The sequence below is a fragment of the Rhodococcus sp. 1R11 genome, from assembly GCF_004563845.1.
GTDB lineage: Bacteria > Actinomycetota > Actinomycetes > Mycobacteriales > Mycobacteriaceae > Rhodococcoides.
Map to the genome: position 1 here is coordinate 459265 of NZ_SPNG01000002.1, position 55886 is coordinate 515150.

Below are 55886 nucleotides of genomic sequence, written 5' to 3' on the forward strand. Positions count from 1 at the left end.
AGGGTGGTGACGGGAAGATCCTCGGGAGCGGAGTACAGGGGAGGCGTCATCTCGGCCGGCTCGACGCGAATGCCGTCGGTCAGTTCCAGCGCCCCCGGGTGCGTGGCTTCGTCGACCGATTCGTCGGCCTGCACGGCCGAGATCGATCGTTCGATGTAGGCGTTCCAGCCGACGGAACCGGCTGTCACCGCCACGGCAGCAACGAGGGCGACGGCCGTGACCGCGATGCGGCCTGGAGTGAATGTGGTGGTCTGCGTAGGACGCTCCACGAAGCGGACGGTGAGCCACGCGAGTGCGACGGATGCACCGACGATGACGAGTCCGCCGGGTATGTCCGCGTGGGACCTGCCGGTGGCCGACAGGTAGAAGATCAACAGCGGCCAGTGCCACAGGTACAACGGAAACGCGATCGAGCCGACCCAGGCGAAGAACCGGTTGGACAACGTCGCGCCGACCACGGTGTTCGAGCCTGCGACGATCAGCGCCACAGTGGCCAGTACCGGAAGCAGCGCCAGGGGACCGGGGAACGCGGTGACGCCGTCCACCACGAATCCACAGACGACGACGACGAATATCGCACCGGCGGCGAGCGCGCCCCGTGCGGTCGATCCCACCCGACTCACGCGGGCATCGGCCCCGGTGCTTCTGCCGGCGAATGCCGCGAACGTGGCCGCGACCGCCGCTCCGAGCATGATCTCCCAGAGTCGAGCGCCCGTGTCGTAATAGTTCCACGCCTGATGGCGTCGAGCACCGTCCGCTGCATACACGAACGACAACACCGCGATGACGGCAAAGATCACGGCGAAGGTCTGTGGTCGCAGACTTCGCGGTCCCTCCGGTCGCATCGAGCGCCGAATCCACGCGAGACCGAACACGACGGCAATCGCGAGCAGATAGAACTGGAATTGCACCGCGACGGACCACAGGTGCTGGACCGGGCTCACCGAGGGGTCGGCCGCCAGGTAGTCGTTGGCCGTCGTCGCCAACTGCCAGTTCACGAAGAAGAAGACGCCGGAGACGAGTTGGTCGCCCACGTCGGCCCAGCGGGTCCTCGGTAGCAGGAACACCGACGCGGCCGCTACCGCCAACAGGGTGAGCGCCAGAGGCGGTCCGAGTCTGCGGAGCACGCGAACGATGCGGGTGATCGGGTTCAGGCTCGCACCGGCCTCGGCCGATCGAAGCAACGACGCAGTGAAGAAGAAGCCGGACAGCGTGAGGAAGACATCGACTCCGCCCGACACCCGGCCCATCCAGATGTGGAACACGACCACCAGAGCGATGGCGACACCACGCAGGCCGTTCAGATCCTGGCGCTGTGGCGGTCGCGGCACGACGGGAGCCGACACCGAACTCGGGGCCGCGGAATCGGTTGCCGATTCGTGATCGGTGCCGCTCGGGTGTACCTGCATGAAAGGGGAATGGCTCCGGCTGTCGATCGACCACTGGTCGGGCGGTCACGGTCGGTGGTGTTCGTCTCGGAAGCTGCTCGGCAGACGACGAGGTTCGTCGCAAACAAGAAGACGTTCTGAGCAAACAATACGTGTACGCGCGGTGACGCACTCCTCGGAGTCCGTACTGCGGTGCCGGTCCTAGCTCGTCGCCGGTTTCTCACAGCGTGGTCTCACCGGTCTCGCCGCAGGTCGGTCCGGCGCATCCCACGGTCGGCCGGCACCGAGGACAGCGCGGCGACAAGTGCTGCGGGATCGTCCACGTACAAGCCGATGGACGTCGCGGTGCCGTCGACCCGCCACCGACGCAGGGGTGCTGGTACGACGAATGTGGTGCGTGTCGACAACGTGATGTCGACATTCGTGCCGTCCTGATTCGGTAACGCGGCTCGGTCGTCGCGGACAGTGGGAGCCACCACGCCGAACCGGCGATGGAGTCGGGCCGAGACGATCGCCGATCTCTCCACCGTGGCGACGACCTCGCCGGAGCTGCGCAGGACGAGTGCTTCGGGCGTCAGGACATGGGGGTGCACCCGGCCGACGGCTGCGGCCGAGGTCAGCAGAACGATCGATACGACCGAGAGCGCACCGAGCACGATATCGAGCCACAGCCACGGCACCAGGAGATGCACGACGACGATCTCGACGACCGAGGCCACACCGAACATCAACGGCATGGCACCCGTTCCGCGCACTGCGGTGAACACGACCGAGTCGGCCACGATCGGAGCATGGCGGCCGCGTCCCCACAACAGCAGTGCCTGCCATCTGCCGACGTGGACACCCCGATCCGGGGTCACTGTGATGTTCCTGCCGGATGCGCACCGTCGAGCAGACGAGCTGTGGTGCGGAGGACAACGGCGCGTTGGGCCGCGTCGGGAACGATGTCCTCGATGTTCAACAGCCCGGTCGAGTCGGTACCGAGCGCAGCCGACTCGGGCACCGGAGCCAAAGACTCGACATCGAGTATGGACACCAATTCGTCGGCCAGCGCGTCGATGTCGTCCTCGGATTCGGCGACGCTCTTACCCTCGAGAGCGCCGAAGCGCCTCAGCAGCACCAGGTATCTGCGACGTAGGTAGTGATCGCCGAGTGCGGCGGACATCGTCTCGAAGAATGCCGCCGGGACGCGGCCCGAAATTGCCATCACTTCGAGTAGATCGCGTTCGCGGATCAGCGCGGGCCGGTCCCGTTCGTCCGCTGCATCGAGCAAGGACCCGAACGTCGCGGCCACATCTCGTGGGAGCGCGGTCAGAGGACGCCGTTCGACAGCGTCGTCGAGCAACCCCGACAAACGACTGTGCTTGTGTGCCAATGCCGTCTGCTCGGTCTCGATGCCGGCCAGCAGGGCTCGTAGGTCCGCGACCGCGTCGGGCTCGTCCGTCGCGATTCCGTCGAGCACTGCCGCTATCGCGCCCAGCGGCATTCCGCACTCGGCCAACCATCGGATTCGCATGAGCCGAACGACGTCGTCGATCGTGTACTCGCGGTAGCCGTTGGACAGCCGCCGAGGCTCGGCGAGCAAGCCGAGTCGGTGGTAGTGGCGCACGGTCCGCGGGGTCGTTCCGGCGGCATCGGCGAGGGATCCGATTCTCATGCGTCCAGTGTGAACGTTGACGTAGCGTCAAGGTCAAGATCGATCGCCGGATACCGTTCGGGCCCCCACGGCGGCGTATCGTCGGTGTGTCGTGTGAATCGATGTGGCTCGCACCGTTCGAGGAAGTGAACCGGACAATCATGGTCGACGCCGATCGCTGGTATCGGGAGATGTTCGAGGCCAGCACGGTCGGAATGGCACTCGCCGACGAACAGGGACTGCTGCTGCTCGCGAACGAGGCCTATGCGGCAATCGTGGGGTGCCCCAGGGACCTACTGTGGGGCCGATCCTCCCGTGAATTCACCCACCCCGACGACCTGGACCAGCACGCGGCGATGGAACAGATGATGGACGACGCCGAGGCTCGTGGTGAATCGGTGCACGTCGAGAAGCGATACCTGCACCCCGACGGCACGGTGCGGTGGGGTTGGGTGTCGGCCAGTGAGGTCCCCGGCCCGGACGGCCGACGATGGACCATGGCGGTGGTGCACGACGTCACCGACCGGCGGCGGTTGGAGGACGACCTACGGGAGGCTGCGCTGACCGATCCCCTGACCGGGCTGCTCAATCGGCGTGGATGGCGAGATCGGTTGTCTCAGTTGACGACCCCGCGCGGAGTCGACGTGTCGCTGGCCATGGCGATGATCGATTTCGATCGCTTCAAGTCGTTCAACGACAAGTACGGACACGGCCGCGGCGATCGCCTGTTGGTCCAGTTCTCGACTGCCGCAATGCAATTGCTTGCAGGACGAGCGTATGTCGCCAGGTGGGGCGGGGAGGAATTCGCCATCGCGATGCCCGATACCGGGTCGACGACGATGGCAACCGTGCTGACCGAACTCGCAGCCGTCGTTCCGGACGAGCAGACATTCTCTGCCGGTTACACGACATTGCGTCCGGGGGAATCGCTCTACGACTGTTTCGACCGAGCCGACCTGTTGCTGTACAGAGCGAAGAGAGACGGAGGGGCGCGATCACTCGGCGACCGTTCCAGCACCCCGTTGCAATGACGGCCCTCAGGATGCCAATCGGCCGAATCCGACTACACCCGAGTCGGATTCGTAATTCAGAGTGTGAATCCTGATCTTGCCGGCTTCGTTCCCGCCCACGGTGACGGCCTCGCTGCCGTCGACAGCCACGATGACGTTGGTGTGCTGACCGACCCAACTGGAGTTGTCGTACAACACCACATCACCCACCGACGGCGTGTAGTTGCCGACGGTCTCGAACCGTCCCTGTTGCTGGTAGTACTCCTGCAGCGTGTAGACGCCGGGAATGCGCCACGAACCCGAATTGGGATTCGACAACGGCATGCCCGCTTCCTTCATGATCCAGCTGACGAAGTCGGCGCACCAGGCCTCGTCCACGCCCTCTGCATAGAAGGTTCCCGGACGCTGCTTCTCGTGCTCGACTCGCAGCAGGTCCACCACACGGGCCTGGTCGACGGTCAACTCGGCGCTGTTCACCTCGGGGAACGATTCGGTGTCCCACGGTAGATAGCGACTCGGGGCGAGCCACAGAACACCGACGGCCACCACCACGACCACAGCGGTGAACGCTGCGGTCCACAGGGGCCAGCGTCGCCGCGTGCGGGTATCGGTGTCGATGCTCATGCCCACACGGTAGCGCGTGAGCGAACACCGGTTGGCACAATAGCTGTGTGACCCATTCGCACGAGCAGACGGTCGACACCGTTCCGCAGCCCATCGTGGACGCAGCGCGAGCGGCATCGCGCATCGTCGTTCTGACCGGGGCCGGCATGTCGGCCGAAACGGATATTCGATAAGGGGTGTTCGTGGCACACTCCCGGTATGAGCACACCCCGGATGGTCACGTACGCCCGCGTGAGTTTCGACCGCAGCGGAGTCGGTAAGTCGGTCGAGCAGCAGGTGGATGCGCTGCAGGCCGAAGCGGTGGCGCGCGGGTGGATCATCGGCCCGGTGGTGACCGACGTTGGCATCGGTGCCAGCAGGTTCTCGACCAAAGAGCGCCCGGGCTATGCCCAGCTCACGACGGTGCTGGAAACCGGCGACATTCTGGCGGTGTGGGAGATCTCGCGAGCTACCCGCCGGACCGACGAGTGGGCCGCGCTGGTCGAGCTGTGCCGCAGCAGGGGAGTGCGCCTGTTCACCGGTACCCGGCTGCTCGATCTTGACGACCCCGACGATGAGCAGCAGGCTAACCAGAGCCACGTGTCGGCCGTCTACGAGACTGCGAAGACTCGAAAGCGGGTCAAGCGCGATGTCGACGCCCGGGCCGCTCAGGGCAAGGTGCACGGGCAGCTGGGGTTCGGCTACCGGCGCGTGTTCGACCCCGAAACCGGTGCCAGGACGTGGGAACTCGATCCCGTCGCCGCTCAGGCCATCCGCGAGGCTGTCGACGGTCTACTGGGTGGCACGACGAGCATGAACCGAATTATCAAGCGCTGGAACGCCGCTGGGCTGACCACGAGCACGGGCAAACCGTGGCGGCAGGTCACCCTGCGGCAGATGCTGCTGCGCGAGTCGCTGGCCGGTATTCGCGTGCTGCGCGGTGAGAGGATGGAAGCTCCGGCGGTGTGGCCCGCGATCATCTCCGAGGCCGAGCACCTGCAGATCGTCGCCCGGTACCGCGACGCATCGGACCCCAATCCCCGGCGCGGTGCGGAGGTCAAGCACCTGCTGACGGGCATTGCGACCTGCTACCGGTGCCACCAGACCATCAACTGGCAGCACCGGCACGAGGCAGGGAAGGTTCCCCAGTATCGTTGTCCCACAGGGCATGTGACGCGCCAGGCTCAGCCCGTGGACGATCTGACCGAGCTGCACGTGCGCTACATCATCGAGCAGTGGCGCATCGAGGGTTTCCTGGCCGAGCCGGAGCAGCCCGACGCCGCGCACCAGCACCTGGAGGAGGCCGCGCGGCTGGAGAAGCTGCTGGCCGATGCCGACGCCGCGTACACCGCAGGGGACCTGTCTATTGCGCGCCTGACTGCGATCGAGAAGGATCTGGCTCCGAAGATCGAGGCCGCACGGGAGCGGGCCGCATCGGTGGCTACGAACCCGATCCTGCATGCCCTGGTATGGGACTCGAAGGTGACGTGGGACGGTGCCGACGTGCAGCAGCGCCGTGAGTTCGTCCGCGCGTGCCTGAAGATCGAGATACAGCCGACCCGCCGGGGCCTGCGCGAGTTCGACCGCGAGTCGGTGAAGTTCTGGGACATCAGCAGGGGACCGGCGTCGATCATGCTGCTGCGCAACGACGAGTGACTGACAATCTGAGTCGAAGGACTCACGAGGGCCGCAACCGAACCGGCCCCGTCGCCAGGAATAGTGAGGACCGGCCTGGGAGATTCGACGGGTCCGGTTCGGTGTTGTGGAGGAACCACCCTCCGGCGCGGCCCAAGGCAATGGGAACACCGCGCACCCTCACTGTAGCCGCTGAGCTGGTGGTATGCACTCGGACAGGTTGTCCAGACGCACGATCGAGATTCATACATTAATGTTGTTTACAGCTGAAGTGGCGGTGACCGACCCGTCCAAGGTGAAGTACGCCCAGGACCTGTGAAGGCAAACCAAGCGGAAGATGTGAGCACGCGGAGTCGGCGCAACTCTCACACTGCCCCGCAAGGAACTCGAAATCCCTTGTGAGGCACAACTATGTCCGTTTCCAGGCAGACCCAATCTCTCGGCGGCAAGCTCGGTGTCAGTCGGCGCTGCTATCCCGATCGTGATCACACCGAACTCGAAACCGAACTCGCCACGTCCAAGATATCCGACCGTGTTCGCGAGATCGTCGCCAGCGCACCACCTCTCAGCGCAGAGCAGCGAGCGCGCATCTCAGCCCTGCTCGTTCGGCCGTGAAAACCTACGGCCAAGTGCTCGGTGTGCGCTTCCCGCACGAGAACCAATCGACCGACGCCGAGTCGGCAGTCCGCACGAGCAACCGGCGTCTCGGGATCGACGTGTGCTCCGAATTGGGTTGCGAGAAGCCGAAAAGAAGTCGCGGAAAATGCCAGACGCACTATGTCGCGGAATTGCGAGCCGAGCGGAAACTACAGCAGGAGAATGCACAATGAGTTACGGACCCATTATCCCGCCGCATTTCTTCAGCCGCGAGCCTGCCGATGAATTCGTGTACGACCACGGTATGCGGTCGGCATTGCTGGCGCTTGTCGAATTGCTGGTCTACTGCATGAATTCCCGGACAAACGGATTCGTGAAAGAGAAGAAGCTGCGCAGCGCGACTCTGCACCCCGAACCGCTCGACGCCGTCGGCCTCCTGGTCGAGCACGGACTCCTCAAGGTCGTTCCCGGCGGGTGGCAGGTCGACTGGTCGGAGCAACTCACGGCCGACGAGATCGCCAAGAACGAACGCAGGGGCGCTGACTGGGCACGCCACCGACGCGGCAACCATCGTGAGTGCGCTCACTACCCCGGTTGGTCCTGTCACAAGGACGGTGAGCTGGCGAAATGGCAGAAAGAGCAGACCGTACACGTGTACGCACCCGTAGACGTACACGCAGACGGCCACGTGCTAACAGAATCGAATGGAACGGAACAGAACGAAGAGAGTTCCGAATCCAAAGAAGATTCTCGATCGAGCCTGCCCTCGCTCCCGGCTGGCGGGTCGCTGCTTCGCGCTCCCGCGCCGGGCTCGGGCTCCGATGACGAGCAAGTCAGGCGAGCCGCAGCGATGGAACGGGCAGCAGCAGCGCCACCCGGGACCGTGCCGACACGCGAGGTCGATCTCGATCCGATGATGTTCCACATCGACGTGAAAGAAGATGCATTTGTCATAAAGCCCGAATGGATGGGAGAAACAGCGCTGCAATTGTCGGGCGAAATGAAGTGGGGCGGTCGGTACCTGACCGATACCGGTGGTTTGAAATTCACCGAGGATGAAGTTCCGGTGGTTACGCCATCGCAGCGCAATCCGTTTCACGCTCAGGTGTTGCAACAAATCGCAATTACCTCACTCGGTGAACAATTCGGGATTCCGACCTACTGGCATTCGGAAAGTGTCCGGATTCCAGCGATCGGACGGCAAGAGACCGACGCAGCGCTGCAGCAAGCGCTCTCACAGGTCGAAGCCTGGCTCGAACATGCCGATTCCGACCCGCTGGAAGCCGCAAAGAGAGCCGGAACCCACCAATCGGTCATTGATCTACCAATGGACACGAAAAAACCCTGAGCGTTGCACTCAGGGCTGGTTCGGGACGGGTCGGTCAGACGGTCGGATACGGAGTCTTGCGATTCCACCGGCTGCCCGGCCGACCGACGGACACGATGCCGACGTGGTACCGATCGGGAAGATTCCGGCTCGGGTCGGCGGGTGCGAACTCTTCGCCGATCTCGGGAATCCAGATCCACTTCGTGCGGAATGCCTCAGCGGGTGCAGTCATCGAAAACCTCCAACGGTCGAACGGTGTGCGGTAGCTCGATACTACCGGCCAGCCACGATCACATTCAAACCGATAATCATTTTCAACAGATTGGAAAAGCATGAGCCACAACAGCTTTGACAGAGTCGAGCGTCTTACCGATGCCGAGTCGGAGGCCTATATTGCGAGCGCCCCCGGGAGCCAACGAGCGCGCCTGCGAGAGGTGCACGGGCGTAGCGGTCTGCTGCGGGTCACGACGTACACCAAAGCTCGCGAGGAGATCCACCCCTCGATCGGAGCGCGTCAGTGACCAGGACCGAAAGTTTGCTGGCCAGGGTGCGAGCGCACGTGACAGGCGAGACCATGGAGTCTCTGTGCCGAGCTGGCTACTACGAGTGGGAAGTGCTGCGGCAGCTCAAGTTCGGGCACCTACGCCGCTGTGGAGATCGAATTCGCTACGTCCACCGAGATCCGAGCGACGAAGGGAGCGAATGACTGTGCCGTTCCCTGCGAAGTACAAGTCGACGTGCAAAGCCTGCATGCGTCCTATCGGCGAGGGTGAGCTGATCGAGTTCCGGCAGATCAACGGCAAACGGTCCGCGTGCTGCGGTTCCGGAATCTGCGCCAAGGAAGCGGCACCCGAATCCCGCGTGAAGCGAAGCCCGAAAACAACGACACGAGTCAAATTCTGCCCGAACTGTGGCCACGATCTGCAAGGAGCAACAGCATGACCACCACCGAGGACACCGTAAAGCGGAACACTGCAGCACTGCTGCGCGAAGCGTTCGCCCGGCTCGATCCGGCGACTCAGCGGGTGATGCTCGACAACCCCGGTACGACGGCCGAGACTGTGGGCGAGTCGATCGAGTTCTCCGCAGCGGGCATCGTCTACGCCGTGGTCGACCGGGAAGCGCTCACCGACCCCGAGTTCGACGCCAAGGCCGGAGAGTGGATCTCGACACCGGACGATCTCTCGAAACTCGACTGCTGAAATCTGGCGTGTAACAACGGCACCGGGTAGAGTGCGAGCTGCACAGAGATTCACCGAGCACGTCTGGACTGCGAGCCCCGAGGGCCGGTCTGCAGAGAAGCTGGTGAACAGGCTCATGCTCTGCCCGGTGTCACCGGTGTGCAGAAAATCACTCCAAATGAATGAGAACCGTTATGTCTCAGAGACATTCACGGGTCGTTCGCGATACCCCTTTCGAGCTTACTCGCTCCGGCGACAGCGCTGACGGTACGGGCCGCACCCTGTCCGGCTACGCGGCTGTGTTCGGTGCCGATACCGAGATCCGCTCGTGGGAGGGCAACTTCATCGAACGGCTCGCCAAGGGCTCGTTTCGGAACTCGATCCGCGACAACCCGAACCCGCTGATGCAGTGGGACCACGGGCGCGACTCCCGCGTCGGAACCACCCCGATCGGCAAGTACACAACCCTCCGCGAAGATGCTCAGGGCCTCTACGTCGAAGGGGAGCTGTTCGACAATCCCGTAGTCGAGCCTGTTCGCCAGGCGATCGAAGCGGGCGCTGTGACCGGTATGTCGTTCGCGTTCGTCGTGATCCGCGACGAGTGGCGCGACAACAAGGGCAACCTGATCCGGCCAGCCGAACTGCGCGAACTGCTGTACGACGCGGGCGACCGAGGCCCGATCCGGCGAACAATCAAGGAAGTACGCATGAGCGAAGCCGGTCCAGTCGGCCGACCCGCGTACAAGCAAACGAGCGTTGGAGTACGCAGCGCCGCAACACTTTCACAAGCTACCGCAGACCGGATAATTCGGCTGCTCACACTCAAAGGAACACGATAATGGCACGACGCCGTAAGAACGCAGCAGACACCGCTGCGGACCGCCGGGAGAGCCGGGACGACCTGATTGCCGAACTCGAAGAGCTGCGCGACACCGGGGATCTCAGCGACCCCGAGACCGCCGAGCGCTTCGACGAGATCACCGAGCAGGTCGAGGATATCGACGCACGCGCTGCAGCCGTCAAAGCCCAACTGGCCTCCGGTGAGCGCAGCTCGGAGCACGGCAGCAACGTCGGCGCGACCCAGGACCGCCGCACCGTCAACGCCAGCCCGACCCGCGACCAGATCATGCGCACGCTCGAATCCGACGTGAAGGCAAAGCTGTTCACTGCCGACGCGGCTGACACGGTCGAGAAGCTGATCGGCGCGGAAGGATCGAAGGAGACTCGGTACCTGCAGGCAGTCGGAAACCCCGAGTACCGAACGGCTTTCGAGAAGCTGCTCGGCGACCCCGAGAATGGGCACCGTCTGTTCACCGGATCGGAGCTGAGCGCATTCCAGACCGCTCAGGCAACCTCGCGAGCGCTGAACGAGGGCACCCCGGCATCCGGCGGCTACGCCGTTCCGCTCGTGCTCGATCCGCAGATCGTTCTCACTTCCGGCGGTTCGGTCAACCCGATTCGCGAGATCGCGAAGAACGTCACGATCACCGGGCAGGCTTACCGGGGTCTGTCGAGCGCTGGCGCTACCGCCGAGTGGACTCCCGAAGCCACCGAAATGGCCGACGCGTCTCCCACGATCGCCAACCCGGTCATTCCGGTTCACAAGGCCGACGCGTTCGTGCCCTGGTCGTTCGAGGTCGAGGGGGACGCTCCACAGCTTCTCTCCGAGGTCCGAACCCTGCTGGTCGATTCGCTCGAACAGCTCACCGCTCAGGCATTCACCCACGGCTCCGGCGTCGGCCAGCCGAAGGGCATCGTGACCGCTCTCGCGGCCGCTGGCGCTCCGTACGTGCTCAACCCGGGCGCTGCTGAAACGCTGACCGCTGCAGACGTGTACAACCTGCAGGGCTCTCTGCCTCCGAGGTTTCAGCCGAATGCTCGGTGGGTGGCGAACCTCTCGATCATCAACCTGCTGCGCCAGCACGAGAGCGGCAACGGATCGCCGAAGTTCCCGGAGATCAACACCGGGCAGCTGCTCTCGCGTCCGCTGCAAGAGCTGAGCAACCTGGACTCGTTCAACCCGGCGGTGACGGATGCAGCGAACCTGATCCTGATCTACGGATCGTGGGACAACTACGTGGTGGTCAACCGGCTCGGTACGACGCTCGAACTGGTGCCCCAGCTTTTCGGAGCGAACCGCCGACCCACCGGCCAGCGCGGAATGATCCTCTGGGCACGCTACGGCGGAGATCTGGTCAACCCGAACGGATTCCGCGCCCTGAACGTCGCGACTGCGGCCTAACAAGTCTTCCCGAGACTGGCGGCTGTTGTAGTAGGCAGCGCGGCATCACGTTTCGGGTTACCCTCTCGGAGTTGTCCGCTGGGCACGGGCTCTCAGGCTCCGAGAGGGCTTAGCGCACAACCGAGTTTCTTCATGGGCCAACGCCATAGCCTCGCTGGATAACTCGGTTGTGCACACCGCAGGACGGGTGTTCTGGCCACCCCGACTGCACTGCTCGGCTCCGGTGGTCCGCCTCGATACCGCCGGGGTCGAGCTTTAGCTGAGCGCTCAGGTCCTCCGTTGCTCACCCGAGCCGCTCGCCCCTCTTCCGGCCGACAGATTTTGCGGATCCTCCGGCCGGGCAGAGGGCTTAGAAACCAGCCCCAGATCAACGCAGGAGCGCCGACTATGACCGTGTGGGTAGTGAGTGGCCCACCCTGCAGCGGAAAAAGCACGTGGGTCGCTGAACAGGCCATACCGAACCGGGATCTCATCATCGACTACGACGCGCTCGGAGCTGCCGTGGGTTTCAACGAACGGACCTACCCGCCCGATGTGAGGATGGCACTCGCTGCAGCTCGGACGGCGCTGATAACCAGCCTGCTCAGGTCCAACGCTTCGACCGAGTCTCGTGATATCTACATCGTTTCGACATTCGTATCGGCCGAGCTGCACGCTGAGTACTCAAGTGCTGGTGCAGTTTTCAAGGTGTGCAATCCCGGTATCGACGTGTGTCTGGAACGGGCAGCACACGAGCGCCCTGCTCAGGTGGCGGCAGTGATTCACGACTGGTACCGGCCGAGCGGTTCTCGCCGAGCAGGGTCCAGACCGCGCGGCTCCCGGCTCGATTGACCGGCGCTCTCACACTGCCCGCAGGGCGCTCCACTCCCACACACGCTGTGCCGCTTGCACGTTGAACCATGATGATGTGCTGAAGTCCACGTGCCACACGTGTGGTCGACGCCTGCAGCGCCAGGAAGCAGTGCAGAGCACGGACACCAATAACATACTGAAGTCTGCCATCCACCAAGCCAACAGAGCTGCATTGGCAGTGAGCTGCACCCCTCGCACCAGCACGTGTGCTGCCACTGCCATCGACAGTGCTACTCCCACAACCAATGCTGTGAATGCTGTTCTGTACAACAAGATTGCTTGCTTCGATGTTGCGATCGAAACGACTGCGTTAGCAACGGCTTCGAGCCTGCTGGTCTCGGCCTGCTCGGTGGTGTCGGTCGGTGCGAGGTCCGGCCCGCCCAGTGGAGTGTCTGCGTACATGGATTGCCCCTGTGCTCTCAAGTAGTTGGTAGCTACTGAACTCCACTGTCCCACAGCTTATTCCGATGTGCTTCTGGACAGCCGATCGAGACTAGGCGATCCGCTCCATTCACTGCAGTGCATGGTCATGCAGACCCATCCAGCGGCCGAGAGGGTAGGGGGGCGGTTAGGTGACGGTAACTCAGAGGTCGCGGCCGACCCCGGCTCCCGGCCGGATATCTCTCTCTGAGCGAAAGATCCCCAGGAAACGCCCTGGTCAGAGGCTTAAGCCGCAGGTGAAATAGGGTACAAATCCAGTTTTTGAGATTTCTCTGTATCTGGACCACTGTTCTGAGCCCAAATCTACAGAGCTTACCGGAGTTTCGATGCAGCCGCGAGCACTGCTCTCTGTATGTTCATGCACTGTTCGTGAAACGCTACGGCTTGGGGTGTTACTGCTTCTCGGTAACTCCCGGTGAGACCTCGTCAATAGTGCCGTCGGGCTTGAAATCCAAACCCAGCTCCGCATCCCGCACTATCTGCACCGCGTCCACGAATGCGCGCACCTCGCGCACAAGTTCACGGCTGGCCGGAAGCCCGGGCGTCACGTCCTGGAGGCGCTGTGGGTCTGTCAGATATCCGAGTAGCCTGCCCCTGGCGGCGTGGAAGTCCGCCACCTCTTCTCGCTTCATCGCTAGGCGCTGACGCCTTTCGTACTGCTCCGCATCGCTCATAGCTCGATTGTGCGCCTGCAGCGCCGCCGGGACGTCGGAACCGTGCGAACTCAGCAGAGTTCGAGACCCCGTTGGATCATCGGGCCGATGTCGACCCTGACGCCGGGGAAGTCCGACTCTTTCCAGATCGCCGCAACGTCATCGAACGCACCCGCCGACTTGGCTGCGCCGTTGAGCGCGTAGATCGTCCCATCGGCTGTGAAGGTCACGCGGTTCGGTTGTCCGCACATCAGCGAGCCCTCCGGCACCGTGAACGGCCAGTCGCCGGTCCACGTAGATTCCGAGACCAATCCTGCGGGGACGTTGCGAGCGGTCGGCTCTGCGGTCGTCGCTGGCGCTGCTGCCGGTGCTGTGGTCGACGTGATCGGCGCAGCGCGCACCGTTGTTTCGGGTGTCGATGGGGTGGCACTGTCTCCGGAGTCGGAACAACCCGACAGAGCCAGCACCACCAGAGCCGAGCCAGCTATCCACATACCCCGCACTACGTACCCCCGTGCCGTTGTTGATGATGAAGCGGACCATACGGTATCGAGCGAGGTACTGTCCGATCCATGACGAACGAGGATGAAGCGGCAGAAACCCAGCGGCGCGGCGACGAACTACTCGCTGACGGGCAAACCGAGGATCTGCTGGCGCAGTATCGAGACGCTTACGAGAGGGCAATGGCAGCGCGTCGCTACGACCTCGCTGCCAAAGCCGTGGTGGGAATGGACGACTTGGTCACGAAACACACGGCGTTGTTCTCGAAGAATCTGACGTTGTCGGAAGCGCGTAAAGAGCTTGACGAAGCGAAGCGACGACTGGCCGATGAGCAGGGCGACAACGACTGAAGCATCTGCTCTGGGTGCCGAGGCTCGCGTCGTGTGACAACACCCGCTATGGAATTTCTGCCGAATCCGGAATTGCAACATTTCGCGACGCCCAGACCGGTCTGTGGCAGGACTTCGGTCCGAAGGACCTCGCCAGCCCCGAGGGCTGGCTTGCCGACAGCGACCTCGTGTGGGGTTGGTACCGGTGGCGTGCAGCACTGGTTCGTCGTTCCGAACCCAACGCCGGCCACTGCGCCGTCGCGCAATGGCAGCAGCGTGCGCAGGTCGACATCGCGACCCAGAACGTCGACGATCTGCACGAACGAGCCGGGTCCGCAGTGCTCGCACACGTACACGGAAGCCTCTTCGAGCCGTACTGCAGCGAGTGTGGAGTGCGCGCGGAACTCGACGACCCCGACATTCTGGACGACATTCTGGACGACGACATTCTGATCGACGCAGATCAGCGGGTTCCGCCGCCGGACTGTCCCCGGTGCGGCGGACTCATCCGTCCCGGGGCCGTGTGGTTCGGCGAATCGCTGCCCGAACAGGAGTGGGAAGCAGCCGAGAATGCCGTACGCGCCGCAGATCTGGTGCTCGTGGTCGGTACGTCGGGCGTGGTGTACCCGTTCGCCGGACTGCCCGCCGTCGCACGCAGTGCGGGCGCAACCGTGGTCGAGATCAACCCGGTCGAGACCGAGGTATCCGACATGGCCGACCACCGATGGCGCACAACGGCCGCGGTGGGTCTGCCACTGCTGGTCGCACAATTGTGAACGGACGGGCGGCACGCGAACTACCCTGATCACACCATCGACTTCGAGGAGGCCGAGATGGCGGAGTACTGGTTGCTCGTGTGCGCCCTCGCGTGTTCGTCCGTCGGTGCGTGGTGGGCAACCTCGGATCCGCAAACCCGACGCGTTCGCCGAATCGAATTTCTCGCCTGGATCCTCGGCATCGTCGGCGCAATCACCCTGGCCGATCAGCTGGGGGTGTCCTGGCCGTGGTCCACTGCTGCACTCGTGGTCGGAATCTTGGTTCTGGTCCTCGGCCTCCCCGCCCTCGTGGCCACAGTGATCAAGAATCGGAAACCGCTCGGGATTTCAGCGCCGAGGTAGCGGCGGCAGACCTGCCCTAGGGACGCAGCCGTCGCAGCAGAAGGAGTGACGCGCCCCCGAGAAGCCCGGCAACCACCAACGACAACGCCGACTCGATCGCCTGAAACCGCCAGAACAATCTGTCCTCGTGATAACGCGTCTCGAAGGCCTCGGCACCCTGATCCCGAATGCACTCCAGCTGAATTCGCCGACTCTCCTCGCTCTGGCGCTCGGAGTACTCCTCGTATTCGGCCACCGTCTCGAATTCGTCCATTTCTCGATAGTTTCGGCTCCAATTGCAGTCTGCGTAGTCGATGGAGACCGGACTGCCGTTGCTGTCGACGTAGTCCGCGGAGAAATCCCATCGCGAGAAGAAACTGATCGAGTCGAGCGGTCTGTAGTAATCCGGAGTGCCCCCGTACATCTCGTTCGTCTTCTGTTCCAGCGATACTCTTTCGACCTGAGGAGTCGCAAAGTGCTCGCGTATCTGCGTCGGCAGCAGCGCCAGTAATGCTGTCGACACGATGACGGTCGTGATCATTGCAGCAATCGTGTTTCTCATGGCGAGAGCGCATGCCGAACCGAGCATCAATCCGACTGCCGTGTACGCGCCGGTGATGAATCCTGTTGCCCCGAAAATGGGGAACTCCAAGCGGGAGTCGCCCGCGCCGGAGAACGAAACTGCGACCTGTTCCGGTGTGGTCTGATATTTCGCCACATACAGCGCACATCCGAGCAACGTCATGGATGCAGCGGTCGGAACGAATACCACGAGTAAGCGGACGGCGTACCACCGTCGTCTGCTCACGGACTGGCTCAGACCGAGTACATGGGTGCGACGCTCGAGATCGCGAGAGAACACGGTGACTCCGACGAACGCACCGAGAACGACAGGAAGGACGATCGCAAGAAGTATCGCTATGGTTTGCGCGGTCTCCGCAGCACAGTCTGTTGCCTCGAAAGAGAGGCAGCCTGCGAGATAGGTAGTCGGAACGACACCACCGTCGATCACGGTGATGGCAATCGTGATCGCAGCCAACAGAAGTGGCGTCAACACGCCGAACAGGATGGTCGCGCGAAATTGTCTCCAAGTCACCCAGATCATGAGGTGGTCTCCATTCCGAGGTGGGCGAGTACTACGTCGTCGAGGGTGGCGTTCTCGACTACCCACCCCGGTGGTGTTGTTCTCGGTCTGCTGCCCTGTACGACGAATGTGGTTGCACCGGAACCGAACACCTCGGACACGATGGTGCCGTCCTCGACCGTCGGGTCGGCGTCAGAGCTGCCGACGAGAAGGTAGTGGTCGGCGGTGATGGCGTCGAGGTCTCCGTCGAGCCGCATTCGCCCACCGCGCAGCAACAACAGCCGGTCGGCGACGTCGACGAGCTCGGACAGCACGTGCGAGGACAACACGATCGTCGTACCGTTCTCGGCTGCGTCGCGCATCAGGGTGCGTGCCACCGCCCTGCGAGCGACCGGGTCGAGATCGGCGAGCGGCTCGTCGAGCAGCAGCACTTCGGGGCGCCGCCCGAGTGCCAGCGCGAGGGCAATCCGCGTGCGGTGGCCGGGGGAGAGGGACTTGACCCGAGCGGAGGTAGCGATTCCGGCGGCGTCGACGATTTCCTTCGCGTACGCATCGTCCCAGTGCAAGTTGGTGTTTCGGCCGAATCGCAGCAGTTCGGCGACGGTGAAGTGTGGGTAGAGAGGTTTGTGCTGGGCCAGGTAGGACAGGCCGGGTGAGATTCCGCGTTGGCTGACACTCTCGCCGAGAACCCGAATGGTTCCGCTGTCCGGTGTCAGCAGGCCGACGGCCAGTGACAGCAGTGTCGACTTGCCGGCACCGTTGGAGCCGACCAGAGCTGTGACGCTTCCTCTTTCGACTGCGAACGAGCATCCGTCGAGGACGGTCTTCCGGCGAAACGATTTGACCACCTCGTCCATGGTGAGCACCGCGTCGGTCATGTTTCGTCTCTTTCGGTTCGGTCGAATTGGCTGTCGAGGGCGGCGGTGACGATGGCCTCGAGGTCGGGTCTGTCCAGTCCGGCGGCTGTGCAGTGTCGGATCCAGCGATCGAGTTCGGTCTCGAGCGCCGATCGTTCGGCCATACCGGGTTTTGCCAGCGAGGCGACGACGAACGTCCCCGCACCGGTTCGAGGTTGGACCAGCCCGTCGCGTTCGAGTTCTCGGTACGCCTTGAGGACGGTGTTCGGATTGATGGCCAGCGCCGTGACCACTTCTTTTGCTGTCGGTAGTCGGTCACCGACGGCGAGTGTTCCCAGTCGCAGAGCCTGTTTGGTCTGCAGTATCAGTTGGACATAGGTGGGAATGCCGGACTGACGATCGATACGGTAGGCGATCACCAGAAACCTTTCACTAGTTGATTAGTGGAAGACGGTAATACCTACCCGTCGGTTTGTCCATGCTTCTGTTCGGTTCTCGATGTTCGGAGTGGCGATCAGCGCGTCGGCCGTCACGGCTGGGGACTGCGCCGCCATCTCCGACCTGCAGCAGACCCGAGACTTCTTCGCCCAGGGACAGTCCCACTACCGCTCGCGCAGAATCGCAGTGACCATGCCGCTCGACGCGGGGTAGTGGGCAATCGGCACTCGGTACTGTGGGAGAGAAGATCACGTACTTTCTCGAGTAGGGATGACAGATGGCTGTGGGCTCCGACCGATTCTGGCGTGTACTCGGCCGCTCCGCGCAGAAGGCGCAGAGCGCCTCGCGTCGGCGCGTCGAGCAGGCCGGAGACCATGCGAGCTGGGCATCGGCCCTGTCGGATGCCGAACTGGCCACCGAGGTCGCGGCGTTACGGGCCCCGAGCGCGTCGAAACTCGACGTTCCGCGGTACCTGGCGCTGACGCGTGAGGCGAGCGATCGCACGCTCGGCATGCGACCGTTCGACGTACAAATTCTCGGAGCCGAGCGACTTCTCGCCGGTGACGTGGTGGAAATGGCGACCGGTGAAGGAAAGACGTTGTCGGGGGCCGTGGCCGCGGTGGGATACGTTCTGTCCGGTCGCAAGGTCCACGTCATCTCGGTCAACGACTTTCTGGCACAACGTGATGCGCGGTGGATGGCACCGCTGTTCGAGGCTCTGGGTATCACCGTCGGTTCCATCGCCGAGTCGTCCTCCGCGCAGGAACGTCGTGACGCCTACGCATGCGACATCACGTACGCGTCGGTCAACGAGATCGGATTCGATGTTCTCCGCGACCATTTGGTCGACGACCGTGCCGATCTTGTGTCGCCGGTTCCGGATGTCGCACTGATCGACGAGGCCGACTCGGTGTTGGTCGACGAAGCATTGGTGCCGTTGGTGTTGGCCGGCTCGGTATCGGGTGACGTGTCGACCTCCACGGTGATGGACGCAGTTCGCCTGTTGCACAAGGGGATCGACTTCGACACCGATGCCGAAGGACGCAACGTGTTCCTCACGGATGAGGGCGCGCTTCGGCTCGAGAAGGAGCTCGGCGGAATCGATCTCTACTCCGAACAGCACGTCGGTTCGACCCTCGTTGCGGTCAACGTCGCGCTGCACGCCCAGGTGCTGGTGCAACGCGATGTCGACTACATCGTGCGTGACGGACGTGTTCAGCTGATCAACGCTTCCCGTGGCCGAGTGGCGGACCTGCAGCGTTGGCCGGACGGGCTACAGGCGGCCGTGGAGATCAAGGAGGGGCTCGAGCCCACCGAGACCGGTGAAATTCTCGACACGATCACGGTGCAGGCACTGATCAACCGATACGCCACCGTGTGTGGAATGACCGGCACGGCAATGGCGGCGGGGGAGCAGCTGCGCACGTTCTACGGTCTCGGCGTCTCGGTCATCGAGCCGAACGTGCCGACGGTGCGGGTCGACGAGGTCGACCGGGTGTACGACACGGTCGAGCACAAGAATGCCGCAATTGCGCAGCAGGTCAAGGAAATTCACGAGACCGGGCAACCGATACTCGTCGGAACCCACGATGTCGCGGAATCGGAGACGCTGGCGGCGATCCTCGCGGAATCCGGTGTGGACGCCGTCGTACTCAACGCCAAGAACGACGCCGAGGAGGCCGCGGTCATCGCTGCGGCGGGCGTGCACGGAGCAGTGACCGTCTCGACGCAGATCGCCGGGCGCGGAACCGACATCAAGCTCGGGGGACCCGAGGGGAGTGACCGCGACCGCATCGCAGAGTTGGGTGGGCTGTTCGTCGTCGGCACCGGACGCCACACCACCGAGCGGCTCGACAATCAATTGCGAGGACGTGCGGGCAGGCAGGGCGACCCGGGCCGTTCGGTGTTCTTCGGCAGTTGGGAGGACGACGTCGTCAAGAACAACATCGGTGACAAGGCCGCACCGAAAGGCGTCGACGACAGCGGCTTGTTCACCTCTGCCGCCGCAGCCGATCGAGTCGATCATGCCCAGCGAATCGCCGAAGGTCAGATGCTCGCCATACATTCTCGTACCTGGCGTTACAACCAACTGACGGCGCAGCATCGGGACATTCTGGATCGTCGTAGGGCGGCGTTGCTGAGCACCGGAGAGGCGTTGGCCCTGCTCGAGGAGCAGTCGCCGACGCGATCGAAGGAACTCCGTAAGAACGTGTCGGAGGAGACCCTCGTGGTGGTCGCCCGCCGAATCGTTCTCCATCACCTGGACCGCGCGTGGTCGGACTACCTTGCGCACCTGGCGGACGTACGTGAGAGCATCCACCTCCGTGCCCTGGGGCGCGAGAATCCACTCGACGAGTACCACCGAATTGCAGTGGAGGCCTTCAAGACGGTCTCCGCCAAGGCCATGGATCTGTCCCACGCGACATTCGAGTCGGCCGAGATCACCTCCGACGGAATCGATCTCGACAATGCCGGTTTGCGCCGACCGACGTCGACGTGGACGTACATGGTGCACGACAACCCGTTTGCCTCCCGCGGAAATGCCGGTGCGGCCGGTTTGGGGCCGATCTTCGGTGGCTGACGCGCGTCGGGCACTACTCGCTCTCGCCTGCGGCGTGATTGTGTTGGCCTCGGGCTGCACCGATTCGTACGGGGAGTTCCCGGCAGACAAGAATTACACGTCCGTCGATGCCGACGGTTCCTACACTCCGGTCTCGGGCACGACGATTCGGCTCGAGTTCGCGGACGACCGCATCTCGGCCGAAGCCGGATGCAACAGGTTGTTCGGCACCGTCGACACCTCGCTGGGGACGCTCACTGTCGATTCCCTGGGCACCACGCGGATGGGGTGCCCGGCCGAGCTCACGGAGCAGGATCGGTGGCTGTCGGAGTTTCTGTCCTCGAAGCCGAAATGGTCCAGAGAAGACGACACGATGACTCTGGACAACGGACGCGACCGAATCGTGTTCACCGAATCCTGACGGAGCGTGGTTCGGACGCGGCGTGGCGCACGCCGTCCAGAAAGAGTCGGAGACCGAAGTCGAATTTGCTGGTGGGATCGGGGCGCTCGAACATCGGGGACGCGTCGGCGGTCAGCGCCCCGGCCGAGTCCATCTGTAGCCGAGCCTGTTCGTCCACGGTATGGCCGAGCACGTAGTACAGCAGCGTATCGGCGGTCAGTTCGGCGTCGACTCTGGGCAACCCGGCACGAATGCAGACCGCGGCGATGCGTTCACGAATGCGGTTGGTGGTGAGCCGCGAGGCGTAGGTCGAGGCGACCAGTTCGGCTCCGTCGCGCCGGGAGAGCAGCGCATCGCGGAGCCGATGTGCGATCTGCGAGATCTGCGCGTCCCAGAGGTCTTCCGTCGACGGTGCGTCGACACCGGACAGTATGTGATCTGCGATCGCTCCCAGCAGCGTCTGCTTGTTGGGGAAGTGCCAGTACAGCGCTCCGGGTTGGACGTGCAGCGAGGTCGCCAGGCGTCTCATGGTCAGATCCGCGAGGCCGTACTCGTCGAGAATGGCTATTGCACCGTCCAGGACGTCCTGCCTGCGTAGCTGCACTTCCTACCCCTGCCCGTTCGACGCGGTGTTTCGCTTTGACAGTAGCCGAGTGCGGTGCCTAACGTGAACGCCGTTCAACTTGAACGGTGTTCAATTCCGAGACCGTTCGATTACGAGGGGACCGGTATGGACATTCTGCGTACGGCGCGCCGGCAGGTGCTCGACAACGGCATCGCGCTCGATCGAACCCAGGTGCTCGAGGTACTCGAGCTCGGGGAGGACCGTCTCGAAGAGACGATGCAACTGGCGCACGAGGTTCGGATGCGGTGGTGCGGACCGGAAGTGGAGGTCGAGGGGATCGTCAGCCTCAAGACCGGAGGCTGCCCCGAGGACTGCCACTTCTGCTCGCAATCGGGCCTGTTCGCCTCTCCGGTGCGGGCGGCCTGGCTCGATATCCCGTCGTTGGTGGAGGCGGCGAAACAGACCGCAAAGACCGGAGCCACTGAATTCTGCATCGTGGCCGCAGTGCGGGGCCCGGACGCTCGACTACTCGCTCAGGTCGCCGCCGGAATCGAGGCCATTCGTGGAGAGGTCGACATCGACATCGCGTGCTCGCTGGGCATGCTCGACCAGGATCAGGTCGACCAACTCGCCGCAATGGGTGTGCACCGCTACAACCACAACCTCGAGACCTCGCGTTCCTACTTTCCCAACGTGGTGACCACCCATACCTGGGAAGAACGCTGGAACACACTGCGGATGGTTCGCGAGGCCGGCATGGAGGTCTGTTGCGGAGGAATTCTCGGTATGGGCGAGACGCTGGAGCAGCGAGCCGAGTTCGCAGCCGATCTCGGCGCTCTCGAGCCCAACGAGGTTCCGCTGAACTTCTTGAACCCACGTCCCGGAACCCCGTTCGGAGATCTGGACGTGCTGCCTGCGTCGGATGCACTGCGAGCCGTTGCCGCCTTCCGGCTGGCCCTGCCGCGGACGATTCTCCGATTTGCGGGCGGCCGCGAGATCACCCTCGGTGATCTCGGGGCCCAGCGAGGAATTCTCGGCGGTATCAACGCGATCATCGTCGGAAACTACTTGACGACGCTCGGTCGTCCCGCCGAGGAAGATCTCGATCTTCTCGGGGAACTGCAGATGCCGATCAAAGCGTTGAACTCGACGATCTGATGCGCGTATTAAGGTGGGTCGAATGACGAGCGAGAGCCGATACGACCCGCACACCGGTCGGCCTGTCGAGGTCGGTACGGATGAGGGGGCACCGTCGTTCTCGGTTGCCGTCGGTCTCGGGCTGGAACCTCCGAGGTACTGCGACCGGTGCGGTCGCAGGATGGTGGTGCAGATCGTGCCCGACGGATGGACGTCGGTGTGCTCGCGGCACGGTCTGATCGATTCCGCTGAGACGGGTAGGCGTTAGGTGACGAGCTCGCCTGCCGTCGAGACTCCGGAGCGGCGCGGAACGCTTCGTTTCGTGGCCCTGGTCGGCGGTGTGACGATCGCGCTGTCCGCCGTAGGCGGCCTGCTGTGGGGATTGCTGGCACCGAGCCAGCAGTTGCTCGTCTTCGCGCAGGACAGAGGAGCGACACTGACCGGGGAGAGTCTGCATCGATTCGACGCTCTCGCCCTGTTCGTCCTCGTCTCGTTCGCTCTCGGCATTCTCGTGCCGATCGGGTGGTGGCTGTGGATTTCCCAGCGGGGTCCACGGCTGTTCGTGGCCGTGTTGACCGGGTCGCTCATCGGCTCGGTTGCGGCGATGCTGGTGGGTAACGGTGTTGCGGCGCTGCGATTCCCGCGGGCGGACGAGCCGGCCGTCGGATCGATCGTCCGGGTTGCACCGAGTATCGACACGCCGACGGTGCTGATCGTGCAGGCACTGACGGCGTCGTTGGTGATTCTGCTGCTTGCGGCGATGAATCCCAACGACGATCTGCAGCACCCCGATTCCGATCCCGCGTTCGACGAGATCGACTTCGAAGTCTCGCCGCCGCCGCCGTCGTTCGACTCGCGGGTGCCCGACTGACGGCGGATCTCGGTCATCCTTGTGGTGGCCGCAGTGCTGCGAACTCGTCGGTGACGCGAATGCTGTTGTCGGCGAACCGGAACAATGCCGGGGGCCGTCCGCCCGCTCGACCCGACGGTGCACGCCGTCCCGTGGGTTCGATGACGCCGCGGCGGCTCAATACACGCTGCAGATTGGTGGCGTCGACCTGATATCCGAGGGCTGCGCCGTAGATCTCGCGAAGGGTCGAAATCGCGAATTCCGCTGGGGCGAGAGCGAATCCGATGTTGGTGTACGACAGTTTGGCGACCAGTCGATGCCGCGCGTGCTCGACGACCGTTCCGTGATCGAACGACATGGCAGGCAGGCCCGAGACCGGGTACCAGGTCGTATCCGCGGGCAGGGTCGGCTCGGCCGCGATCGGCACGAGGCCCAGAAACGTCGACGCGATTCGGCGATCTCCCGGCACTCTGTCGGGCTCGCTGAAGATGGACAGCTGCTCGAGGTGCGCCACTTTCCGTACGTCGACCTTCTCGGCGAGCTGTCGTCGCGCGGACGTGGCCAGGTTCTCGTCGTCGCGCAGGGTGCCCCCGGGGAGTGACCAGGTGCCCGCCTCGGGGTCGAGTGCACGCTGCCACAGCAGGACGGCCAGTTCGGGAGTGTCGGGGTCGGAAAAGACTCGAACTTGGAACACCGCAATGAGTACTTCGTGGACGGTGCTACGATGAATCATGTTTTCGATCATAAGTCGAAAACTCCCTCGGAGGAAATTCGGTCACCGACGACCGGATGATCGGTGAAGGAGAACCGTCATGACCAGCAGCGCTACCCAGGTGAACTTCCTGGACTCGGCATTCGCCGGAGTCCGCGACATCGTCGATGGAGCCGGTGGTTACGGGGGAGTCGACGCGTCGGCGGAATGGGCCGCGGAAGTGCGACGGCTCGCCGATCTGCGAGGTGCGACCCTGCTGGCGCACAACTACCAGCTGCCTGCGATTCAGGACGTTGCCGATCACGTCGGTGATTCTCTCGCTCTCTCGCGCATGGCCGCCGAGGTATCCGAGGACACCATCGTGTTCTGCGGCGTGCACTTCATGGCCGAGACCGCCAAGATCCTGAGCCCGCAGAAGACGATCCTGATCCCGGACCAGCGCGCGGGTTGCTCGCTCGCCGACTCGATCACCGCCGATCAACTGCGCGAGTGGAAAGCAGACTTCCCGGATGCCGTCGTCGTCTCCTACGTCAACACCACCGCCGAGATCAAGGCGCTCACCGACATCTGCTGCACCTCGTCCAACGCGGTCGAGGTCGTGCAGTCGATCGATCCGAGCCGCGACATCCTCTTCTTGCCCGACCAGTTTCTCGGGGCTCATGTCAAGCGCGTGACCGGGCGTGAGAATCTGCACATCTGGGCCGGTGAATGCCACGTCCACGCAGGCATCAACGGCGACGAGCTCGCCGAGAAGTCTCGAACCCACCCCGACGCGGAGCTCTACGTGCATCCCGAATGCGGTTGCGCCACCTCGGCTCTCTACCTCGCCGGCGAAGGATTCGTGCCCGCCGACAAGGTCAAGATCCTCTCCACCGGTGGCATGCTCGACGCGGCCCGCGCCACCGAATCCAAGCAGGTTCTGGTTGCCACCGAGATCGGGATGCTGCATCAACTCCGCAGGGCTGCACCCGATGTCGACTTCTTGGCCGTCAACGACCGCGCGTCGTGCGGATACATGAAGATGATCACACCGGCCGCGCTGTTGCGCTGCCTCGTCGAAGGGCGCGACGAGGTCCACGTCGACCTCGAAACGGCGAACATCGCCAGCAAATCGGTGCAACGCATGATCGAGATCGGCACACCCGGCGGCGGCGAGTGAACCCGTCGGTCGCCTGGGAAACCGCGGCCGACCTCGTCGTCGTCGGCGGCGGAATCGCCGGACTGACCGCCGCTCGCACGGCCGCTGCTCGCGGTCTGCGCGTGCTGACGGTCAGTAAGGGCAGCTCGGTCGACACCGCGACAAAGTACGCGCAGGGCGGAATCGCAGTGGTCGGAACCGATCTCGGCGACTCGGTCGACGCGCACGTGTCGGATACCTGCACAGCAGGCGCGGGCCTGTGCGACGAGGATGCGGTGCGTTCCATCGTGTCCGGCGGCCGTGCGGCGATCGCGTCGCTCGAAGTCGCCGGCGCACACTTCGATCGTGCGCACGACGGTTCGGTTTCACGCACCCGAGAGGGTGGTCACAGTGTGCGCCGAATCATCCATTCCGGCGGCGATGCCACCGGAGCGGAGGTACAACGCGCACTGGACTCCGCAGTGCCTCCGGTGGAATTCGACACCACCGCGCTCCGTGTACTGACCACCGACGGCGAGGTGGCCGGACTCCTCGTGCGCGGGCCTCGCGGTCTCGGCGTCGTTCGCACTCCGACGGTGTTGCTCGCGACAGGCGGCCTGGGACAACTGTTCTCGTGCAGTACCAACCCGGCCGGTGCCACGGCCGACGGCATTGCACTGGCCCTCGATGCGGGCGCACGGATAGCGGATCTGGAGTTCGTTCAGTTCCACCCGACCGTGCTGTTCGCCGCAGGGTCGACGGGCCGTCGCCCGTTGATCAGCGAAGCGGTGCGCGGAGAGGGTGCACGCTTGGTCGATGTCACCGGCCACGCATTCATGGACGGTGTTCACCCCATGGGCGACCTCGCACCACGCGACGTGGTCTCGCGTGCCATTGCCGAGTTGCTGCACCGCGGCGGCGACGACCACGTGTTGCTGGACGCCCGTCGCGTGGAGCACGTACGCGAGCGTTTCCCGACCGTGACGGCATCGTGCCTGGACGCCGGCATCGATCCCGCAACGGACCTCATCCCCGTGGCACCCGCCGCGCACTACTCGTGCGGGGGAATCGTGACCGATACGTTCGGACGGACGTCCGTCGCGGGATTGCTCGCGGCGGGTGAGGTGGCGCGCACCGGGCTGCACGGTGCCAACCGGCTGGCGTCGAACAGTCTGCTCGAGGGTCTGGTGGTCGGCGAACGCGCTGCGCTCGTCGCCGCGGATCGGGTCGGAACCACGGTCGCGGTGTCCGATACCGCACTGCCTGTCTACCGCCGGATCGATCGCGCGGTACTGCAGCGAACCATGACCACGCACGTCGGTGTCGTCCGCGACGCGTCCGGTCTTGCGGACGCACAGAATGTGCTGGCACACGGCGTGGTGTCGGAACCTCCGGTCGACGGCGTCGCGGTCGAGGATGCCGCCCTGACGGCAGCGGCGGACGTGATCGTGCTGGCTGCGGCGCATCGCCGCGAGAGCCGCGGGTGTCACACCCGACGGGATTTCCCGGACAGCATGCCCGAGTATCGACGGAGCCTGTATGTCGAACGCGACGACGAGGGACGACTGACGATCGTGAACGATGACGTGATGACGGGAGCAAGCTGACATGACCGGAACTGCCGACGAAGTGAACCCCGGAGTCGACCGCGGCGAGGTTCTTGCACTCATCCGCACCGCGCTCGACGAGGATCTCCGTTACGGGCCGGATATCACCACCGTGGCAACGGTTCCCGAGGACGCTGTGGCCACGGCGTCGGTGGTGTCTCGACAGTTCGGCACCCTCGCAGGCCTCGATGTCGGGCTGCTGGTTCTCGACGAGGTGATCGGTTCGGGCGCGTACTCGATCCGGCACAGGATCGCCGACGGGTCGAATGTCGAACCCGGACAGGCTGTTCTGACGGTCGAAGCTCCCACCCGTGGATTGCTCACCGCCGAGCGCACCATGCTCAATATCGTCTGCCACCTGTCGGGTATCGCAACTGCCACAGCCGGCTGGGTCGCGGAGGTCGCAGAGACCGAATGTCGCATTCGAGACAGTCGAAAGACGTTGCCCGGGCTGCGATCGCTGCAGAAGTACGCGGTCCGTGCGGGCGGCGGTGTCAACCATCGGATGGGCCTCGGTGACGCCGCGCTGATCAAGGACAATCACGTCGCGGCGGCCGGTTCCGTCGTCGCTGCCCTGCGAGCCGTGCGTGCCGCTGCGCCGAACATCGCCTGCGAGGTAGAGGTCGACAGTCTCGAACAACTCGACGAGGTGCTCGCCGAGAACGTCGAACTCGTTCTGCTGGACAACTTCGCGCTGTGGCAGACGCAGATGGCGGTGCAGCGCCGCGACAAGCTCGCGCCCAGCACCAAGTTGGAGTCCTCGGGTGGACTGACCGTCGATGTGGCTCGGGATTACGCGCGTACGGGGGTCGACTTTCTGGCGGTGGGCGGTCTGACACACTCGGTGACAGTGCTCGACCTCGGCCTGGACATGTAGCCGAGCCTCTCGATTCGAGGAAGACGTTCGAAGATGGAATTGCAGAGTGCCCGTCTGGACAGCTGGATCTGGGCGGTGCGACTGTTCAAGACGCGGTCGGCCGCGGCCGCAGCCTGTCGCGGTGGGCATGTCCGCGTCAACGGCACCCCCGCAAAGCCCGGCCAACGCATCGGGCCGGACGACGAGATCCGGCTGCGCGTCGAGGGTGTGGAGAAGATCGTCGTCGTCGTACGGGCCATCACCAAACGCGTCGGCGCGTCGGTGGTACCCGAGTGCATGATCGATCGCAGTCCGCCGCCGCCACCGAAAGAGGTTCTGGCGTCCGTTCCGCGGCGTGACCGCGGAACGGGCCGTCCGACCAAGCGAGATCGACGGGACATCGATCGACTGCGGCTGCGCCCCTCGTAGTCGTGAGCGTTTTGCGTACCTCCGGGGGCACACAACGCGCACGAGGGCGATGCCCGGCTAGCGTCTCTTTCCGCTGCGGCGTGCGTTCGTTTTGGTCTTGACGACCGGTCTTGCCGGTTTGGAGGGCTGCGCCTTCTTCTTCTTGACGGGCGCGTCGTCCGACGATCCTCGTGAACTTCGCGTGGACCGGCCACGCACGATGCCGATGAATTCTTCGATGCGGTCGTCTTCCCGCTCCGCTACCCAGGCCAGTGCGATCTGTGACTGCTCGACGTCGGTGACCGGGCGGTACACGAGATCTTTGCGAGCGTTGAATCGAGCAACCGAGTGCGGGACGATCGCCACGCCCAGCCCGGCAGCCACGTACTCGAAAGTCTCCGCTGTGCTGTTCATCGGTGGCAGTGCGGGACGATCGCCGGTGTCGAGTTCTGTTGCAACAGCAGCCCATTCGGGCACCGTGGCCGGATCGGCGAGCAGGTGTTCGTCGGCGAGGTCGAGCGCGGTGACCGAGTCGAATGCTGCGACGGCGTGGTCTTTGGGCACCACCACGACCTGAACTTCCTGATACAGCCCGATGGCGTTCAGACCCTCACGGTCGATCGGCGGCCTGACGAAGCTGACGTCGACCGTTTTGTCACGCAGATGGGACACCTGCGTGTCCGGAGTCGTCGCCACGACGGACAACGCGACATCGGGGAACCGATCGGCCCAGATTCGCGTCCACTTGGTCAGCGTCACACCCTCGGCGTATCCGATGGTGAAACTGCTCGGCTCGCCGGCAGCAACCTGTGCAACCTCCGAACGCCGATCGTCCTCGGCGATCTCGACCAACGCGCGTTCGAGCAGATCGCGTCCGTCGGCGGTGAGTTCGGTGGGGGAGGCACCCGGCACGAACAGGTCGACGCCGAGCAACTCTTCGAGTTCCACCACGGTCTTGCTGAGGCGGATTCGGGAGATTCCGAGCGACTGAGCAGCGCGGGCGAAATGCAGTTGTTGCGCCACTGCCGCGTACCAGCGCAGTGTCTGCACATCGATGTTCACGGAGTCGAGCCTATGGGACGGTGCACGAAGCGCGGGACGGTGGCGTCGGGACCGCCGATTGCCGGATAAGCTGGTCCGGTGAGCCCGGAGAACAAACAGCAGACCATGAAGCCATTGACCGCGGCGAACAAGCTCGGCATCTATCTACCCGCAGCGCCGGAAGAGTTCCAGAACTCGATGATCAGCAGATCCGACCTGGACGCCCTGCGCAGTGATCCGCCGCAGTGGCTGACCGAATTGCAGACCGACGGACCCTTCCCCCGCGACGTGATCGCGAAGAAGCTCGACGTGTCCATCGCCGGATTGGCACGCGGCGGAGTTACCGAAGCGTTGACCAGTGTGGAGATCGACGAACTGATCGCCAGCCCACCGCAGTGGCTGGTACGCGAGCGCCGGACGCAGATCCAGGTTCGCAAGGATGCCGAGCGCATCAAGGAGAAGCAGGAAGCGCGTCGCACCGCGGGCAATCGGCCCACGAAACTGCGCAACCTCTAGGGAGCGACAACTCCGTCGAGGTAGCGCCACCGGCCGTCGACACGGACGAAACGGCTGATCTCCGACATCGTGCCGACACTGTCGGGGTGCTTGTACCGTGCCTCGAACTGCACGGTGCCGGTCTCGTCGAAAAGTCCGCCGGCGTCGGCAGCGAGGATGTCGAGTCGATACCACCGTTGGTCGGGGTCCAACTCCAATTCGGCCGGTGCGGTGTCGGGATGCCAGGACGTCCGCAGGTAGGCGACGTCACCGACGGCGAACGCGGTGAAGCGCGAGCGCATCAACTTCACCGCCGTCGGTGCATCCACGTCGCCTGTCAGGTACGGCTCGCAACACGCATCGAACGTGTCGCCGCTCGAACACGGACACCGTCGATTCACTCGTCGACAACCTGCTGTTCGCCTGGTCGTTCCGCAGGCTCCACTCCGACGGTGTACGTGCCGAGTTCGTGCTCGTCCCGCTTGCCTACGTCCTGGATCCACGTGTTGGCTTCGAGCAGAGTGTCGAAGAGCCCCAACGGAATCGGGTCTCCTCCGAGCGCATTCTTCATGATCACTCGATACTTTCTCATGGGGTCACCCTTCGGACCGTGGCCAGAAATGTTGCGGCAGCGAAGAACAGGCCGGCGAACGTGCGGTTCATGGTCTTCTGCTGACGCTGTGACCGCATCAGGCGCAGGACTCGCGATGCCAGCGATGTGTAACCGGTCATCACCAGCATGTCGACGACGACCATGGTCGCCGCGATGGCCAGATACTGGGTGATCAGGGGCCGCGTCGGGTCGAGAAACTGGGGCAGTACGGCGACCATGAACACGACTGCTTTCGGGTTGCTCGCATTGACGAGAAATCCTCGCGCGAGCATCGTCGTGCCTCGATCGGCCACCGCGGGAGCGTCCGCGACTTCGGAGGGAGCCGACCGCCACTGGCGAATGCCGAGGTATACCAAGTAGGCGACACCGAACCACTTGATTGCGGTGAAGGCCAAGGCCGAATTTGCCAGGACGGCACCGAGTCCGACCGCCACGATGCCGATCTGGACCAGCAGGCCGATCTGCAGCCCGAAGATGTTCCAGTACCCGCGGCGCAGGCCGTAGCGCAGACCTGTGGACATCGACGCGATGGCACCGGCTCCGGGAGACAGACTGATGACGATGCTCGCACCGAGGAAGGCGAGCCACACTGACCAGGACATGCGTTCATTGAACTATGCCCGTCAATTCGCTTTCGTCTCGACCGGTGTGTCGAACGAGGCGCTGTGGGGTAGGCCGGGGAGATGGCAGACATCAGAACTATCGACACAGGTCCGCAGCAAGTCACCCGTCAGACCGAGGTACGGGCGTCGGCGTCCGAATTGTTCGACATAGTTGCTGATCCCACCCGGCACGGCGAGCTGGACGGATCCGGCACAGTGAAAGACACCGTCCGTGGCCCCGAAAGGCTGAGCAGCGGCGCGAAATTCTCCGTCGGCATGAAGCAGTACGGCGTTCCGTACAAGATCACCAGTACCGTGACCGAATTCGTGGATGCGGATCGACACAAGATCATCGAGTGGCAGCACCCGATGGGCCACAGCTGGCGCTGGGAATTCGAGGAGAAGCAGCCCGGTCTGACCACTGTCACCGAGAGCTTCGTCTACGGCACCGCCAAGGTTCCGAAAATGCTCGAGTTGTTCAAGATGCCGCAGAAAAATGCGCAGGGGATCACGAGCACACTGCACAATTTGGCTGCCCGTTACGCCTGACCACTCGGACGGACATCGGCGTTTCCAGGCCCTCCTCTACAGTTACCCGCATGCCGATCGAACCCGATACCAAGAACTGGACGTGGGTCCTGGAGAGTGCCTGCCCCGATTGCGGGTTCGACTCGAGCGCCGTCGAATACGACGCCGTACCCGGGTTGATCCGCGCTGACGTGGACCGGTGGATCGCAGTGCTGCGTCGCGAGGACGCGGCAGTGCGTCCCGCCGATTCGACGTGGTCGGCGCTCGAATACGGCGCACATGTTCGGGATGCACACCGCATATTCCGCACTCGGTTGGCACTGGTGCTGACCGAGGACGATCCGGAGTTCGACAACTGGGACCAGGACGCCACGGCCGTGGCCGAGAACTACAACGCACAGAATCCGGCGACGGTGGCGTCGGAACTCGGGGAAGCGGCACACGCATTGGCCGACGCCTTCTCGGCTGTGCCGCCGGAAGACCGTGATCGCAGAGGGCGACGCAGCGACGGTTCCCATTTCACCGTCGAAACTCTGGCGGCCTACTACATTCACGATCCCATCCACCATCTGTGGGACGTGCGGGGCTGAGCCGAATTCGGTGGAACTATCCTGGTGGTTCGGACAACACTGATTCGACCGAACCCCGGCACCGAACCGACTCCACGAAGGGGCCCACTATGCCTGCCCGCATCGAGCTCGCCCGCGTCGATCTACGCGGACGAACTCCATCCACTGCCGAACTACGCGGCGCTCTTCCCCGAGGCGGAGTGGATGTCGATTCGGTGCTGCATCAGGTTCGGCCCGTCGTCGACGCCGTCAAGGAACGTGGGGCCGACGCGGCCCTCGAGTTCAGCGAGAAGTTCGACGGAGTCCGTCCGGACCGCGTTCGGGTTCCGCAGCGGGAATTGGTTCGAGCTCTCGACGAGCTGGACCCGGCCGTCCGGGCCGCCCTTGAGGTCGCGATCGAGCGAACCCGACTGGTGCACTCGGATCAAACTCGAACCGACCACACCACCCAGGTGGTGCCCGGCGGCACGGTGACCGAGCGCTGGATTCCGGTCGATCGCGTGGGTCTCTACGTGCCCGGTGGCAACGCTGTGTACCCGTCGTCGGTCGTGATGAACGTGGTGCCTGCGCAGATCGCTGGCGTCGGTTCGCTGGTGGTGGCGTCGCCGCCGCAGAAGAACTTCGGTGGATTACCCCACCCGACGATCCTGGCGGCCGCGCAGCTCCTCGGAGTCGACGAGGTCTGGGCCGTCGGCGGCGGTCAGGGCATCGCTCTGCTCACGTACGGCGGTGTCGACACCGACGGCGAAGAACTGGCACCGGTCGATCTGATCACCGGCCCGGGCAACATCTACGTCACGGCGGCCAAGCGACTGTGTCGTTCGCTCATCGGAATCGACTCCGAGGCAGGCCCTACCGAGATCGCGATTCTCGCCGACGCCACCGCGGATCCGCTGCACGTCGCAGCAGACCTGATCAGTCAAGCCGAGCACGACGTGATGGCCGCCAGTGTGCTGGTGACCGACAGCCTCGAGCTCGCCGATGCCGTCGACGAAGCTGTCAATGCGCAGATGGCGTCCACCCGGCACGCGGAACGCGTCACCACGGCGCTGAGCGGTAGCCAGTCCGGAATCGTTCTGGTCGACGACGTCACACAGGGCCTGGCCGTGGTCAACGCCTACGCGGCCGAACACCTGGAGATTCAGACGAAGGACGCGTCCGACGTCGCCGCTCGCGTGCGCAGCGCCGGCGCTGTATTCGTGGGGGCGTGGTCACCGGTCAGCTTGGGTGATTACTGCGCAGGGTCGAATCACGTACTGCCGACGGCCGGGTGCGCTCGGCATTCGTCCGGCCTGAGTGTGCAGACGTTCCTGCGTGGGATCCACGTGGTGGACTACAGTGAGGCCGCGCTGAAAGACGTTGCTGCGCACGTTATTGCGCTGGCCAACGCCGAAGATCTCCCGGCTCACGGTGAGGCCGTTCGGCTGCGTTTCGAGGGGTTGCGTACCGGTGGTACATCATGAGTGATGCTCTGGGGCAAGCAATTTCGCTCGACGATCTGCCGTTGCGCGAGGCGCTGATCGGCAAGTCGCCGTACGGCGCGCCGCAGCTCACCGTGCCGGTTCAGTTGAACACCAACGAGAATCCACACCCGCCGACGCAGGCACTGATCGACGACGTCGCCGAATCGGTGCGCATCGCCGCGGCGCAGCTGCACCGGTATCCGGATCGCGACGCGGACGACTTGCGAGCCGACCTGGCGCGGTATCTCACCGGGCAAACCGGCTTTGCGGTCGACACTGCCAACGTGTGGGCGGCCAACGGCTCCAACGAGATTCTGCAGCAACTCCTGCAGGCCTTCGGTGGGCCGGACCGTACCGCGCTGGGTTTCGTGCCGTCGTACTCGATGCACCCGATCATTTCGTCGGGGACTCAGACCGAGTGGATTCCGGCGCAGCGTCGGGCGGATTTCTCTCTCGACGTCGACTACGCAGTGCAGGCGATCGAGGAGCGTAAGCCGGACGTCGTGTTCGTGACCAGCCCCAACAATCCGACCGGGCACAGCATCGACGAGGCAGATCTACGTCGAATCCTCGACGCCGCGCCGGGAATCGTCGTGGTCGACGAGGCGTACGCCGAATTCTCCTCGGCGGCAAGCGCAATCGGATTGATCGAGAGCTACCCCAGCAAGATCGTCGTCAGTCGGACCATGAGCAAGGCGTTCGCGTTCGCCGGCGGCCGGCTGGGATACCTCGTTGCGGCCCCGGCCGTGATCGACGCAATGCTGTTGGTGCGCTTGCCCTATCACCTCTCGGTGGTCACGCAAGCTGCCGCTCGGGCCGCGTTGCGGCACGCCGACGACACCCTGGCGAGCGTGGCCGCATTGTCGGCCGAACGCGATCGCGTTGCCGAAACGCTCGTCGCACAGGGGTACGACGTGGTGCCGTCCGACGCCAACTTCCTGCTCTTCGGCCGGTTCTCCGATGCGGCCGCCACCTGGCAGCGGTACCTGGACGACGGCGTGCTCATCCGGGACGTCGGAATTCCCGGGTATCTGCGTGTCACCATCGGACTCGCTCACGAGAACGACCGATTCCTTACCGTCAGCTCGGAACTCGCATCGACCGAAAGAGCAGAGGCACTGCAGTGACCACACCCGCTCCCCGCATCGCCAAGATCGAGCGCACTACCAAGGAATCCGACATCTCCGTCGAGCTGAACCTCGACGGCACCGGCATCGTCGACATCTCCACCGGCGTGCCGTTCTACGACCACATGCTCACTGCCCTCGGCACCCATGCCCGCTTCGATCTCACCGTGCGGGCCAAGGGCGACATCGAGATCGAGGCGCATCACACGGTCGAGGACACTGCGATCGTGCTCGGGCAAGCGCTGGGACAAGCCCTCGGCGACAAGTCCGGCATCACCCGCTTCGGCGACTCGTTCATTCCGATGGACGAGACACTCGTGCATGCGGCGGTCGACGTGTCCGGCCGTCCCTACTGCGTGCACACCGGCGAGCCGGACTACATGGTGCACTCGGTGATCGGCGGCTACCCGGGTGTTCCGTACTCCACCGTGATCAACAAGCATGTGTTCGAGACCTTGGCGTCCAACGCTCGGATCGCGTTGCATGTCCGCGTCATCTACGGCCGCGACCAGCACCACATCACCGAGGCGGAGTTCAAGGCCGTCGCTCGGGCGCTGCGTCAGGCCACCGAATACGACCCTCGGGTCACCGGAATTCTCTCCACCAAGGGCAGTCTGTGATCGGTCGAGCGGTGCTCGTGCGTTGAGTGGTCTGAGCTCGATTCGTGGCCTCCCGGCCGCGATGGCCATGGGTGCGGCCGCGTTCGGCGGCTGGGGCCTGTTGCTCCCGGTGGTTCCGCTGGCGGTGTCGCAATCGGGTTCGTCCGATGCGGTGGCGGCAGCCAGCACCGCGATCTTCATGGCCACCACGGTCATCACCCAACTGTTCGTACCCGCGATGTTGGTTCGCGTCGGCCATCGGCCCGTGCTTGCGGCCGGTTGCCTGCTTCTGGGTGTTCCCGCATTGCTGTTCATCGTGTCGGTGCAGGCTGTACCGGCACTGGCCGTATCGGCGCTGCGGGGCACGGGTTTCGGAATGTTGACGGTCGCCGGGGCCGCCATCGTCGCCGAGTTGGCACCGACCCACTTGCTCGGCCGCGCGACGGGAGCACAGGGGATCGCGGTCGCGTTGTCGCAGATGGTGACGTTGCCGCTGGGCCTGGTGATCTTCGCCGTCAGTCCGACGGCAGTGTTCGTACTGGGGGCTCTGGTTCCCGCTGCGGGCTTGATCGGGGTGGCTCTGTTACCGCCGACCCGGCCTGCACCGCAACCGGCTCGGGTCGACCGAGTCCGCCTCGACGCCCGGCGATTCCTGGTGCCGTGCCTCGTCGTTGCGTCGGTGTCGGCGTCGTACGGCGGCATCACCAGTCTGCTGCCGATCGCCGAATCCGACCGAGCCGCGATGATCGGCGTGGCCCTCGCCGTGGTCAGTGCCGCGATGTTGGTCGGTCGATATGCCGCCGGTTCGGTTGCCGATCGCATCGGAATCGGCCGGTCGGTGGTACCTGCGCTCATCTCCGCGGCACTCGGCGTCGGATTGTTCGCCGTTGCCGCCGCAGGTGCCATGCCGGCCGCACTGTTCTTCCTCGCCGCGGTGTTGTTCGGAATCGGTTACGGCGCTTGCCAGAACGACAGTCTGGTGATGGCTTTCGATGCGGCGGGGCCCGCTCGCTACAGCAGCGCCAGCGCCGTGTGGAACATCAGCTTCGATGCCGGTACCGGCGTAGGGGCGCTCGCCCTCGGTGTGATCGCGACAAGTGTGGGCTACACCGCCGGGTTCACTGCAGGCGCGGCCACCGTTGCCGTTGTCGCGGCGGTGGCACTGATCGCGCGTCCACGTCCCCGATAGACTCGACCCATGACTTCTGTGGTGTTGCTCGACTACGGCTCGGGCAATCTGCACTCGGCGAAGAGGGCGTTGGCCCGCGTCGGTGCCGACGTGACGGTGACCTCCGACTTCGACGAGGCAGTGAATGCAGAAGCGCTCGTGGTTCCCGGGGTCGGTGCATTCGCCGCCTGCATGGAGGGTCTGACGGCCGTTCGAGGTGAGCGCATCATCGGGCGTCGTCTCGCGGGCGGCCGCCCGGTACTGGGAATCTGCGTCGGCATGCAGATCCTCTTCGATCGCGGTGTCGAGTTCGGCGTCGAGGCGGACGGGTGCGGCGAATGGCCGGGCACTGTCGAACGCCTGCAGGCGGACGTGCTCCCGCACATGGGCTGGAACACCGTCGAGGCCCCGGAGAACAGCGTGCTGTTCGACGGCATCGACCCCGAGACACGGTTCTATTTCGTCCATTCCTACGCCGCGCAGCAGTGGGAACTCGAACCGAGCGAGACCATCGCCGCGCCGTTGCTCACGTGGGCCGATCACGGTGGCCGCTTCCTCGCTGCAGTGGAGAACGGCGCGCTCTCGGCCACACAGTTCCACCCGGAGAAGTCCGGCGACGCCGGTGCCGCGCTGCTCGAGAACTGGGTTCGATCGGTGTGAGCGAACGCGAGTTCTCGCTCGGCCGGTTGGCGTTCCGAGCGCTCGGGGCGGCAGTTGCGGTACTCGCCCTCGCCACCGTATCGATCGCTGTGTGGCAGCCCACGGCCGGCGTTGCTCTGCTCATCGCGTTGGCCGGAGTTGTCGGGGCGATCACGGCCATGGGGGTGGTGTCCACGCGCATGACGCGCAAGGAACTCGGTCCCGACAGCTGACGGTCCGTCCCGGCGGCCTGCGGATCCACGCAGCGCTGACCCGTTTTGAATTCGACGCGAGTCGGCCCGTAGCATAACCGCACGTGAGCCTGGTCTTATTGCCTGCTGTCGATGTCGCAGGCGGCGAAGCTGTCCGTCTCGTTCAAGGGGAAGCCGGTAGCGAAACGAAGTACGGTTCGCCCCGTGATGCCGCCCTGGCGTGGCAGAACGACGGTGCCGAGTGGGTCCATCTGGTGGATCTCGATGCCGCGTTCGGGCGCGGGTCCAACCGTGAACTGCTGGCCTCGGTTGTCGGTGAGCTCGATGTGAAGGTCGAGCTCTCGGGCGGAATTCGGGACGACGATTCCCTGCGCGCTGCCCTCGCAACCGGATGCGCACGCGTCAACCTGGGTACCGCGGCTCTGGAGGACCCCGAGTGGTGCGCTCGTGCGATCGGCGAATTCGGTGATCGTGTCGCGGTCGGCCTCGACGTGCTGATGGTGGACGGCGCGCCTCGTCTGCGCGGCCGCGGTTGGGTCAGCGACGGCGGCGGCCTGTGGGAGGTACTCGAGCGGCTCGAACGCGACGGCTGCTCGCGGTACGTCGTCACGGACGTCACCAAGGACGGCACCCTGACCGGCCCGAACCTCGAACTTCTCGCCGACGTGTGCGACAGGACCGACAAGCCGGTCATCGCGTCCGGCGGTGTGTCGACGATCGCCGACCTCGAGGCGATCGCCGGACTGGTCGACCGTGGCGTGGAGGGATCCATCGTCGGAAAAGCCTTGTACGCCGGGCGTTTCACTCTGCCCGATGCCCTCGCGGCAGTGTCTCGGTAACGACGGATGACCCTTCCCGAGGAGCCGAGTCGTCTGCTCGAGATCGCCGGTGGGTTGCTCGACGGCATCCATGATCGGTTCCTCGCGGGCGTCGGCGCACCGAGTGCCGTGCAGAAGGGCCCCGACGACTTCGCCACCGCGGTGGATCTCGAACTCGAGCGTCGTCTGGGCGCGGAACTGTACGACGCCACCGGAATTGCCGTCCACGGTGAAGAGTTCGGCGGGCCCGATCTGAATTCCGGTCTCGTATGGGTACTCGACCCGATCGACGGCACGTTCAACTACTCCTCCGGACTGCCCTCTGCCGGAACGTTGTTGGCGTTGCTCGACGACGGCGTGCCGGTCCTCGGGCTGACGTGGCTACCGCTGGTGAACCAGCGATTCTCTGCCGTGGCCGACGGCCCGTTGCTTCTGAACGGGGCCCCGCTACCCGCACTGCGACCGAAGTCGTTGCGCGAGTCGATGATCGGGTTCGGTGCGTTCAACGTTGCCAGCCGTGGATCCATCCCGGGCCGCTTCAGGTTTCGCATTCTCGAAGAGTTGTCGATGCACTCCTCGCGGCTGCGCATGCACGGTGCCACCGGAGTCGATCTGGCGTACACCGCCAGCGGAGTATTGGGCGGCGCGGTGGTCTTCGGTTACCGCGCCTGGGACAACGCGGCCGGAGCTCTGCTGGTTCGTGCTGCGGGCGGAATCGTCACCGACCTCGCAGGCCGACCGTGGACCATCGATTCGAGGTCGGTGCTCGCGGCCGGCCCCGGAGTACACGGCGAACTGCTGAAGGTGATCACCGAACTCGGTGCACCCGGTGACTACCTGGAAGGACCGGTGCGATGAGCGTTGCGGTCAGAGTGATCCCGTGCCTCGACGTCGATGCCGGACGTGTCGTCAAGGGCGTGAACTTCGAAAACCTCCGCGACGCAGGCGATCCCGTCGAGCTCGCGGCAGCGTACGACGCACAGGGAGCCGACGAGCTGACGTTTCTCGACGTCACCGCGTCGACATCCGATCGAGGAACCATGCTCGACGTCGTCAGCCGCACCGCCGAGCAGGTGTTCATTCCCCTGACCGTCGGTGGGGGAGTACGCACTGTCGCCGACGTCGACCTACTGCTGCGGGCCGGTGCCGACAAGGTCAGCGTCAACACCGCGGCCATCGCTCGGCCGGAGTTGCTGCGCGAGCTCAGTGAGCGATTCGGGTCCCAGTGCATCGTCCTGTCGGTCGATGCGCGCACCGTCCCGCAGGGGCAGCAGGACACCCCGTCGGGCTGGGAAGTCACCACCCACGGCGGCAAGCGTGGAACCGGTATCGACGCCGTCGAATGGGCAGTACGCGGTGCCGAACTGGGAGTCGGTGAGATCCTTCTCAATTCGATGGACGCCGACGGCACGAAGGCCGGATTCGATCTGCCGATGATCGCGGCGGTCCGTGCCGCCGTGCACGTTCCCGTCATCGCCAGCGGAGGAGCAGGGCGCGTCGAACATTTCGCGCCCGCCGTCCACGCCGGAGCCGACGCCGTCCTCGCCGCAAGCGTGTTCCATTTCGGGGACCTCACCATCGGCCAGGTCAAAGAATCGATGCGCGCCGAGCGCATCGTCGTCCGCTAGCGAAAAGGTTTTCGATGACTCTCGACCCGACGCTGTCCTCCCGGCTCAAGCGAAACGAGGCCGGGCTGTTCAGTGCCGTGGTGCAGGAGCGCTCGACCGGCCAGGTACTGATGGTTGCCTGGATGGACGACGAAGCGTTGTCGCGAACGCTCGCGACGCGCAAGGGCACCTACTACTCGAGGTCCAGGCAGCAGTACTGGGTCAAGGGTGAGACCTCGGGGCACACGCAGTACGTGCACGAGGTGCGGCTCGATTGTGACGGTGACACAGTGCTGTTGGTCGTCGACCAGATCGGCGCGGCATGCCACACCGGCACCCACACCTGCTTCGACTCCGACGTATTGTTGGGGCCAGCGACTCAGGCCTGACCGGTACCTGCGGCAATTCCCTTGTCCAGCTGAGTGAGTAGCGTCGTGCTCAGAGTCGACAGTTGACCCACCTCCGCGTCGGACAACCCGTCGAATATCAGAGCCTGCACTGTCTCGACGTGTCCTGGTGCCGATGCCACAACCTTCTCCATGCCGGCGTCGGTCAGCACCGCGTAGGAACCGCGGCTTCCCGGAATGCTCTCGCGGCGAACCCATCCCGCTTTCTCGAGCTTGGTGACCACGTGCGACAGACGTGACAGTGACGCGTTGGCGTACTCCGCGAGATCGCGCAGTTGAATTCGTCGCTGCGGGTTCTCGCTGACGACCGCGAGGACGAAATAATCGAAGTGGGTCAACTGCGAATCGCGTTGCAGCTGGGCATCCAACGCTGCGGGCAGTCGAGTGACCAGGGCGACGAGCGCACGCCACGCCTCTTGCTGGCTCTCGGTGAGCCAGCGGGGATCCACCGCATCATTCGGTGTCGCCGACGTGTCCATCGCGGGTACCTCTCGATCGAGACAGTTGTGTTCTGCACATGATGCCTCGAGCATCCCCGGGCCCGAGGCATCGCGTCGGACAATCGACCTAGCTGCGGTGCGCGCGCAGGTATTCCAGCGCCTTGTCCGCGTGGGCCTCGAATCGCACCTCACTGGAGAAACTCTCGAGGACCTTGCGGTCGGTACCGATGACGAACGTCGCGCGCTTGACCGGGGAGAGCTTGGCGAGCAGGCCGCGCTTGACCCCGAATGCCGTCGCGACGGCACCGTCCTCGTCCGAGAGCAACGGATAGTCGAACGATTTGGCGGCGGCGAACTCGGCCTGTTTGACGACCGCGTCGGCGCTGATGCCGACCCGGGTGGCACCCACCTCGGCGAATTCGTCTGCGAGGTCGCGGAAATGGCAGGCTTCGGCCGTGCATCCGGGGGTGAATGCAGCCGGGTAGAAGAACAGCACTATCGGACCGTCGGCTAGCAATTCGGTCAGCGTTCGCAGCTTTCCGGTCTGGTCCGGCAGGGAAAAATCGGGAACGAGCTCGCCTGGTTTCATGGTCGGCAGGTTACCGCGCGCGAGGGTGTCTCCGCCGAACCTGGGAGGATGGGGGTCATGCACGGCGAGACGACTCCCCACCCGAGCCCCACCGAGACCGCACCCACCGACGCCGCACCCACCGATGCTGCGGACTCGACCACGTCCCGAGAGGTGTTCCGCCAGCTCGCCGCCGAGAATCGAGTGGTGCCGGTGACGCGAAAGGTGCTCGCCGACTCCGAAACTCCGTTGTCGGCGTACCGCAAGCTTGCGGCCGACCGACCCGGAACGTTCTTGCTCGAATCTGCCGAGAACGGTCGTTCGTGGTCGAGATGGTCGTTCATCGGTGCGGGTGCGCCTGCAGCGCTGACGGTGGTCGACGGTGAGGCGGCGTGGCGCGGCAACGTGCCCGCAGGTGTCCCGAGCGGCGGTGACCCCCTCGACGTGTTGGCCCGAACCTTGGAGCTTCTGCATTCCGAGCGCGTGCCGGGCCTGCCGCCGTTGACCGGCGGAATGGTCGGATATCTCGGATACGACTCGGTGCGGCGCATCGAGAAGCTGCCCGAACATGCGCAGGACGACCTCGGCATTCCAGAGATGGTCATGCTGCTGGCCACCGATCTGGCAGCCGTGGACCATCACGAGGGATCGATCACCCTGATCGCGAACGCGGTCAACTGGAACGGCACCGACGAACACGTCGACCGGGCCTACGACGATGCGGTGAGTCGCTTGGACCGGATGTGCGCGGATCTGTCCGAGCCTGCTGCGTCGACGGTGTCGGTCTTCTCCAAGTCCGCGCCTGGCTTCCGCAGGCAGCGGACGTCGGAAGGATTCGGCGCCGATGTCGAGCGGCTGGTCGAGGAGATCGAGGCCGGTGAAGCGTTTCAGGTGGTGCTCTCGCAGCGCTTCGAGATGGATACCGATGCCTCTCCTGTCGATGTCTATCGCATGTTGCGGGCTTCGAATCCGAGCCCATACATGTATCTGATGCACGTACCGGGGGAGAACGACGAGACGGCGTTCTCGATCGTCGGCTCCAGCCCGGAAGCTCTCGTCACCGTGAAGGACGGTCTCGCGACCACGCACCCGATCGCCGGTACGCGCTGGCGCGGTGCCTCCGAGGAGGACGACGTGCTGCTCGAGAAGGATCTGTTGGCCGACGAGAAGGAGAACGCGGAGCATCTGATGCTCGTCGATCTCGGCCGTAACGACCTCGGCCGAGTCTGTGCGCCCGGGACGGTGCGCGTCGGCGACTACCGGCACATCGAGCGCTACAGCCACGTCATGCACCTGGTGTCGACGGTGACGGGACGGCTCGCCGAGGGAAAGAGGGCTCTGGACGCAGTCAAGGCGTGCTTCCCCGCGGGCACGCTGTCGGGTGCACCGAAGGTGCGGGCGATGGAACTGATCGACGAGCTCGAGCCGACGCGGCGTGGCATCTACGGCGGCATCGTCGGCTATCTCGACTTCGCCGGGGACGCCGATACCGCCATCTCGATTCGCACCGCGCTCATCAAGGACGGCACGGCGTACGTACAGGCCGGTGCCGGAGTCGTGGCCGACTCGGTCGCGGAGTACGAGGACGACGAAGCGAGGAACAAGGCCATGGCGGTGCTGAGTGCCGTCGCAGCAGCCGAAACGCTGCGTGAGGTCGGTGGCCGATGACCGAACGCTCCGGCGGCCGCGGATCGGCCGTTCTGCCTGTCGTGCTGCTCGTGGTTGCGGCCGCATGCCTGTGGGGTGCGTCCAGAATGACGTGGGTGAGCGTGACGTCCTCCGACGGTCTCGGCGAGAGCCGGACCGACGATCTCGTCGGCAGTACCTGGGCCGCCGCGACGACTCCTCTCGCCTTGGTGCTGGTCGCTGCTGTGGCGGCCTCGTTCGCGGTGCGCGGGTGGGCATCTCGGGTTCTCGCGTTGCTCATCGCGGTGGTTGCGATCGCTGCGGCGATTCCGGCCGTTCGGCTACTCGCCGCGGGGGCTTCGGACTCGGAGGCGGCCGCGCTCGCCGAGCTCCCGGCTCGTGCCGAGGTGACGATGACGACGGCATCGACACTGCCTGCGCTGATCACACTCGCAGGGGCCCTGTGTGCGTTCGCGGCGGCTACCCTGTCGATTCGGAAATCTTTTGGCCCACAGGTACTCTCGTCCAAGTACGCAGCTCCGGCTGTGCGGCGCGACGAAGTGGCTCGCCGGGCCGCTGGAACCACGTCCGCCGTGGGTGCACAGGACGAGGGTGAAGACCTGACCGAGCGCATGATGTGGGACGCGCTCGATGCCGGTGAAGACCCTACCGACGAGTCCGGTACCCGGCGTTCGTCGGATTGATTCGGCCCTCTACGCTAGGTTCCGACCTCGATGAGATTCCTCACATCGAATGTCGACGCTCAGAAAGGACTGGGGCACCATGACTGTTCTCGACTCGATTCTCGACGGTGTACGAGCCGACGTGGCCGCGCGCGAATCGGTGATCGATTTCGCTGCGGTGAAGGCAGCAGCGAAGCTGGCCCCGGCACCTCTCGACGCGGCGGCTGCCCTCCGCGAGGACGGCATCGGCGTCATTGCCGAGGTCAAGCGTGCGAGCCCGTCCAAGGGGGCGTTGGCCGACATCGGTGATCCTGCAGTGCTCGCGCGTGCCTACGAGCAGGGTGGCGCTCGCGTCATCAGCGTGTTGACCGAGGAGCGTCGATTCCGGGGATCGCTCGCCGATCTCGACGCGGTGCGAGCCGCAGTCTCGATTCCTGTGCTGCGCAAGGATTTCATCGTCGGTCCGTACCAGATCCACGAGGCCCGAGCCCACGGCGCGGACGTCATCCTGCTGATCGTCGCGGCCTTGGAGCAGGACGCACTCACGTCTCTCCTCGATCGCACGGAGTCACTCGGTATGACGGCACTCGTCGAGGTCCACACCGAGGCCGAGGCCGATCGCGCACTCGAGGCGGGTGCCACCGTCATCGGTATCAACGCCCGCAATCTCAAGACCCTCGAGATCGATCGCGACAGTTTCGGCCGTATCGCGCCCGGTCTGCCCAGTGAGATCATTCGCGTTGCAGAGTCGGGAGTGCGGGGCACCGCCGATCTTCTCGCGTACGCCGGAGCCGGTGCCGACGCAGTGTTGGTCGGCGAAGGTCTGGTCACCGCGGGCGATCCGCGCACCGCAGTCTCGGACCTGGTGACGGCGGGCACGCACCCGTCGTGCCCGAAACCCGCACGCTGAACCGGCACCCCACCCGGACGCGGCGACGGTCCGCCGTTGGGGCACACTGGAGCGGTGAGCACCAGCCAAACTTCTTCCGCCGCGGACGCCCCTCAGGTAGTCCGCTTCAAGGGCGCTGATCTGCCGCAGAGCAGCATCGGCCTCACCGATCGCAGCGCGCACGAGCCCGACTTGGGCGGTCACTTCGGCGTGTACGGGGGCAGGTTCGTGCCCGAGGCGTTGATGGGTGTGATCGAGGAAGTCACCGCCGAGTACGAGAAAGTGCGCAGCGACAACGAGTTCCTCGATGAATTGGATCGGCTGCAGCGCGATTACACCGGCCGCCCGTCACCGGTGTTCGAGGCGACCCGGCTGTCCGAGCACGCCGGCGGCGCTCGAATCCTGCTCAAGCGAGAAGACCTGAATCACACCGGTTCTCACAAGATCAACAACGTACTCGGACAGGTTCTGCTCGCGAAGCGAATGGGCAAGACTCGTGTCATCGCCGAGACCGGTGCCGGTCAGCACGGCGTCGCGACCGCTACGGCCTGTGCCCTGATGGGCCTCGACTGCGTCGTCTACATGGGTGAGGTCGACACCGAGCGTCAGGCCCTCAACGTCGCCCGGATGCGTTTGCTCGGGTCGGAAGTCATTGCAGTGAAGTCCGGTTCGCGCACTCTCAAGGACGCGATCAACGAGGCACTGCGAGACTGGGTCACCAACGCCGACAACACTTATTACTGCTTCGGAACCGTCGCAGGACCGCATCCGTTCCCGGTGATGGTCCGCGATTTCCAGCGCATCATCGGCCTCGAAGCGCGGCAGCAGGTCCTCGCATCCACCGGCCGCCTGCCCGATGCCATCGCGGCCTGCGTCGGCGGCGGGTCCAACGCCATCGGCATCTTCCACGCATTCATCGACGACGCCGATGTCCGTCTCGTCGGTTTCGAGGCTGCCGGCGACGGAGTCGAGACCGGTCGCCACGCCGCGACCATCAGCGGTGGTACTCCCGGAGCCCTGCACGGTGCCTACTCGTACCTGTTGCAGAACGAGGACGGTCAGACCGTCGAATCCCACTCCATCTCAGCAGGATTGGACTATCCCGGGGTCGGACCCGAGCATTCGTACCTACACGACATCGGGCGCGCCGAGTACCGCGGCGTGACGGACACCGAGGCCATGAACGCCTTCAAGCTGCTGTGCCGCACCGAGGGCATCATCCCGGCCATCGAATCGTCGCACGCCATCGCCGGCGCACTCACCCTCGGCAAGGAACTGGGTGAAGGTGCCATCATCCTGGTCAACCTGTCCGGTCGCGGCGACAAGGACGTCGACACCGCAGCCGAGTGGTTCGGCCTGATCGACGGAGACGGCGAAGCGAACGTGGACGACGAAGCAGGTATCAAGCCATGAGCAACAACAACTCTCGCCTCTCGGGGACATTCGCGCAGTGCCGTGCCGAAGGGCGCGCTGCACTCGTCGGATACCTGCCCGCAGGCTTTCCGACCGTGCCCCGGTCGATCGAGGTCTTCAAGACCATGGTCGACGCCGGGTGCGACATCGTCGAGGTCGGCATCCCGTACTCCGATCCGGTGATGGACGGCCCCACGATCCAAGCTGCTGCAGACGTGGCGCTGCGAGCCGGTGCCCGGGTCAAGGACGTCTTCGCCGTCACCGAGCAGGTCGCCGCCGCGGGCGGCAAAGCGGTCGTCATGACCTACTGGAACCTGGTGCTCAAATACGGCATCGAGAATTTCGCCCGGAGCCTCGCCGATGCGGGTGGACTCGGGATCATCACTCCCGACCTGATCCCCGACGAGGCTCAGGAATGGATCGACGTCTCGGATCGGTACGGACTCGACCGAATCTTCCTCGTCGCACCGTCGACGACGGAGGAGCGCCTCGTCAGCACGGTCGAAGCCAGCAGCGGCTTCGTCTACGCCGCCTCGACGATGGGTGTGACCGGTGCCCGCGACGCGGTGTCCTCGATGGCACCGGCGCTGTCGGCGCGCATCCGCGAGCATTCCGACATTCCGATCGGCGTCGGTCTGGGCGTTCGGTCGGGCGTACAGGCTGCCGAGATCGCGAAATACGCCGATGCGGTCATCGTCGGCTCGGCCTTGGTGACGGCTGTCGACAACGGTCTGGACGCGGTTCGTGACCTGACGACCGAACTCGCCGAGGGCGTCCGCTCCGCTAACGTAGCGTCGTGACTTCGACCGCTTTCCTGGCCTACATACCCAGTCCCGCGCAGGGGGTGTGGCACGTCGGACCGCTCGCGCTCCGGGCGTACGCCCTGTTCATCATCATCGGCATCGTGGTGGCCGTGGTGTGGGGAGATCGCCGCTGGGTCGCTCGCGGCGGAACCAAGGGGACGGTTCTCGATGTCGCGGTGTGGGCCGTACCTTTCGGGCTTCTCGGTGGTCGGCTCTACCACGTCGCTACCGACTGGAAAACGTATTTCGGTCCAGGCGGCCGGCCGATCGAGGCGCTCTACGTGTGGAACGGCGGCCTCGGAATCTGGGGCGCGGTGTTCCTCGGCGGAGTCGGCGCGTGGATCGCGTGTCGTCGACGCGGCATCCCACTTCCGGCATTCGGTGACGCGGTCGGCCCGCCGATTCTGCTGGCCCAGGCAATCGGCCGCGTCGGCAACTACTTCAACCAGGAGCTCTACGGTCGCGAAACCACGCAGCCGTGGGGTCTCGAGATCTATGAGCGACTCGATGCGAACGGTCGGCTCGATCCTCTGAACGGCGTCTCCACCGGAATGGTGGAGAAGGTCGTCCACCCGACGTTCCTCTACGAACTGCTGTGGAGCGTCCTGATCGTCGTCCTCCTGGTACTCGTCGACCGGAAGTACACGATCGGCCACGGTCGACTGTTCGCGCTCTACGTGGCCGGATACTGCGTCGGTCGGTTCTGGGTGGAGCTCATGCGAGACGACTTCGCGACGAAGATCGCCGGAATTCGCGTGAACACGTTCACCTCGGCGATCATTTTTGTGCTTGCGGTCGCCTACTTCGTTCTCGCAACCAAGGGTCGGGACGACCCGGCGACGTTGAAGTCGAACGACGACGACGGTCGCGACATCGAAGACAGCCGCGACAGCGAAGACCCGACGGGTGGCGAGTCCGCCGACGGCGATGCGCATGCAGATACGGGCGAGACATCGTCCGAGAAGAAAGCCGAGGAAGAAGGCAGTACCCGTGGTTGATTTCGAGAAGAGTGCACACCCAGACCCTGCTGATGCGGTTGGCGGCACCGACAAGTCAGCCGGCTCTTTCGGTACACCGTTCGACTACGACGCAACGGCCGAGGCGTCGCTCTCCGAGCCACCCGCGACCTCCGAGTCTGCACCCTCACACGGTCCCACGGGCCCCACCGGACCGGGCTGGGACACTTATTCGGGTATCGGCAACGGGCCCGGCTGGTCCAGTACTCCCAGCTATCCGGCCCCCAGCCCGGACGGCAGTATCAACAATTCGATCGGTGGCCTTCCACCGGCCGCCGGATACCCGACACCGGGATCCGAGTACCAGGGATCCGGTCAGCCGGGATACGGACAACAGTCGCCCTACGGTCCACCCCAGGGGTATGACCAGACTCAGGGATACGGCCAGACCCAGGGATACGGCCAGACCCAGGGATACGGCCAGACCCAGGGATACGGCCAGCAGGGTTACAGCCAACAGGGGAATTACCAGCAGGGCTACGGACAGCAACCGGGCTATGGACAGCAGCAGGGTTACGGCCAGCAGGGTTATGGTCACCCACAGGGCTTTTCGGCCGGGCCCGGCTTCGGTGTCGGACCCGACGCGCCGTACGGGCGGGATCCGGTCACCGGTGAACCGTTGTCGGACAAATCGAAGATCGTCGGTGGGTTGCTGCAGCTGTTCCTCGGCTGGCTCGGCGTGGGTCGTTTCTACATCGGTAGCACCGGAATCGGCGTGGCACAGTTGATGTTGTTCTTCTTCGGTGTGCTGCTGACCGTAGTGTTCGGTCTCGGCCTGATTCTGTTGTTCGGACTGTTCGTGTGGCATGTCGTGGACGCCGTGTTGATTCTCGTCGGCAATGTTCCCGACAATCGCGGGCTCAAGCTGCGAGACTGATCGACCTGCCCGTATCGCGTCGTCGAGGGAGATCGTTGTGAGTGATTCAGGTACATCGTCATCGGGCGGGTCGGCATCGGGCGGGTCGGCGGGAGATGGCTCGGGTTCCGAGCCCACCATCTCGTTCGAGAAGAACGCGGCACCGGGTCCGGTGTACGGCGCACCCGACCCCCACTACGGTCCGCCGAATTGGGGCAGTGATCCGTACGGCGCGCCCGTCGGTGACGACCGCAGCTCCGGTGCGCCGGGCACCCCACCGCCCGGTGCCGGTTACCCGCCGCCACCGTTTCAGGGCGTAGGTCCCCAATACGGAGGTCCCCAGACCGGAGGACCCCACTACCCAGGCCCTCAGTACGCCGGTGCCCCCGGGTGGATGGATCCGAGCGCTCCGTACGGACGGCATCCCGTCACCGGTGAACCGTTCTCGGACAAGCAGAAGCTCACTGCGGGACTGCTGAACATCCTTCTGGGTGCCTTCGGCGCAGGACGCTTCTATCTGAATCAGCCTGGAATCGCGGTGGCCCAGATTGCGGTCACGTGGCTCACCTGCGGTATCGGCGGGATCTGGCCGCTGATCGACGGGATCATGATGCTCACGGGCAGCGTGCGCGATGAACACGGGCGCCCTCTGCGCGACTGAGCCCAGTGCCGTTCGCGATTGCATCGTTGCGATCGGCAACTGATACGATTCCGCCATCCGAGAGCGATCTCGGATTCTTTCGCGGGCCAGAGCTGTCCCGGTGAATTCCCGATAGGCATCGAATTCGATCGATCCGGCACTCGATGCCGGTTCGGGCGACCAGCCGGCGGGGTAGCCGAGGCTCACAGTGCAGCGTGTCGACACTGCGCCATCCGAAGCACCCACCGGTCTACGTGGAGGTGATCGTGGTGTTGTTTTCTCGGATGCCTGCCGAGCAAGGACTGTACGACCCGAGCGCGGAGAAGGACTCCTGCGGTGTGGCGATGATCGCCGACATCGCCGGACGACGTTCGCACTCGATCGTGTCCGACGGTGTACTGGCACTGGAGAACCTGGAACATCGTGGTGCTGCCGGTGCCGAGCCCAACAGTGGTGACGGCGCGGGCATTCTGATCCAGCTGCCCGTCGAACTTCTCGATTCGTTGTCGTCGTTCGAGCTACCGTCCGCCAACGCCGACGGTGAGAACACCTTCGCAGCGGGTGTCTGCTTTCTGCCGCAGGGCATCCGCGAGCGCGGGTCGGCCGTGCAGCGTGTCGAATCCATTGCAGCCGAAGAGGGTCTCGAGGTCCTGGGTTGGGTTCCGGTCGAGGTCGATCCCGATCGCGCCGATGTCGGACTGACCGCGCTCGGATGCATGCCGTACATGAGCTATCTCTTCGTCGCGGCCCCCGAGGTCGACGGTTCGCGTCCGGCCGGTCTCGAACTCGACCGATTGGTGTACGGGCTGCGTAAGCGGTCGGAGCGCGTCACCCCGGAGATCGAGGCCGAGGGCTCGGGCCTGTTCTTCCCTTCGCTGTCCTCACGCACCATCGTCTACAAGGGCATGCTCACCACCATGCAGCTGCCCCTGTTCTTCCCGGAGCTGCGTAACCCGTTGTGTACGAGTGCAATTGCCATCGTGCACAGTCGTTTTTCCACCAATACCTTCCCGTCGTGGCCGTTGGCGCACCCGCACCGCTACGTAGCGCACAACGGAGAGATCAACACGGTCAAGGGCAACAGGAACCGGATGCGAGCTCGGGAAGCGATGCTGTCCAGCGATCTCATCCCCGGCGATCTGGAGCGGCTTTTCCCCATCTGTAATCCCGATGCATCCGATTCGGTGTCGCTCGACGAGGTCCTCGAATTGCTGCACCTGGGCGGCCGGAGCGTTCCCCACGTCGTGATGATGATGGTGCCGGAGCCGTGGGAGAACCATCGCACGATGGATCCGCGGGTACGGGCGTTCTATCAGTTCCACTCGTCGATGATGGAAGCGTGGGACGGTCCCGCCTGCGTCACGTTCACCGACGGTAGTTACGTCGGCGCCGTCCTCGATCGCAACGGTCTGCGTCCCGGTCGGTGGTGGCAGACGGCCGACGGTCGGGTGATCCTCGCGAGCGAGGCGGGTGTGCTGGACGTGCCGCAGTCTCAGGTCGTCGCCAAGGGTCGCCTCGAACCGGGCAAGATGTTTCTGGTCGACACCGTCGCCGGGCGTCTCGTTCCCGACGAGGAGATCAAACTGCAACTGGCGCAGGAACATCCTTACCAGGAGTGGCTGCACGCCGGCTTGCTGGAAATCAAGAGCCTGCCCGAGCGCGCCCACATTCAGTACAACCACGAGTCCGTGATCCGCAGGCAGATCGCGTTCGGCTACACCGAGGAAGATCTCCGCGTCGTGCTCACCCCGATGGCCGCCTCCGGGGGCGAGCCACTGGGGTCGATGGGGACCGATACCCCGTCCGCGGTGATGTCCCAGCGATCTCGTCAGCTGTACGACTACTTCATCGAGCTGTTCGCGCAGGTCACGAACCCGCCACTCGACTCCATCCGAGAAGAGATCGTGACCTCGTTGTCGCGCGTGATGGGACCGGAGCAGAATCTGCTCGAGCCCACTGCCGCGTCGTGCAGACAGATCGTGTTGCCGTGGCCGGTGCTGGACAACGACGAACTCAACAAGATCATTCACATCGACGACGACGGTGATCATCCCGGTCTGTCGGCCATCGTGCTGCGCGCACTGTACGAGGTCGAGCGTGGTGGGGAAGGTCTGGCCGAGGCCATCGAGGAGCTGCGCTCGCGGGCATCGGAAGCCATCGCTGCCGGCTACCGCACGCTGATCATCTCCGATCGTGATTCGGACCACACTCGGGCACCGATTCCGTCCCTGCTGGCCACCTCTGCTGTGCATCACCATTTGGTGCGCACCAAGGAACGCACCAAGGTCGCCCTCGTCGTCGAGTCCGGCGATGCACGAGAAGTGCACCACCTGGCCCTGCTGATCGGATTCGGTGCGGCGGCGGTCAACCCGTACCTGGCCATGGAGTCGATCGAGGACTTGGTCGGCGAAGGCGAGCTCACCGGGGTCGAACCCACTGTCGCGGTGCGCAACTACCTGTACGGGCTCGGCAAGGGCGTGCTCAAGGTCATGTCCAAGATGGGCATCTCGACCGTCGGGTCCTACACCGGCGCTCAGGTTTTCGAGGCGGTCGGTCTCGATCGCGAGGTCGTGCGCGAGTACTTCAAGGGCACCGTCAGCAAGCTCGGCGGAGTCGGTCTCGACGTCCTCGCCGAAGAGGTCAAACTGCGTCACCGGAAGGCATACCCGGAGAATCCCACCGACCGTGTTCACCGCCGCCTCGAGATCGGCGGTGAGTACCAGTTCCGGCGTGAGGGCGAACTCCACCTGTTCACTCCCGAGACGGTGTTCCTGTTGCAGCACGCAACACGCACCGGTCGCTACGACGTGTTCCAGAAGTACAGCGACGAAGTGAACCGGCTCGCCCGCGAGGGGGGTGCACTCCGCGGCCTGTTCGAGTTCAAAGACCAGGTGCGCACGCCTGTTCCACTCGACGAGGTGGAGCCGGTCGAGTCCATCGTCACTCGGTTCAACACCGGCGCGATGAGCTACGGATCCATCTCTGCCGAGGCACACGAGACCATGGCCGTTGCGATGAACAATCTGGGTGGGCGCTCCAACTCCGGTGAGGGCGGAGAGGACGTCGACCGCCTCTACGATCCGAGCCGGCGCAGTGCCGTCAAGCAGGTCGCGAGTGGACGGTTCGGGGTGACCAGCGATTATCTGGTCAACGCCACCGACATTCAGATCAAGATGGCGCAGGGTGCCAAACCCGGTGAGGGCGGGCAGCTGCCCGGTTACAAGGTGTACCCGTGGGTGGCCAAGACTCGGCACTCGACGCCCGGGGTCGGCCTGATCTCCCCGCCTCCGCACCACGACATCTATTCCATCGAGGATCTCGCGCAGTTGATCCACGATCTCAAGAACGCCAACGAGAACGCTCGCGTCCACGTCAAACTCGTCAGCTCGGTAGGAGTGGGCACGGTGGCGACGGGAGTGAGCAAGGCGCACGCCGACGTCGTACTGATCTCGGGATACGACGGTGGCACGGGCGCGGCTCCGTTGACGTCTCTCAAGCATGCCGGTGCGCCCTGGGAAATCGGGCTGGCCGACGCCCAACAGACGTTGGTGCTCAACGGACTTCGCGATCGCATCACCGTCCAGTGCGACGGCGGAATGCGCACCGGCCGTGATGTGATCGTCGCGGCGCTGCTCGGTGCCGAGGAATTCGGGTTCTCGACGGCACCTCTGATCGTCGCGGGATGCATCATGATGCGGGTCTGCCATCTCGACACCTGCCCGGTGGGTGTCGCGACTCAGAACCCCGACCTGCGCAAGCGGTTCACCGGCAAGCCCGAGTTCCTCGAGGACTTCTTCAGGTTCGTCGCCGAGGATGTGCGAAAGTATCTCGCGCAGCTCGGTTTCCGCAGTATCGACGAGGCCGTCGGCCACGCCGACGTGCTCGAGACCGCTGCCGGTGTCGCACATTGGAAGAGCAAGGGACTCGACCTCACACCCATCTTCGCAATGCCGGTGGATCGGCACGGCGCGCCCATGACACAGCGTCGACGCCTACGCGATCAGGACCACGGCCTCGATTTCGCGCTGGATCGCACGCTGATCCAGCTGGCCGAGGGCGCACTGGAGGACGCGCATCCGGTGACGCTGGAGCTGCCCGTGCGCAACGTCAACCGTACGGTCGGAACACTTCTGGGGTCCGAGGTCACGCGACGCTACGGCGCGGCCGGGCTTCCCGACGACACGATTCGCGTGTCGTTCACCGGCTCTGCCGGGCAATCGCTCGGTGCATTCCTACCACCCGGAATCACGATCGATCTCGTCGGTGACGCGAACGACTACGTTGGCAAGGGCCTGTCAGGAGGACGAATCGTCGTCCGACCGGCCGAGGACGCACCCTTCGTTGCCGAGGACAACGTCATTGCCGGAAACACGATTCTCTACGGAGCTACGTCGGGCGAGGTGTACCTGCGCGGTAAGGCGGGGGAGCGGTTTGCCGTGCGCAACTCCGGAGCCGTTGCGGTCAACGAGGGCGTGGGCGATCACGCCTTCGAGTACATGACGGGCGGACGGGTGGTCGTGCTCGGGCCGACGGGACGCAACATGGCGGCCGGCATGTCCGGCGGTATTGCCTTCGTTCTCGGTCTCGACCCCGCGGACGTGAACACGGCGATGGTCGAGTTGCAGGTTCCCGATCCGGACGATCTGGTGTGGCTGCGCGAGACGGTCGAGAACCACGAGCGCTGGACCGGCTCCACCGTCGCGACCTCGCTGCTCGCCGACTGGCCCCGCCGGTCCGCTCTGTTCACCAAAGTCATGCCCGTCGACTACCAGCGTGTGCTGGAGGCGACACGAATGGCGCGAGCCGAGGGGCGCGACGTCGACACTGCGATCATGGAGGCTGCACGTGGCTGATCCACAGGGATTTCTGAAGGTCGTCAAGCGTGAGGCCGCCAAGCGTCCTATCGACGAACGGGTCAGGGACTGGAACGAGGTGTACTCGGATCAGCCCAGCAGCGAACGCGCAGCCGAGGTCTCGGAACAAGCGCGCCGCTGCATGGATTGCGGAATTCCGTTCTGCCACTCCGGAACTGCTGGATGCCCGCTGGGCAACCTGATTCCGGAATGGAACGATCTCGTTCGCCGCGATCGGTGGGACGCGGCCAGTGATCGGTTGCACGCCACCAACAACTTCCCGGAGTTCACCGGCCGAGTGTGTCCGGCCCCGTGTGAATCCGCTTGTGTGCTGTCCATTTCCGAGGCCGCTACCGGCGGAAGTGTGACGATCAAGCGGGTCGAGCAGACCATCGCAGACCTGGCCTGGGAACAGGGCAGCGTCGTCCCGCAGCCGCCGACGATCACCACCGGTAAGCGAGTGGCCGTCGTGGGTTCGGGTCCGGCGGGTCTGGCTGCGGCGCAACAGCTCACCAGGGCCGGTCACGATGTCACCGTGTACGAGCGCGACGATCGGCTCGGTGGATTGCTTCGATACGGGATCCCCGAATTCAAGTTGGAGAAGTCGGTGCTGGATCAGCGGCTGATGCAGATGCGGGCCGAGGGCACGCATTTCGTCACCGAGTGTGAGGTCGGCATCGACTTCACCGTCGAGCAACTGCGCGCGGGCTTCGATGCGGTCGTGCTCGCCGTCGGCGCTTTGCGGGCTCGCGACAACACCGAGGTGATCGGTCGCGAACTCGACGGCATTCACCTGGCGATGGAGCATCTGGTGCCGTCGAACAAGGAATGTGAGGGCGACGGGCCGACGTCGATATCCGCTGCCGGCAAGCATGTGGTGATCATCGGCGGCGGAGACACCGGGGCCGATTGTCTGGGCACGGCTCACCGTCAGGGTGCCGCGTCGGTCACTCAGCTCGACTACAACCCTGCTCTTCCCGGTGCCCGCGACGACGGCCTTTCGCCGTGGCCGTCGTGGCCGCTGGTGCTTCGGACGTCGCCTGCGCATGCGGAGGGTGGCGTCGTGCGTCATCAGGTCGCCGTGCAGCGATTCCTCGGCGACGAGCGTGGACATGTGCGCGCCATGGTGCTCGCCGAGGTCGAGGTGCAGCGCGACGCGGACGGGCGACGCATCGTCACGCCCATCGGTGAAGAGGTCGAATTACCCTGTGATCTGGCGTTGTTCGCCATCGGATTCGAGGGTGTCGAACACGGACCGCTGCTCGACGACTACGGCCTGGCGCTGACCAAGCGCGGCGCGTTGTCGTGTGGTCCCGATTGGCAGACAACGGCCCCGGGTGTGTTCGTCTGCGGGGATGCCCACCGCGGTGCGTCGTTGGTCGTGTGGGCGATCGCAGAGGGTCGTTCGGCAGCCAACGGGGTCGACGCTTTCCTCACCGGACACTCGGAATTGCCGTCTCCGGTGCACCCCACGGCACTGCCTCTGGCGGTGGTGTGACACTCGTCTCTGTACCGGTACAGGTGCTTCGAGCAGCGGTCCAGCGAGGCTACCCGTCGGTAGTATCCGGGCGGGTTCCTCTGCGATAGAGAACGGGGCGTCCAGCGGCTACGCTCGCAACCGTGAGCCGACGTACGAAGATTGTCTGCACCCTTGGACCCGCAACCGCAACCACAGAGCGCATCCGCGAACTCGTCGAGAGTGGAATGGATGTCGCACGACTGAACTTCAGCCATGGCGATCACCCCGATCACCAGGCCAACTACGAGAGAGTTCGCGCCGCATCGGACGCCACCGGCAAAGCCGTGGGCATCCTGGCCGACCTGCAGGGACCGAAGATTCGACTCGGCCGATTCGCCGAGGGCTCCACCACCTGGGCCGCCGGTGAACTCATCCGCATCACCGTCGAGGAGTGCGAGGGCACCCACGATCGCGTGTCGACCACGTACAAGGAGCTGGCCCAGGACGCCAAGGAAGGCGACCGCCTGCTCGTCGACGACGGCAAGGTCGGCCTCGTCGTCACCGGTGTCGAAGGCAACGACGTGCTGTGCCGGGTCACCGAGGGTGGTCCGGTCAGTAACAACAAGGGCGTCTCCCTGCCCGGCATGGACGTCTCCGTTCCTGCCATGA

61 protein-coding genes and 1 pseudogene (2 of these 62 only partly in view) are annotated in these 55886 nt (G+C 64.6%); 44 read left to right on the forward strand and 18 right to left on the reverse strand.

The window, feature by feature from the left end; all coding sequences use genetic code 11:
- The 3 genes from E4P29_RS05370 to E4P29_RS05380 form a co-directional block, all read right to left on the reverse strand.
- Positions 1-1409 carry the 5' portion of an acyltransferase family protein gene (locus tag E4P29_RS05370; protein ID WP_135042523.1) on the reverse strand. The gene continues 718 nt to the left of window position 1, outside the view, so 1409 of the gene's 2127 nt are visible here — the first part of the coding sequence; it begins with the start codon at positions 1407-1409; the stop codon falls past the left edge of the window.
- A gap of 212 nt (positions 1410-1621) precedes the next feature.
- Positions 1622-2248 (reverse strand): hypothetical protein, encoded by a 627-nt coding sequence (locus E4P29_RS05375; protein ID WP_135042525.1) that lies wholly within the window; start codon positions 2246-2248, stop codon positions 1622-1624.
- Positions 2245-3045, reverse strand: coding sequence for a MerR family transcriptional regulator (locus E4P29_RS05380; protein ID WP_135042527.1), 801 nt, complete (start codon positions 3043-3045; stop codon positions 2245-2247). The genes E4P29_RS05375 and E4P29_RS05380 overlap by 4 nt, the downstream gene beginning before the upstream one ends.
- 101 nt (positions 3046-3146) lie before the next feature.
- Between E4P29_RS05380 and E4P29_RS05385 the strand changes: the two genes are divergently transcribed.
- Positions 3147-4055, forward strand: a complete 909-nt coding sequence (locus tag E4P29_RS05385) for a diguanylate cyclase (protein ID WP_135042529.1) — start codon at positions 3147-3149, stop codon at positions 4053-4055.
- 6 nt (positions 4056-4061) lie between these two features.
- On the opposite strand, the gene E4P29_RS05390 is transcribed toward E4P29_RS05385, so the two are convergent.
- On the reverse strand, positions 4062-4658 hold the full coding sequence (locus E4P29_RS05390) for a CHAP domain-containing protein (RefSeq protein WP_135042531.1): 597 nt from the start codon (positions 4656-4658) through the stop codon (positions 4062-4064).
- A gap of 47 nt (positions 4659-4705) precedes the next feature.
- Here E4P29_RS05390 and E4P29_RS26515 point away from each other — a divergent pair, with 47 nt between their 5' ends.
- The 4 genes from E4P29_RS26515 (at position 4706) to E4P29_RS05405 (ending at position 8217) form a co-directional block, all read left to right on the forward strand.
- Positions 4706-4831 carry a hypothetical protein gene (locus tag E4P29_RS26515; protein ID WP_280634520.1) on the forward strand — a complete coding sequence of 42 codons (126 nt, stop codon included), beginning with the start codon at positions 4706-4708 and terminating at the stop codon, positions 4829-4831.
- 40 nt (positions 4832-4871) lie between these two features.
- Positions 4872-6293 (forward strand): recombinase family protein, encoded by a 1422-nt coding sequence (locus E4P29_RS05395; protein ID WP_280634521.1) that lies wholly within the window; start codon positions 4872-4874, stop codon positions 6291-6293.
- A gap of 390 nt (positions 6294-6683) precedes the next feature.
- Positions 6684-6887, forward strand: coding sequence for a hypothetical protein (locus tag E4P29_RS05400; RefSeq protein WP_135042535.1), 204 nt, complete (start codon positions 6684-6686; stop codon positions 6885-6887).
- A 298-nt stretch (positions 6888-7185) separates the two neighbouring features.
- The gene (locus E4P29_RS05405) at positions 7186-8217 is read left to right on the forward strand and encodes a hypothetical protein (protein WP_167735386.1); all 1032 of its coding nucleotides are present in this window, start codon (positions 7186-7188) and stop codon (positions 8215-8217) included.
- 34 nt (positions 8218-8251) lie between these two features.
- On the opposite strand, the gene E4P29_RS25865 is transcribed toward E4P29_RS05405, so the two are convergent.
- Positions 8252-8428: a hypothetical protein gene (locus E4P29_RS25865; RefSeq protein WP_167735387.1), complete on the reverse strand. Its 177-nt coding sequence runs from the start codon at positions 8426-8428 to the stop codon at positions 8252-8254.
- A 706-nt stretch (positions 8429-9134) separates the two neighbouring features.
- Here E4P29_RS25865 and E4P29_RS05410 point away from each other — a divergent pair.
- The 3 genes from E4P29_RS05410 (at position 9135) to E4P29_RS05420 (ending at position 11619) form a co-directional block, all read left to right on the forward strand.
- Positions 9135-9398, forward strand: a complete 264-nt coding sequence (locus E4P29_RS05410) for a hypothetical protein (protein WP_135042539.1) — start codon at positions 9135-9137, stop codon at positions 9396-9398.
- A gap of 173 nt (positions 9399-9571) precedes the next feature.
- Positions 9572-10216 (forward strand): HK97 family phage prohead protease, encoded by a 645-nt coding sequence (locus E4P29_RS05415; RefSeq protein WP_135042540.1) that lies wholly within the window; start codon positions 9572-9574, stop codon positions 10214-10216.
- Positions 10216-11619: a phage major capsid protein gene (locus E4P29_RS05420; protein WP_135042542.1), complete on the forward strand. Its 1404-nt coding sequence runs from the start codon at positions 10216-10218 to the stop codon at positions 11617-11619. The genes E4P29_RS05415 and E4P29_RS05420 overlap by 1 nt, the downstream gene beginning before the upstream one ends.
- A gap of 1685 nt (positions 11620-13304) precedes the next feature.
- Here the strand turns inward: E4P29_RS05420 and E4P29_RS05425 are convergent.
- Positions 13305-13586, reverse strand: a complete 282-nt coding sequence (locus tag E4P29_RS05425; RefSeq protein ID WP_135042544.1) for a hypothetical protein — start codon at positions 13584-13586, stop codon at positions 13305-13307.
- A gap of 50 nt (positions 13587-13636) precedes the next feature.
- A complete protein-coding gene (locus tag E4P29_RS05430) occupies positions 13637-14059 on the reverse strand; it encodes a DUF2511 domain-containing protein (RefSeq protein WP_135042546.1) in 423 nt (140 codons plus the stop codon).
- A 78-nt stretch (positions 14060-14137) separates the two neighbouring features.
- Between E4P29_RS05430 and E4P29_RS05435 the strand changes: the two genes are divergently transcribed.
- Genes E4P29_RS05435 through E4P29_RS05445 form a run of 3 tightly spaced genes read left to right on the forward strand, consistent with a single transcriptional unit; the run spans position 14138 to position 15513 of the window.
- Entirely contained in the window at positions 14138-14416 is a 279-nt protein-coding gene (locus E4P29_RS05435; protein WP_135042548.1) for a hypothetical protein, read from the forward strand.
- A 14-nt stretch (positions 14417-14430) separates the two neighbouring features.
- A complete protein-coding gene (locus tag E4P29_RS05440; protein WP_209205308.1) occupies positions 14431-15171 on the forward strand; it encodes an NAD-dependent deacylase in 741 nt (246 codons plus the stop codon).
- Between the two features lie 57 nt (positions 15172-15228).
- Complete coding sequence (locus E4P29_RS05445; RefSeq protein ID WP_135042552.1) at positions 15229-15513, forward strand: hypothetical protein; 285 nt, start codon at positions 15229-15231, stop codon at positions 15511-15513.
- Positions 15514-15529: 16 nt separating this feature from the next.
- Here E4P29_RS05445 and E4P29_RS05450 read toward each other — a convergent pair whose 3' ends face one another.
- From E4P29_RS05450 to E4P29_RS05460, 3 genes are read right to left on the reverse strand one after another with little or no spacing between them, the layout of a single operon-like run.
- Positions 15530-16597, reverse strand: a complete 1068-nt coding sequence (locus tag E4P29_RS05450; RefSeq protein WP_135042554.1) for a hypothetical protein — start codon at positions 16595-16597, stop codon at positions 15530-15532.
- Positions 16594-17454 (reverse strand): ABC transporter ATP-binding protein, encoded by an 861-nt coding sequence (locus E4P29_RS05455; RefSeq protein WP_135042556.1) that lies wholly within the window; start codon positions 17452-17454, stop codon positions 16594-16596. Before E4P29_RS05455 ends, E4P29_RS05450 begins: the two co-directional genes overlap by 4 nt.
- Positions 17451-17852 carry a GntR family transcriptional regulator gene (locus tag E4P29_RS05460; protein ID WP_135042558.1) on the reverse strand — a complete coding sequence of 134 codons (402 nt, stop codon included), beginning with the start codon at positions 17850-17852 and terminating at the stop codon, positions 17451-17453. Before E4P29_RS05460 ends, E4P29_RS05455 begins: the two co-directional genes overlap by 4 nt.
- 79 nt (positions 17853-17931) lie before the next feature.
- Between E4P29_RS05460 and E4P29_RS25870 the strand changes: the two genes are divergently transcribed.
- From E4P29_RS25870 to E4P29_RS05470, 3 genes are all read left to right on the forward strand, one after another.
- Complete coding sequence (locus tag E4P29_RS25870) at positions 17932-18084, forward strand: hypothetical protein (protein WP_167735388.1); 153 nt, start codon at positions 17932-17934, stop codon at positions 18082-18084.
- Between the two features lie 64 nt (positions 18085-18148).
- The gene (secA2, locus tag E4P29_RS05465; protein ID WP_135042560.1) at positions 18149-20452 is read left to right on the forward strand and encodes an accessory Sec system translocase SecA2; all 2304 of its coding nucleotides are present in this window, start codon (positions 18149-18151) and stop codon (positions 20450-20452) included.
- Entirely contained in the window at positions 20445-20852 is a 408-nt protein-coding gene (locus tag E4P29_RS05470; RefSeq protein ID WP_167735389.1) for an META domain-containing protein, read from the forward strand. The genes secA2 and E4P29_RS05470 overlap by 8 nt, the downstream gene beginning before the upstream one ends.
- Here E4P29_RS05470 and E4P29_RS05475 read toward each other — a convergent pair.
- Positions 20839-21435 (reverse strand): TetR/AcrR family transcriptional regulator C-terminal domain-containing protein, encoded by a 597-nt coding sequence (locus tag E4P29_RS05475; protein WP_135042564.1) that lies wholly within the window; start codon positions 21433-21435, stop codon positions 20839-20841. The two genes, E4P29_RS05470 and E4P29_RS05475, sit on opposite strands and share 14 nt — an antisense overlap.
- 126 nt (positions 21436-21561) lie before the next feature.
- Between E4P29_RS05475 and bioB the strand changes: the two genes are divergently transcribed.
- Positions 21562-22554 (forward strand): biotin synthase BioB, encoded by a 993-nt coding sequence (gene bioB / locus E4P29_RS05480; RefSeq protein WP_135042566.1) that lies wholly within the window; start codon positions 21562-21564, stop codon positions 22552-22554.
- 247 nt (positions 22555-22801) lie between these two features.
- Positions 22802-23404, forward strand: coding sequence for a DUF2567 domain-containing protein (locus tag E4P29_RS05490; protein WP_135042570.1), 603 nt, complete (start codon positions 22802-22804; stop codon positions 23402-23404).
- 13 nt (positions 23405-23417) lie between these two features.
- Here E4P29_RS05490 and E4P29_RS05495 read toward each other — a convergent pair whose 3' ends face one another.
- Positions 23418-24116: an NUDIX domain-containing protein gene (locus tag E4P29_RS05495; protein ID WP_032387864.1), complete on the reverse strand. Its 699-nt coding sequence runs from the start codon at positions 24114-24116 to the stop codon at positions 23418-23420.
- Positions 24117-24195: 79 nt separating this feature from the next.
- Between E4P29_RS05495 and nadA the strand changes: the two genes are divergently transcribed.
- From nadA to E4P29_RS05515, 4 genes are read left to right on the forward strand one after another with little or no spacing between them, the layout of a single operon-like run.
- Positions 24196-25254, forward strand: coding sequence for a quinolinate synthase NadA (gene nadA, locus E4P29_RS05500; RefSeq protein ID WP_135042571.1), 1059 nt, complete (start codon positions 24196-24198; stop codon positions 25252-25254).
- On the forward strand, positions 25251-26819 hold the full coding sequence (locus tag E4P29_RS05505) for an L-aspartate oxidase (RefSeq protein ID WP_135042572.1): 1569 nt from the start codon (positions 25251-25253) through the stop codon (positions 26817-26819). The genes nadA and E4P29_RS05505 overlap by 4 nt, the downstream gene beginning before the upstream one ends.
- A gap of 1 nt (position 26820) precedes the next feature.
- Entirely contained in the window at positions 26821-27696 is an 876-nt protein-coding gene (gene nadC / locus E4P29_RS05510) for a carboxylating nicotinate-nucleotide diphosphorylase (protein WP_135042575.1), read from the forward strand.
- Between the two features lie 33 nt (positions 27697-27729).
- On the forward strand, positions 27730-28104 hold the full coding sequence (locus tag E4P29_RS05515; RefSeq protein ID WP_032386923.1) for an RNA-binding S4 domain-containing protein: 375 nt from the start codon (positions 27730-27732) through the stop codon (positions 28102-28104).
- A 57-nt stretch (positions 28105-28161) separates the two neighbouring features.
- Here E4P29_RS05515 and E4P29_RS05520 read toward each other — a convergent pair whose 3' ends face one another.
- Positions 28162-29145 (reverse strand): LysR family transcriptional regulator, encoded by a 984-nt coding sequence (locus E4P29_RS05520; protein WP_135042577.1) that lies wholly within the window; start codon positions 29143-29145, stop codon positions 28162-28164.
- A gap of 78 nt (positions 29146-29223) precedes the next feature.
- On the opposite strand from E4P29_RS05520, the gene E4P29_RS05525 reads away from it, so the two are divergent.
- On the forward strand, positions 29224-29640 hold the full coding sequence (locus tag E4P29_RS05525) for a DUF5997 family protein (RefSeq protein ID WP_135042579.1): 417 nt from the start codon (positions 29224-29226) through the stop codon (positions 29638-29640).
- Here E4P29_RS05525 and E4P29_RS05530 read toward each other — a convergent pair.
- The 3 genes from E4P29_RS05530 to rhtB are packed head-to-tail and all read right to left on the reverse strand — an operon-like array spanning position 29637 to position 30834.
- A complete protein-coding gene (locus tag E4P29_RS05530; RefSeq protein WP_135042581.1) occupies positions 29637-30020 on the reverse strand; it encodes a YchJ family protein in 384 nt (127 codons plus the stop codon). The genes E4P29_RS05525 and E4P29_RS05530 overlap by 4 nt on opposite strands.
- The gene (locus E4P29_RS05535) at positions 30017-30211 is read right to left on the reverse strand and encodes a hypothetical protein (protein WP_135042583.1); all 195 of its coding nucleotides are present in this window, start codon (positions 30209-30211) and stop codon (positions 30017-30019) included. The genes E4P29_RS05530 and E4P29_RS05535 overlap by 4 nt, the downstream gene beginning before the upstream one ends.
- Positions 30208-30834 carry a homoserine/homoserine lactone efflux protein gene (gene rhtB, locus E4P29_RS05540; RefSeq protein WP_135042585.1) on the reverse strand — a complete coding sequence of 209 codons (627 nt, stop codon included), beginning with the start codon at positions 30832-30834 and terminating at the stop codon, positions 30208-30210. Before rhtB ends, E4P29_RS05535 begins: the two co-directional genes overlap by 4 nt.
- An 81-nt stretch (positions 30835-30915) precedes the next feature.
- On the opposite strand from rhtB, the gene E4P29_RS05545 reads away from it, so the two are divergent.
- The 12 genes from E4P29_RS05545 (at position 30916) to hisI (ending at position 39953) form a co-directional block, all read left to right on the forward strand.
- Positions 30916-31383: an SRPBCC family protein gene (locus tag E4P29_RS05545; protein WP_135042587.1), complete on the forward strand. Its 468-nt coding sequence runs from the start codon at positions 30916-30918 to the stop codon at positions 31381-31383.
- A 50-nt stretch (positions 31384-31433) separates the two neighbouring features.
- Entirely contained in the window at positions 31434-31952 is a 519-nt protein-coding gene (locus E4P29_RS05550) for a DinB family protein (protein WP_135042589.1), read from the forward strand.
- 89 nt (positions 31953-32041) lie between these two features.
- Complete coding sequence (hisD, locus tag E4P29_RS05555; protein ID WP_135042591.1) at positions 32042-33394, forward strand: histidinol dehydrogenase; 1353 nt, start codon at positions 32042-32044, stop codon at positions 33392-33394.
- Positions 33391-34521, forward strand: a complete 1131-nt coding sequence (locus E4P29_RS05560) for a histidinol-phosphate transaminase (RefSeq protein WP_027497293.1) — start codon at positions 33391-33393, stop codon at positions 34519-34521. The genes hisD and E4P29_RS05560 overlap by 4 nt, the downstream gene beginning before the upstream one ends.
- Positions 34518-35141, forward strand: coding sequence for an imidazoleglycerol-phosphate dehydratase HisB (gene hisB, locus E4P29_RS05565; protein WP_027497292.1), 624 nt, complete (start codon positions 34518-34520; stop codon positions 35139-35141). The genes E4P29_RS05560 and hisB overlap by 4 nt, the downstream gene beginning before the upstream one ends.
- A 61-nt stretch (positions 35142-35202) precedes the next feature.
- Entirely contained in the window at positions 35203-36309 is a 1107-nt protein-coding gene (locus tag E4P29_RS05570) for an MFS transporter (RefSeq protein ID WP_135042775.1), read from the forward strand.
- 9 nt (positions 36310-36318) lie between these two features.
- Positions 36319-36948: an imidazole glycerol phosphate synthase subunit HisH gene (gene hisH, locus E4P29_RS05575; protein ID WP_135042593.1), complete on the forward strand. Its 630-nt coding sequence runs from the start codon at positions 36319-36321 to the stop codon at positions 36946-36948.
- Entirely contained in the window at positions 36945-37160 is a 216-nt protein-coding gene (locus tag E4P29_RS05580) for a hypothetical protein (RefSeq protein ID WP_027497289.1), read from the forward strand. Before hisH ends, E4P29_RS05580 begins: the two co-directional genes overlap by 4 nt.
- 83 nt (positions 37161-37243) lie before the next feature.
- The gene (gene priA, locus E4P29_RS05585; protein ID WP_027497288.1) at positions 37244-37978 is read left to right on the forward strand and encodes a bifunctional 1-(5-phosphoribosyl)-5-((5-phosphoribosylamino)methylideneamino)imidazole-4-carboxamide isomerase/phosphoribosylanthranilate isomerase PriA; all 735 of its coding nucleotides are present in this window, start codon (positions 37244-37246) and stop codon (positions 37976-37978) included.
- A gap of 6 nt (positions 37979-37984) precedes the next feature.
- A complete protein-coding gene (locus E4P29_RS05590) occupies positions 37985-38815 on the forward strand; it encodes an inositol monophosphatase family protein (protein WP_135042594.1) in 831 nt (276 codons plus the stop codon).
- Complete coding sequence (hisF, locus tag E4P29_RS05595) at positions 38812-39585, forward strand: imidazole glycerol phosphate synthase subunit HisF (protein ID WP_135042596.1); 774 nt, start codon at positions 38812-38814, stop codon at positions 39583-39585. Before E4P29_RS05590 ends, hisF begins: the two co-directional genes overlap by 4 nt.
- 14 nt (positions 39586-39599) lie before the next feature.
- A complete protein-coding gene (gene hisI / locus E4P29_RS05600; protein ID WP_135042599.1) occupies positions 39600-39953 on the forward strand; it encodes a phosphoribosyl-AMP cyclohydrolase in 354 nt (117 codons plus the stop codon).
- On the opposite strand, the gene E4P29_RS05605 is transcribed toward hisI, so the two are convergent.
- Together E4P29_RS05605 and E4P29_RS05610 are read right to left on the reverse strand one after the other, a co-directional pair.
- The gene (locus E4P29_RS05605; protein WP_135042601.1) at positions 39944-40450 is read right to left on the reverse strand and encodes a MarR family transcriptional regulator; all 507 of its coding nucleotides are present in this window, start codon (positions 40448-40450) and stop codon (positions 39944-39946) included. The genes hisI and E4P29_RS05605 overlap by 10 nt on opposite strands.
- Before the next feature lie 88 nt (positions 40451-40538).
- Complete coding sequence (locus E4P29_RS05610; RefSeq protein WP_135042603.1) at positions 40539-41000, reverse strand: peroxiredoxin; 462 nt, start codon at positions 40998-41000, stop codon at positions 40539-40541.
- A 57-nt stretch (positions 41001-41057) separates the two neighbouring features.
- Here E4P29_RS05610 and E4P29_RS05615 point away from each other — a divergent pair, with 57 nt between their 5' ends.
- The 11 genes and pseudogenes from E4P29_RS05615 to pyk form a co-directional block, all read left to right on the forward strand.
- A complete protein-coding gene (locus E4P29_RS05615; protein WP_135042605.1) occupies positions 41058-42647 on the forward strand; it encodes an anthranilate synthase component I in 1590 nt (529 codons plus the stop codon).
- A complete protein-coding gene (locus tag E4P29_RS05620) occupies positions 42644-43309 on the forward strand; it encodes a TIGR02234 family membrane protein (RefSeq protein ID WP_135042607.1) in 666 nt (221 codons plus the stop codon). Before E4P29_RS05615 ends, E4P29_RS05620 begins: the two co-directional genes overlap by 4 nt.
- Positions 43310-43388: 79 nt before the next feature.
- Entirely contained in the window at positions 43389-44198 is an 810-nt protein-coding gene (trpC, locus tag E4P29_RS05625) for an indole-3-glycerol phosphate synthase TrpC (RefSeq protein ID WP_135042609.1), read from the forward strand.
- Between the two features lie 120 nt (positions 44199-44318).
- On the forward strand, positions 44319-45590 hold the full coding sequence (trpB, locus tag E4P29_RS05630; protein WP_135042777.1) for a tryptophan synthase subunit beta: 1272 nt from the start codon (positions 44319-44321) through the stop codon (positions 45588-45590).
- Positions 45587-46390 (forward strand): tryptophan synthase subunit alpha, encoded by an 804-nt coding sequence (gene trpA, locus E4P29_RS05635; RefSeq protein ID WP_135042611.1) that lies wholly within the window; start codon positions 45587-45589, stop codon positions 46388-46390. Before trpB ends, trpA begins: the two co-directional genes overlap by 4 nt.
- Positions 46387-47391, forward strand: a complete 1005-nt coding sequence (gene lgt, locus E4P29_RS05640) for a prolipoprotein diacylglyceryl transferase (protein WP_135042613.1) — start codon at positions 46387-46389, stop codon at positions 47389-47391. The genes trpA and lgt overlap by 4 nt, the downstream gene beginning before the upstream one ends.
- A complete protein-coding gene (locus tag E4P29_RS05645) occupies positions 47384-48286 on the forward strand; it encodes an NINE protein (RefSeq protein WP_245154172.1) in 903 nt (300 codons plus the stop codon). The genes lgt and E4P29_RS05645 overlap by 8 nt, the downstream gene beginning before the upstream one ends.
- A 373-nt stretch (positions 48287-48659) precedes the next feature.
- Positions 48660-48926, forward strand: a pseudogene (locus E4P29_RS05650) (TM2 domain-containing protein); the annotation flags it as partial.
- A 248-nt stretch (positions 48927-49174) separates the two neighbouring features.
- Positions 49175-53758: a glutamate synthase large subunit gene (gene gltB / locus E4P29_RS05655; RefSeq protein WP_135042779.1), complete on the forward strand. Its 4584-nt coding sequence runs from the start codon at positions 49175-49177 to the stop codon at positions 53756-53758.
- The gene (locus E4P29_RS05660) at positions 53751-55256 is read left to right on the forward strand and encodes a glutamate synthase subunit beta (protein ID WP_135042617.1); all 1506 of its coding nucleotides are present in this window, start codon (positions 53751-53753) and stop codon (positions 55254-55256) included. Before gltB ends, E4P29_RS05660 begins: the two co-directional genes overlap by 8 nt.
- Positions 55257-55378: 122 nt before the next feature.
- On the forward strand, positions 55379-55886 hold the start of the coding sequence (gene pyk, locus E4P29_RS05665) for a pyruvate kinase (RefSeq protein WP_027497274.1). 911 nt of this gene lie beyond the right edge of the window; 508 of the gene's 1419 nt are visible here — the first part of the coding sequence; the start codon lies at positions 55379-55381; the stop codon falls past the right edge of the window.

What these genes read in the sequence shown, in the direction of transcription:
- E4P29_RS05590 (WP_135042594.1), top strand. Translation starts at nt 37,985, where the DNA reads ATGACCCTTCCCGAGGAGCCGAGTCGTCTGCTCGAGATCGCCGGTGGG.
- E4P29_RS05605 (WP_135042601.1), bottom strand. Translation starts at nt 40,450, where the DNA reads ATGGACACGTCGGCGACACCGAATGATGCGGTGGATCCCCGCTGGCTC.
- secA2 (WP_135042560.1), top strand. Translation starts at nt 18,149, where the DNA reads ATGGCTGTGGGCTCCGACCGATTCTGGCGTGTACTCGGCCGCTCCGCG.
- E4P29_RS25865 (WP_167735387.1), bottom strand. Translation starts at nt 8,428, where the DNA reads ATGACTGCACCCGCTGAGGCATTCCGCACGAAGTGGATCTGGATTCCC.
- rhtB (WP_135042585.1), bottom strand. Translation starts at nt 30,834, where the DNA reads ATGTCCTGGTCAGTGTGGCTCGCCTTCCTCGGTGCGAGCATCGTCATC.
- E4P29_RS05415 (WP_135042540.1), top strand. Translation starts at nt 9,572, where the DNA reads ATGTCTCAGAGACATTCACGGGTCGTTCGCGATACCCCTTTCGAGCTT.
- E4P29_RS05400 (WP_135042535.1), top strand. Translation starts at nt 6,684, where the DNA reads ATGTCCGTTTCCAGGCAGACCCAATCTCTCGGCGGCAAGCTCGGTGTC.
- E4P29_RS05560 (WP_027497293.1), top strand. Translation starts at nt 33,391, where the DNA reads ATGAGTGATGCTCTGGGGCAAGCAATTTCGCTCGACGATCTGCCGTTG.
- E4P29_RS05450 (WP_135042554.1), bottom strand. Translation starts at nt 16,597, where the DNA reads ATGATCTGGGTGACTTGGAGACAATTTCGCGCGACCATCCTGTTCGGC.
- E4P29_RS05380 (WP_135042527.1), bottom strand. Translation starts at nt 3,045, where the DNA reads ATGAGAATCGGATCCCTCGCCGATGCCGCCGGAACGACCCCGCGGACC.
- nadA (WP_135042571.1), top strand. Translation starts at nt 24,196, where the DNA reads ATGACCAGCAGCGCTACCCAGGTGAACTTCCTGGACTCGGCATTCGCC.
- E4P29_RS05610 (WP_135042603.1), bottom strand. Translation starts at nt 41,000, where the DNA reads ATGAAACCAGGCGAGCTCGTTCCCGATTTTTCCCTGCCGGACCAGACC.
- E4P29_RS05420 (WP_135042542.1), top strand. Translation starts at nt 10,216, where the DNA reads ATGGCACGACGCCGTAAGAACGCAGCAGACACCGCTGCGGACCGCCGG.
- E4P29_RS05615 (WP_135042605.1), top strand. Translation starts at nt 41,058, where the DNA reads ATGCACGGCGAGACGACTCCCCACCCGAGCCCCACCGAGACCGCACCC.
- E4P29_RS05535 (WP_135042583.1), bottom strand. Translation starts at nt 30,211, where the DNA reads ATGAGAAAGTATCGAGTGATCATGAAGAATGCGCTCGGAGGAGACCCG.
- E4P29_RS05435 (WP_135042548.1), top strand. Translation starts at nt 14,138, where the DNA reads ATGACGAACGAGGATGAAGCGGCAGAAACCCAGCGGCGCGGCGACGAA.
- E4P29_RS05570 (WP_135042775.1), top strand. Translation starts at nt 35,203, where the DNA reads ATGGCCATGGGTGCGGCCGCGTTCGGCGGCTGGGGCCTGTTGCTCCCG.
- E4P29_RS05545 (WP_135042587.1), top strand. Translation starts at nt 30,916, where the DNA reads ATGGCAGACATCAGAACTATCGACACAGGTCCGCAGCAAGTCACCCGT.
- hisI (WP_135042599.1), top strand. Translation starts at nt 39,600, where the DNA reads ATGACTCTCGACCCGACGCTGTCCTCCCGGCTCAAGCGAAACGAGGCC.
- E4P29_RS05390 (WP_135042531.1), bottom strand. Translation starts at nt 4,658, where the DNA reads ATGAGCATCGACACCGATACCCGCACGCGGCGACGCTGGCCCCTGTGG.
- E4P29_RS05550 (WP_135042589.1), top strand. Translation starts at nt 31,434, where the DNA reads ATGCCGATCGAACCCGATACCAAGAACTGGACGTGGGTCCTGGAGAGT.
- hisD (WP_135042591.1), top strand. Translation starts at nt 32,042, where the DNA reads ATGCCTGCCCGCATCGAGCTCGCCCGCGTCGATCTACGCGGACGAACT.
- trpC (WP_135042609.1), top strand. Translation starts at nt 43,389, where the DNA reads ATGACTGTTCTCGACTCGATTCTCGACGGTGTACGAGCCGACGTGGCC.
- E4P29_RS05515 (WP_032386923.1), top strand. Translation starts at nt 27,730, where the DNA reads ATGGAATTGCAGAGTGCCCGTCTGGACAGCTGGATCTGGGCGGTGCGA.
- E4P29_RS05495 (WP_032387864.1), bottom strand. Translation starts at nt 24,116, where the DNA reads ATGATTCATCGTAGCACCGTCCACGAAGTACTCATTGCGGTGTTCCAA.
- E4P29_RS05425 (WP_135042544.1), bottom strand. Translation starts at nt 13,586, where the DNA reads ATGAGCGATGCGGAGCAGTACGAAAGGCGTCAGCGCCTAGCGATGAAG.
- hisF (WP_135042596.1), top strand. Translation starts at nt 38,812, where the DNA reads ATGAGCGTTGCGGTCAGAGTGATCCCGTGCCTCGACGTCGATGCCGGA.
- E4P29_RS25870 (WP_167735388.1), top strand. Translation starts at nt 17,932, where the DNA reads ATGTTCGGAGTGGCGATCAGCGCGTCGGCCGTCACGGCTGGGGACTGC.
- bioB (WP_135042566.1), top strand. Translation starts at nt 21,562, where the DNA reads ATGGACATTCTGCGTACGGCGCGCCGGCAGGTGCTCGACAACGGCATC.
- E4P29_RS05385 (WP_135042529.1), top strand. Translation starts at nt 3,147, where the DNA reads ATGTGGCTCGCACCGTTCGAGGAAGTGAACCGGACAATCATGGTCGAC.
- E4P29_RS05410 (WP_135042539.1), top strand. Translation starts at nt 9,135, where the DNA reads ATGACCACCACCGAGGACACCGTAAAGCGGAACACTGCAGCACTGCTG.
- hisH (WP_135042593.1), top strand. Translation starts at nt 36,319, where the DNA reads ATGACTTCTGTGGTGTTGCTCGACTACGGCTCGGGCAATCTGCACTCG.
- E4P29_RS05395 (WP_280634521.1), top strand. Translation starts at nt 4,872, where the DNA reads ATGGTCACGTACGCCCGCGTGAGTTTCGACCGCAGCGGAGTCGGTAAG.
- E4P29_RS05430 (WP_135042546.1), bottom strand. Translation starts at nt 14,059, where the DNA reads ATGTGGATAGCTGGCTCGGCTCTGGTGGTGCTGGCTCTGTCGGGTTGT.
- E4P29_RS05620 (WP_135042607.1), top strand. Translation starts at nt 42,644, where the DNA reads ATGACCGAACGCTCCGGCGGCCGCGGATCGGCCGTTCTGCCTGTCGTG.
- nadC (WP_135042575.1), top strand. Translation starts at nt 26,821, where the DNA reads ATGACCGGAACTGCCGACGAAGTGAACCCCGGAGTCGACCGCGGCGAG.
- E4P29_RS05455 (WP_135042556.1), bottom strand. Translation starts at nt 17,454, where the DNA reads ATGACCGACGCGGTGCTCACCATGGACGAGGTGGTCAAATCGTTTCGC.
- trpA (WP_135042611.1), top strand. Translation starts at nt 45,587, where the DNA reads ATGAGCAACAACAACTCTCGCCTCTCGGGGACATTCGCGCAGTGCCGT.
- E4P29_RS05445 (WP_135042552.1), top strand. Translation starts at nt 15,229, where the DNA reads ATGGCGGAGTACTGGTTGCTCGTGTGCGCCCTCGCGTGTTCGTCCGTC.